Consider the following 57,671-nt stretch of genomic DNA (forward strand, 5'->3'; position numbering starts at 1 on the left):
AGATTAAACTGAAGAGTTTGATCATGGCTCAGATTGAACGCTGGCGGCAGGCTTAACACATGCAAGTCGAGCGGAAACGATGGTAGCTTGCTACCAGGCGTCGAGCGGCGGACGGGTGAGTAACACTTAGGAATCTACCTAGTAGTGGGGGATAGCTCGGGGAAACTCGAATTAATACCGCATACGTCCTACGGGAGAAAGGGGGCAGTTTACTGCTCTCGCTATTAGATGAGCCTAAGTCGGATTAGCTAGATGGTGGGGTAAAGGCCTACCATGGCGACGATCTGTAGCTGGTCTGAGAGGATGATCAGCCACACCGGGACTGAGACACGGCCCGGACTCCTACGGGAGGCAGCAGTGGGGAATATTGGACAATGGGGGCAACCCTGATCCAGCCATGCCGCGTGTGTGAAGAAGGCCTTTTGGTTGTAAAGCACTTTAAGCAGTGAAGAAGACCATATGGTTAATACCCATATGCGATGACATTAGCTGCAGAATAAGCACCGGCTAACTCTGTGCCAGCAGCCGCGGTAATACAGAGGGTGCAAGCGTTAATCGGAATTACTGGGCGTAAAGCGAGCGTAGGTGGCTTGATAAGTCAGATGTGAAATCCCCGGGCTTAACCTGGGAACTGCATCTGATACTGTTAAGCTAGAGTAGGTGAGAGGGAAGTAGAATTCCAGGTGTAGCGGTGAAATGCGTAGAGATCTGGAGGAATACCGATGGCGAAGGCAGCTTCCTGGCATCATACTGACACTGAGGCTCGAAAGCGTGGGTAGCAAACAGGATTAGATACCCTGGTAGTCCACGCCGTAAACGATGTCTACTAGTCGTTGGGGAACTTGATTCCTTAGTGACGCAGCTAACGCAATAAGTAGACCGCCTGGGGAGTACGGCCGCAAGGTTAAAACTCAAATGAATTGACGGGGGCCCGCACAAGCGGTGGAGCATGTGGTTTAATTCGATGCAACGCGAAGAACCTTACCTGGTCTTGACATATCTAGAATCCTGCAGAGATGCGGGAGTGCCTTCGGGAATTAGAATACAGGTGCTGCATGGCTGTCGTCAGCTCGTGTCGTGAGATGTTGGGTTAAGTCCCGCAACGAGCGCAACCCTTGTCCTTAGTTACCAGCGGGTTAAGCCGGGAACTCTAAGGATACTGCCAGTGACAAACTGGAGGAAGGCGGGGACGACGTCAAGTCATCATGGCCCTTACGACCAGGGCTACACACGTGCTACAATGGTAGGTACAGAGGGCAGCTACACAGCGATGTGATGCGAATCTCAAAAAGCCTATCGTAGTCCAGATTGGAGTCTGCAACTCGACTCCATGAAGTAGGAATCGCTAGTAATCGCGGATCAGAATGCCGCGGTGAATACGTTCCCGGGCCTTGTACACACCGCCCGTCACACCATGGGAGTTGATTGCACCAGAAGTGGTTAGCCGAACCTTTTAGGACGGCGATCACCACGGTGTGGTTGATGACTGGGGTGAAGTCGTAACAAGGTAGCCGTAGGGGAACCTGCGGCTGGATCACCTCCTTATAGACGCATTCGGTCAGCAAGAATTCACAACAAGTTGTTCTTTAGTTTAAGCTTACGTTTTAGGACGTACTAGGGTCTGTAGCTCAGCTGGTTAGAGCACCGTGTTGATAACGCGGGGGTCGGTGGTTCAAGTCCACCTAGACCCACCATTATACATGGGGCCATAGCTCAGTTGGTAGAGCGCCTGCCTTGCACGCAGGAGGTCAACGGTTCGACTCCGTTTGGCTCCACCACTACAAACTTCGGTAGCTTAGAGTGCAAATAAAGATAGGTATTAAATAGAAACAAGTGATTTATCTTTAAATAAGACACGATTACTTCTTTCTGTTTTATACGGAAATCTATGACTTGACGAGAGCATAGAGACTATTTAAAAACATAGATATGAGTCTGGGTTAGCAATAACATTTCACGTGTTATTGCTAACCTGAAGGCTAGCCTTTTAACGACATTGTTTGTTATCCCAAGGGCTAGTCTTCAAAGTAAAGAGAACTGAATCAAGCGTAAACATAGGTGATATCGTTATAATTGCTGACAAAGACCCTTTGGGGTTGTATGGTCAAGTAATTAAGCGCACATGGTGGATGCCTTGGCAGTCAGAGGCGATGAAAGACGTGACAGCCTGCGATAAGCTTCGGGGAGGCGGCAATATCCTGTGATCCGGAGATTTCTGAATGGGGAAACCCACTTACCATAAGGTAAGTATCTTGTACTTGTACAAGAAGCGAACGAGGGGAAGTGAAACATCTCAGTACCCTTAGGAATAGACATCAATTGAGATTCCCCTAGTAGCGGCGAGCGAACGGGGAGAAGCCGATTAATGCTAATGTAGAAGAACAGCGTGGGAAAGCTGACCATAGTAGGTGATAGTCCTGTATTCGAAACATTAGCGTTAACATATTAAGTAGAGCGGGGCACGAGAAATCCTGTTTGAAGATGGGGGGACCATCCTCCAAGGCTAAATACTCCTGACTGACCGATAGTGAACCAGTACCGTGAGGGAAAGGCGAAAAGAACCCCTGTGAGGGGAGTGAAATAGAACCTGAAACCGTGTGCGTACAAGCAGTGGGAGCCACCTTGCGTGGTGACCGCGTACCTTTTGTATAATGGGTCAGCGACTTATATTCTGTAGCAAGGTTAACCGTTTAGGGGAGCCGTAGGGAAACCGAGTCTTAATAGGGCGTCTAGTTGCAGGGTATAGACCCGAAACCGAGTGATCTATCCATGAGCAGGTTGAAAGTGCCGTAACAGGCACCGGAGGACCGAACCCACTGTCGTTGAAAAGCCAGGGGATGACTTGTGGATAGGGGTGAAAGGCTAATCAAACTCGGTGATAGCTGGTTCTCCCCGAAAGCTATTTAGGTAGCGCCTCGGACGAACACCATTGGGGGTAGAGCACTGTTTCGGCTAGGGGGTCATACCGACTTACCAAACCGATGCAAACTCCGAATACCGATGAGTGATATCCGGGAGACACACGGTGGGTGCTAACGTCCATCGTGGAGAGGGAAACAACCCAGACCGCCAGCTAAGGCCCCAAATTCCTAGTTAAGTGGGAAACGAGGTGGGAAGGCATAGACAGCTAGGAGGTTGGCTTAGAAGCAGCCATCCTTTAAAGAAAGCGTAATAGCTCACTAGTCGAGTCGGCCCGCGCGGAAGATGTAACGGGGCTCAAACTAGGAGCCGAAGCTGCGGATTTGAATTTGTTTTCAAGTGGTAGGGGAGCGTTGTGTAAGCCTGTGAAGGTGTGTTGTAAAGCATGCTGGAGGTATCACAAGAGCGAATGCTGACGTGAGTAACGATAATGCGAGTGAAAAGCTCGCACGCCGGAAGATCAAGGGTTCCAGTCCAACGTTAATCGGGGCTGGGTGAGTCGACCCCTAAGGCGAGGCCGAAAGGCGTAGTCGATGGGAAATCGGTTAATATTCCGATACTTGTTTATGATGCGATGGAGGGACGGAGAAGGTTATGCCAGCTCAGCGATGGTTGTCTGAGTGGAAGGATGTAGGTTTATAGCTTAGGTAAATCCGGGCTATTTTATACCGAGATCTGATAGCAAGTCCTACTTGTAGGACGAAGTGGCAAATACCATGCTTCCAGGAAAAGCTTCTAAGCGATAGTCATAAACGAATCGTACCCTAAACCGACACAGGTGATCAGGTAGAGAATACCAAGGCGCTTGAGAGAACTCTGCTGAAGGAACTAGGCAAAATGGTACCGTAACTTCGGGAGAAGGTACGCTGCTGATGGTGAAGGACTTGCTCCGTAAGCTATTGGCAGTCGCAGATACCAGGCTGCTGCAACTGTTTATTAAAAACACAGCACTCTGCAAACACGAAAGTGGACGTATAGGGTGTGATGTCTGCCCGGTGCTGGAAGGTTAATTGATGGGCTTAGCGTATGCGAAGGTCTTGATCGAAGCCCCAGTAAACGGCGGCCGTAACTATAACGGTCCTAAGGTAGCGAAATTCCTTGTCGGGTAAGTTCCGACCTGCACGAATGACATAATGATGGCAGCGCTGTCTCCAGCAGAGACTCAGTGAAATCGAAATCGCAGTGAAGATGCTGTGTACCCGCGGCTAGACGGAAAGACCCCGTGAACCTTTACTACAGCTTTACATTGAACTTTGACCTGACTTGTGCAGGATAGGTGGGAGGCTTTGAAACCGAGACGCTAGTCTTGGTGGAGCCAATCTTGAAATACCACCCTGGTCATGTTGGGGTTCTAACTCAGGTATAACAATACCGAGGACAATGTATGGTGGGTAGTTTGACTGGGGCGGTCTCCTCCTAAAGAGTAACGGAGGAGTACGAAGGTGCGCTCAGAACGGTCGGAAATCGTTCATAGAGTATAAAGGCAAAAGCGCGCTTAACTGCGAGACCCACAAGTCGAGCAGGTACGAAAGTAGGTCTTAGTGATCCGGTGGTTCTGTATGGAAGGGCCATCGCTCAACGGATAAAAGGTACTCTGGGGATAACAGGCTGATACCGCCCAAGAGTTCATATCGACGGCGGTGTTTGGCACCTCGATGTCGGCTCATCTCATCCTAGGGCTGAAGCAGGTCCTAAGGGTATGGCTGTTCGCCATTTAAAGAGGTACGCGAGCTGGGTTTAGAACGTCGTGAGACAGTTCGGTCCCTATCTACCGTGGGCGTTGGAAATTTGAGAGGATCTGCTCCTAGTACGAGAGGACCAGAGTGGACGAACCGCTGGTGTTCGGGTTGTCATGCCAATGGCATTGCCCGGTAGCTACGTTCGGATGGGATAACCGCTGAAAGCATCTAAGCGGGAAGCCCACCTCAAGATTAGATTTCCCTAAAGAGCCGTTCAAGACTAGGACGTTGATAGGCAGGGTGTGGAAGCGCAGCGATGTGTGGAGCTAACCTGTACTAATTGCTCGTTTGGCTTGACCATACAACACCCAAGTGGTTTGTATCAAGCAATTATATCGATATCACCTTTATCCTTGATTCAGTTAGGATAAGTGATACTTAAGTCATTAAGTAAAACAAACACAGACTCATATCTAACCCCCTTTGCTGACGACAATAGCACGATGGCACCACCTGATCCCTTCCCGAACTCAGAAGTGAAACATCGTTGCGCCAATGGTAGTGTGGCTCCGGCCATGTGAGAGTAGGTCATCGTCAGCTCCCTATTCCTAAAAAGCCCCCTTCTACGTGAGTAGAAGGGGGCTTTTTTTTTGCGTGGGGATTTATTATTTTAATGGTATTATTACAGATCAAGGGTTATATACTTTTCTAGGGATAATTTTAATGTCTTCTATTTTATTGGATAACGCAACAATCTCAAGCGTGCAACGGGCACTGGGGAAAGCTCCAACTAAAGAACCAGCTTTACTTGATATCGAACATGTTGCTCTTGAACGCTTTAGTGAGGCTTTTTTATTAAGTGATAACATAGTTGTTCCAGATACCTATAAAGCATCTTTAACATCTGCTAGAAAAAAAATGTTATCTGATCCTGTGTTTTCTTTTAAAACTGTTCTTAAAGAAGAAGATAATGACTTATTGACTATTTCTAAGTCCCTTTCTGAAGCATGGACTACAGCATTTAAGAGTGGATCTGACAGAAGTTTATTTTCTCAATATTTCGAACAAGCTAATGCTTTTAGTAAATTCATCTGGGAGCATTCGAGTTCGGAATTTTATTTAGTTTTTCGGACTATGGGTATTGAAAAAGAGAACCCTTTAATTGAGGCTTTTTTAGCGAGTCCAGCTGATTATAAGCTAGGTGAAGGTTTTGAAATTCATGGTATTGACGGAAGACCTGTCAGCTGGAGAAAGTTATCACCACACGTTAAGAGAATGCTTTCAGTTATGGCGTGGTTAGGAACTCAGTATATATGGCACCAAGTATATGCTGCAAAACTAAACTTGACCTACATGTCCCATCCACTAAGAGATTTTTTTTCGTATGACTTCCTTGATCGTCTGAATTCTGGCTCAAACAACTCTACTGATTTTGCTAAATCTTTCAATGTCGGTATGAAGGGGTTTAAAAAGAGTATGCTTCAAACATATAGCGACTTAGATTTAGTTCCTAGCTCAGACGAACTTCAGCTTCCTAATTTCATACCTATGCTAGTGAAAGAATGTACTGATGGACAAGAATATCTCGAAGCACTTTCTTATTATCGGAGCAATTCAGAAGTGCAGGAAATACGAGAGAGAATTACTGAAATAGAAAGAGATATGGAACAAGGACGATATCAGAAGCATTCTAAAATGGTTAGTGAAATCATGTCTGTTGGAGATAACCTTTTAAAGTCTAAAGGTGTAGATCTTAGATTTATAAAGTTAGCTCCTCCAACGAAAATTCTTGGTATTTCAGTTTCTGGAGATGATGCTGTAAAGCTTCCAATTCCTTCTTACTTATATAAACAATATTTTGTTGGAAGGAGGTATCGTTCATTCGTGAGAAAGATTATGAATGAGTTGTCAATGCCTTCACAATATGGTGTTTTAAAAGATCGCCTAAATGGATATGCTTGGATTGAAGAAGATCAAATGCCTAAATTCTATTTAAAACAAGATCAAATGCCTTCTTTATTCCATAAGCCATTTACTAAATCTGCTTTATAAAAGTGGTAAGAAATACTATCAACTACCATAGCTTTATTATACAAATAAAGTATATTATTTAGATGAAGGAAGATATTTTTTAAATATATATTTAATATTGATAACTATATAAGGGAACCCTATGACAACTTCAAAAATAACCTATCAAGGTGACTTGCGTACTAGCGCTATTCATTTGCAATCAAACAATGAAATTATTACTGATGCGCCGACTGATAATCAAGGCAAGGGTGAAGCTTTTTCACCAACTGATTTGTTAGCGACGAGCTTGGCAAGCTGTATGCTAACGATCATTGGGATTAAAGCTCGTGATATGGAGATTGATATCACCGGTACTACCGCTGAGGTGACCAAAGTGATGACAGCTGATCCAAGACGCGTCAGTGAAATACATGTCGCGATCACTTTTAATCGGCAGCTAGATGAGAAAACGCAAAAGATATTTTATAACACAGCGCTGACTTGTCCAGTTGCGAAAAGCATCCATCCTGATATCATGCAAAAGGTGACTATTTATTCTAAGAACTGATATATTTTATAATGGTGATTAATATGGCTACTAAAACCTTACTTATCGTCGCGCATGCGCCATCACCGAATACTAAGAAGTTGGCGCAAGCGGCCTACGATGGCGCTAATCATCCCGATATAGATATCAACGTCATACTTAAATCTCCTCAAGATACGCAGCCTGAAGATATACTCGCAGCGGATGCATTATTATTAGGCACGACTGAGAACTTGGCGTATATGGCAGGATTGACCAAGGATTTCTTTGATCGTTGTTATTATCCAGTACTAGAAAAAAAACAGGGTATGCCGTTTGCGTTATATATTCGCGCAGGACACGATGGCACAGGGACTAAAAATGCGATGAAAACGATTACGACGGGGCTGCGCTGGGAGTGGATACAAGAAGCGCTGATTTTACAAGGTGATTGGCAAGAGGCGTTCACTGAGCAAGTCGAAGAGCTGGCAATGACATTGGCAGCAGGCATTGAAGCAGGTATCTATTAGGTCGTTGTGGTGGGTTATTATTGCTTATCTTCGTTATTGATATCTGTACTTGATGAAAACAGCATTATAAGGATGGCCATAGTGTTTAATAGTGATTCTGATAATACGCAATCGATTGCTCCAGCTGGAGCGCCATTTTCGCAAGCGTGTGAAAATAATAAAGCGCCTATCTTAAACGTACTACAAAAAGAGCTACAAGAGCATACTCATGTCTTAGAAGTCGGCTCAGGTACCGGTCAGCACAGCGTTTACTTTGCACCAAGCTTGCCACACCTACAATGGCAAACCAGCGATGTAACTGATAATCATCAGGTGATACAAGCTTGGCATAATGCCTATCCCGCATCAAACCTGTATGCACCGTTGGCTTTTAATTTGTTAACAGATTCTATTCCAAAAACTAATACTGGCGAACCTTATGACGCTGTATTTACCGCTAACACCTTACATATTATCGCTTGGCCTTTGGTTGAGAGGTTATTTGAGTTGGTCGGGGCAGCATTACCGTTAGACGGCAAGCTGATTGTTTACGGGCCATTTAATGAAAACGGACGCTATACCAGTGCAAGTAACTAGCAGTTTGATAGCAGTTTGCGCCAGCGTGATGCTGGTAGCGGTATCCGGCATAAAGAAGATATCATTGCTTTAGCCAACGCCCACCATTTAACATTAATGACTCAATATCAGATGCCAGCGAACAACCAAATTTTGGTTTTTCAAAAAATAACCGCTAACTAAGTCAGCGGTTATTTGCGTTTTAATATCAGTATCAAGTTCTAACCAGTATTACGTAGTCCTGCTGCAAGGGCATTGATACTGCGAATCAGGGGATCTTCTACCGCCAGTTTGTCGGTACTTTTAGCATCATTATCATCAGGTTGGCGCATGCGTTTGAGCAGCTCGATTTGGATATAGTTGATCGGGTCTAAGTAAGCATTGCGCCATTGTAAAGATGCTGCCAGCTCTTGCTGCGTGGACAATAATGAGGTTTGCTCGAGCAGGGAGTTTAGGCCAGAGTGAGTAAGCGCGTGCTCGTGCTCGACAGCCTGCATGACTTGTGTGCGTAAGTGCTCGTCTTTGCACAGCAGGCTGTAGGCGTGGGCGATATTCATCTCCGATTTGGTAAAGGCCATTTCGATATTGCTGATAAATGCACTAAAAAACGGCCAGTTTTTATTCATCTCTTTCATCAATCCTTCGTTTTGTTTGACACTCTCTAATGCCGTGCCCACGCCATACCATGCAGGAAGAGTAAAGCGGGCCAATGACCAGCCAAACACCCAAGGTATCGCCCGAATCGTTGATTTGCTTGGCAAGCCTTTTTTGCGGTGGGCAGGGCGCGAGCCGATATTTAGCAAAGAGATCTCTTGTACAGGCGTGGCCTCGGAGTAAAACTGATAAAAGCCTTCTGTATTATCCGTCAGTGCTCGATATTGCTGCTCGCCTGCATCGGCCAAATCTGCAAACAGTGCTTCATAGCTATCGAGCTGGGCCGGCTGCGCTACAAAGCGTGATGAGCTGGCTTTTAGCGCGCCTGTGATGCCCATGGTTAGCTCAAACACTGCTGTATCTGGGTTGGCGTATTTGGCATAGAGCACTTCGCCTTGTTCGGTAAACTTGATTTGTCCGTTTAATGTACCAGCAGGCTGAGCGGCGATGGCCTGATGAGTTGAGCCGCCGCCGCGACTGACAGAGCCGCCGCGGCCATGAAACAGACGGGTGCTAATGCCGTATTGGTTGGCAATACGTGTGATGGTCTGCTGGGCGCTATACAGCTGCCAAGCCGAGGTAATAATGCCGCCGTCTTTAGAAGAGTCGGAGTAGCCCAGCATAATCTCTTGAATATTGCCTGAGTGCTCAAGTAGCTCGCGATACAGTGGGTTATCCAGCACCGTTGGCATGATTTTATCGATGTTTTTAAGGTCTTCGATGGTTTCAAACAATGGTGCTACCGGCAAGGCGGCAAATAAGTGTCCGTCGTCATCGATACCAGACAAACCCGCAAAACGCATCAGCAGCAGTACTTCTAGCAGCTGACTGGCGTTATTGGTCATTGAGATCACGTAGCTGCCAAAGGTATCGTCGCCGACCAGTTTGCGCAGTTTGGCCACCGACTGCATCAATGCCAGCTGCTCACGGGTTTGCTCGCTTAAATTATCGGTATAAATCAGTGGCGTGCCTGGTTTTTGTAGTAGGCGGGTCAGCCACTCTTGGCGCTCTGCTTCGCTTAGCACCTTGTAATCGGGCAAGTTGGAGGCATTGGCAAAAATATCGGCAATGACCTCGCCATGATAGCCTGAGTCTTGGCGAATATCGAGCGCGGCCAGATGAAAGCCGCAGGTTTTGACCAAGCGGATGGTATCTAGCAGTAGCCCTTCGGCATGGGCGCTATCATGCGTATTGACGCTCTTGCGGATAAGGCGTAAGTCATCTAACAGTGCGGCCGGCGATAAGTACGCGTCTTTTGCTGCATTGTCGTCTGTGCCTTGGCTTTGGATATACTGGTTGGTGGCTTTTATTTTGGCAAGGATGAGTGATAACAATCTACGGTATGGTTCATGATTGTAGTCATCAGGGTTATAACAAAACACTTGCTGATCCAGCTCGCTGTAGTCTTGGATGCGCTCATAAATCTCGGGCACGATGGTGACGATGCTATCGCTATGAATCAGCTCGCGGCGCAGCTTTCGGATCAATACTTGGTAATGGCGCAGCACGGTATTGGCATGCATCAACACGGCCATTTCTGTGGTCTCATGAGTGACGAAGGGATTGCCGTCTCTATCGCCGCCGATCCAAGAGCCAAAATTGACAAAAGCGGGCAGCGCATAGTCACTAAGCTCTGGATAAATCTCTACGATTGCGTCTTTGATATTGCGATAGACTTTCGGTATGGCGGTAAAAAGACTGGCATCAAAATAATGCAGACCATTATTAATCTCATCATAGACCAAGGGTTTACGAGTCCGCACCTCATCTGATGACCATAGTAGATCAATGGTTTCCGCGGTTTTTTGTTTGGCCTGCCCAAAGGCGAGACTGCCCTCAGGATAGACACCCATGGCATCGGTGTGCTCATATAGCGTTTGCAAGATATTCATCGTCGTACGGCGACGCGCCTCGGTAGGGTGCGCGGTAAAGACAGGGATAAATTTTAGCTGATCAATGAGCTCTTTGATTTGTTCAGGTTCGATCTGCCGCTCGCGGCATTCTGATAAAGTGCGACGAAAAGAGCCTTCCCAGCTTTGGTTAGACTCCGCGCGCATCACTCGCCGCTGCTCACGTAAGTAGTTTTCTTCGGTCAAATTTGCCAAAAAAAAGTAAATAGAAAACGCGCGAATGACATTTTTTAGTGTTTGATTGTCTAGCGAGGCGATGAGCTCGATAAGTTGCTTTTTTTGTCCGTCGTTATGCTCGCGGCGCTCTTGGATAAAACCTTGGCGCAAGGTCTCGATGGTATCTAAGGTTTGTTGCCCAGATTGGCGAGAGATGGCTTCGCCTAAAAACGATCCTAATAAACGAATGCGCGCACGCAATACGTCGTTATCTAATAACATAACTGTCTTCCTTGTCTATAACTAGGGAATATATCCAATAAAGCTTGGATATGGCTATTTTCCTTACTCAACGAACAATACGCCCTAGACGGATGAATAAAGACGGCCCGTAAATACAGTTACGAACCGCCTTATACAAAGTGATACACCAAGCCTTTTATGATGGCTATAAGCGATGGTTATAAAAATTTTGCTTGATCAGAACTCGCCGCTAGTGTTTGCCACAGCTTTGATGCTGGCTGACTTTATTTTATGGCTGTCCTTATAATTTAACTGATAATAGGCACGAACGCTATCGATATTCTTGAGGCAAAAAATCTAAAGAGCGCTGCCATGAGCGTTAAGGACTTAGCAATATATTTGATGATAGTAATGTGCTAATAGTTTGGGTCATTGGTTTAACCAAAAATCAACAAGCTTCACGATATATGTGACATAAATCGCGAAGTTTTTATGTAAGATGAGTGATGAGCACTATGATTGGCATTGCTAGTGATTGGCAATGCCCGCCGTAATAGCAGTGAAAGAGCAACAATAAAAAGTTAGATAATCAACCGCCGCGTAACTCATAAAACATGAAGCGACAGCCGAAGTCACTATATAGATACAAGGATATAAATACTGGGTTTACGCGCTTTGGATAGTCTCATCAGAGGCCATTTCATTCATCAGCTAGGATATATTATGAAAAAGCATCTTGATCATACTGACCCCGCAAAAGACATGAACCCAACTCGCGGCAATGGCGGCGAGACTCACCAACGTGCAGACGATGACACAAAAGCGCTCACCACGCAGCAAGGCGTTGCGATTTCTGATAACCAAAACTCATTAAAAGCTGGCGCACGTGGGCCAACTTTGCTAGAAGATTTTGTCCTGCGTGAAAAGATTCATCATTTTGACCATGAGCGTATCCCTGAGCGTATCGTCCATGCACGTGGTAGCGCCGCACATGGTTATTTTGAGTTGACAGAATCGTTAGAAGAATACACGACCGCCAAAATTCTTACAGAAACAGGGAAGCAGACACCTTTATTTACTCGTTTTTCGACCGTGGCTGGCAATAAAGGCTCAAAAGATACGCCTCGCGATGTCCGCGGCTTTGCGGTCAAGATTTATACCGAAGAAGGTAACTGGGATATCGTTGGTAATAATATGCCGATTTTCTTTATTCAAGATGCCATGAAATTCCCAGATCTGGTGCATGCAGTCAAGCCGGAGCCTGATCGCGGCTTTCCGCAGGCAGCATCTGCTCATGATACCTTTTGGGACTTTGTGTCGTTAAGTCCTGAGACCATGCACAATGTCATTTGGCTGATGAGTGATCGAGCGCTCCCGCGTAGCTTTAGCATGATGGAAGGCTTTGGCATTCATAGTTATCGTTTGATTAACAAAGACGGAAAAAGTACCTTTGTACGTTTTCATTGGAAGCCAGTAGCAGGTGTACAGTCGCTTACTTGGGATGAAGCGGTAAAAATATCTGGTGCTGATCCTGATTATAACCGCCGTGACATGTATGAAGCGATTGAAAACGGTATGTATTTTGAGTGGGAGTTTGGTGTTCAGTTATTTACTGAAGAAGAAGCCAATGAGTTTCCATTTGACCATCTAGATGCGACCAAGCTGATTCCAGAAGAGACGGTGCCTGTGAAAATCATCGGTAAAATGGTCTTGAACCGTAACCCTGATAACTTTTTTGCAGAAACGGAGCAAGTAGCATTTTGTCCGTCACATCTGCCGGCTGGTATCGATTTTAGTAATGATCCTTTACTGCAAGGTCGTCTATTTAGTTATCTTGACACCCAGCTGTCGCGTTTGGGGTCGCCAAACTTTGCGCAAATCCCTATTAACGCGCCAAAATGTCCGTTTGCCAATAATCAGCAAGACGGCCACATGCAAATGCAAGTACCCAAGACGCGTACCCTCTATGAACCACAAAGTCTGGATTTAGATCGTCCACGTGAAAGCGTCAAAAAAGGCTTTGAGTCGTATGCAGAGCGCTTAGATGATAATGTAAAAGGCCGTATTCGCGCAGAGAGCTTTGCAGACCACTATAGCCAGCCGCGCATGTTCTACCGTAGTCAAACCCCAGCTGAGCAGGCACATATTGCGACGGCCTACGCATTTGAGCTGGGTAAAGTAGATACTCCTCATGTACGTACCCGTATGCTCAGCCACCTGCTGCATATCGATGAAGATTTGGCCAAGCGCGTGGCAACTGCCTTGGGTATGGAGTTGCCAGAGCCTGCTGATGCGGCAGCGCCTGTACAAGACATGGCGACATCAGAGGCTGTGCAGACCATTGGCCGTACGCCTAAGAGCTTAAAAGGGCGATTGGTGGGTATCTTGGTCGCCGAAGGCTCTAAGCATAGCGAGATTAAAAAGTTCGAAGATGCGGTCAATGCTCAGGGCGGGATGGTAAAAATCGTTGCGCCGAGTAAAGAAGTGAAACTAGATGATGGTACTCGCATACAAGCTGAAGAGCGTGTAGCAGGGGCGCCTTCGGTATTTTTTGATGCGGTGGTCAGTATCATCATGCCAGAGCAAGCCAAGAAACTAGCAAAAGACAGCTCGACCTTAGATTGGTTTACTGATGCTTATGTACATTGCAAAGCTATTGCCTACTGCGGAGCGACTGAAGAATTCATCTTAAGTAAGCTACCAGTAGAAAAAGACAGCTTTGTCACGCCTCTTGCTGACTTAGATGCCTTTATCGAAAACGCCAAGTCGCGTCTGTGGGAGCGTGAGCCAAAGGTTCGTGACCTTGCATAGTTGACTGATACGGTATCAGTTTTTATCTTCAAACGCTTTATCTTAAACTCAGCCTAGGTGCTGAGTTTTTGCCTTTTTAGGGCTGGGTGCGGCAGTGTATGATTTAAAGCTGACATAAGGTGAACTATTTATAGTCACAAGCGTTCACTCAAAGTCATTTTTTTAGCCATAATGAACGTTATACTAAATAGCAAATGGATTTAATAAATGCTCATGGCATTGAATCATGGGTCAGGGAAAAGATAATAATGAGCTTATGTGAGATTGTACGTTTAGAAGGCTATATCCAAAGTACCTATCTTGCGGTATATCCAGACAAGATCATGCTGTTGGATGGTGGCTGTCGTCCTGATGTGGCATTGGTGCTTGATTATATAAAAACGACGCTACAACGCCCGCTAACGGATCTAAAGGTGGTGATGGTCACACATATGCACCCTGATCATGCTGGCGGTGCTCTGCAGTTTAAAAAACAGACAGGCTGCCTGATCGTATCAGCAGACAAAAAAACTCAGTGGTATGGCGGTATCGGCGGGCGAGCCATGCATGTCATCGATATGAATTTGGCGCATTATGTGGCGAGACGGCAAGGACGCTCGGCCAAAAATCTTTATTACCCGGCACATCTGAATCCTGATGTGATGGTAAAAGATGGCGACTGCGTGCCTGAGTTTGATGAGTGGCAAGTGCTTGAAACGCCAGGGCATACAGATCGTGACTTATCGTTATTTCATCTGCCAAGTCGGCAAATATATACAGCAGACTTGATTATCAAGCTGCGTCACAAGTTCGTCGCGCCATTTCCTATTTATGATCCAAAACTCTATATCCAGTCGCTGCAAAAAATCAAAGCGTTAAAGCCCTCGGTGGTGATGATGGCGCATGGCCGCGAGCTGGCGATAGACGACGCCACTTTTGATATGCTCATCACGCAGGCACCCAAGCATCCGCGTACCATCAAAGACACCATCAAACATAAGCTGCTATGGCGCAAAGACGCTGACTTTACTGTCTTTTCGCGTCGCCGTAAATCCAAACGATAGCGCTAACAGGCACGCAAAAAAAAGCCCCGTCACTATTAAGTTAGTGATGGGGCTTTTCAAATATGGTGGGCCGACCGCGACTCGAACGCGGGACCAATTGATTAAAAGTCAACTGCTCTACCAACTGAGCTATCGGCCCTGAGAGACGTTAAAAAATTGCACTGCAATTTTAGTCTCGCAAGAGAAAATTCTTTAAATAGAATTTTCTAAAAAATCGACACCTTACTGATGTCTAATTAAGTGTTTTATCAGAGCGCAAGAGAATTTACATTTTCGTAAATTCTAAGAAACTCGATATCAACACTAGGTTTGCATGTTACTGCAAGAGAAAATTCTTTAAATAGAATTTTATAACATTTATGCATATAATCAATGTATCTGACGCTATGCAAGAATAATTTTCTTAAAAGAAAACTATATAAATCTAAACATCCTAATGATGTTTTTTACTCATTTATCACTACCGGATAGGGGAGAATGATAAACAAGCATCAAACTAAATATGGTGGGCCGACCGCGACTCGAACGCGGGACCAATTGATTAAAAGTCAACTGCTCTACCAACTGAGCTATCGGCCCTGAGCGAGGATAAAATGAAGTACTACTTCATCCGAGCGCAAGAGAATTTACATTTTCGTAAATTCTAAGAAACTCGATATCAACACTAGGTTTGCATATTACTGCAAGAGAAAATCCTTTAAATAGAATTTTCTATCAAGCTTATTATCTGAGTATATCGTATTATCAATATTAGCAGAGACAGTAAGCTTGGTTTCTCGTTTAGAAAGTTTGTATCCCTAAACGTGAGAGCACATTATATATATTATTATGACAATTACAACCCCACATGATAAAAAAAGTGCAAATCTAGCAGGATTTTTTAGTTTTTTTGCCATTTTTATCATTTTTGCTCTTTTTGACCGTGTGTGTTTGGTCAATGCGTCATTCTGTGTCGCGATTAGTCTCGAGACAGTGCGTCAACGGGATCGAGTTTGGCCGCATTACGGGCTGGCAAAAAGCCAAATACAATCCCAATGAGCGTCGAGCAAACAAAAGCTGCGATAATAGAGGTCGGTGAGTAGATGACTTTAAAGCTATCGCCGCCGATGCGGTTGATCAGCTCACCGATGGCAAATGCCAAGCCAATACCCAGTAGTCCTCCTAAAATACAAACCAAAACAGCCTCTATCAAAAACTGCTGCATGATATCGCTTTGCCGTGCCCCAACCGCCATACGCACCCCAATCTCGTTGGTACGTTCGGTCACAGACACCAGCATGATATTCATCACCCCAATACCGCCGACGATCAGTGAGATAACCGCCACTGAGGAGATGAGCAGCGTCATCGTCCCTGTCGTGGCCTCGATGGTCTGGCGAATAGAGTCAGAGTTACGAATCTGAAAGTCCGCCTGACCGTGACGGCCTTCTATCAGCTCGTAGATAGCAGACTCGGCGACACTAGATGAGACACTGTCATCGAGTAATGCCACAAAACGATCGATATAAGCGCCGCCCGTAACACGGGATATGACGGTGGTATAGGGCATATATATGGTGGGTGTGGTGATATCAGGGCCAAATCCGCCATCGTTCTCTGCCAGTACACCGATCACCCGCCCTGGTACGCTGCCGATTAGTATGACCTCACCGATAGGGTTGTCGATATCGGCAAAAAAAGCCTGCTTGGCATTGTCGTCGATGATGATGTCCTGACTGCGCAGACTGATACTTTGTGCATCAAAGCCTTGACCTTGTACCAGTGTTTCGCCTGTGACTTTTAGATAGTCTTCGCCAATCCCATTAACCGTTGCGTCTTCTTGTACACTGCGGTAACGAACGCTAGAGGTGCTATTTACTTGCGGACTGACGCTAATGACGTAAGGTTGATTGCCCACAGCTTGCGCATCTTCAGGGGTCAGGTTGTCGTCATTATACCGGCGGCGCGGATCGCCTCTGGGGTAGCCGTCATTGACAGTAATGGTGTTGGTGCCCAGTGAGCTGATGTTGGCAAGTATCTGCTGCTGCGAGCCTTGGCCGAGGCCGACGATAGAGACCACTGCCGCGATGCCGATGATGATGCCCAACATGGTAAGCAGGGTACGCATTTTGTGCGCACGCATGGCGAGCAAGGACATTTTAAAAGCTTCAAGCAAGCGATCAAGAAAGCTTGCCAAGGCGCTTTTGCGGTGGCTACCCAGAATAGGAGCTGGCTGCTGGGTGGTTGGCTGATAATGCTCGGTTTTATAATCTGCAATGATATGGCCGTCTTTTAGCTCAATGACACGCTCGGCTTGCTCGGCAAGATGCGGATCGTGGGTGACCATGATGATGGTATGACCCTGAGCATTGAGGTCATGCAAAATCTCCATCACATCATCGCCGGACTTGCTATCGAGTGCGCCTGTCGGCTCATCGGCCAAAATCACATCACCACCGTTCATCAAGGCTCGAGCGACAGAGACGCGCTGCTGCTGACCGCCTGAGAGCTGATTAGGACGGTTGTCGACTTTATTGCCTAGTCCAAGATCAGTGAGCAGCGCCTCTGCCCGTGTCATGCGTGCACTCGTATCCATGCCTGCATAGACGGCAGGGACAGCGACATTATCACGGGCGCTGATATCGCCTAGCAGATGATAGCGCTGAAAGATAAAGCCGAAGTGTTCACGGCGCAGCTCGGCCAGCTCGTCAGCATCAAGCTGGTTGGCTGATTGTCCATAAATCTTATAGTCTCCCGCTGTCGCTTGGTCCAAGCAGCCCAAGATATTCATCAACGTCGACTTGCCAGAGCCAGACTGACCGATAATCGCGACCATCTCGCCTTGATAAATCGTCAAATCAATATCGTGCAACACGCGAATGGTCTGCTCACCTGCTGCAAACTCCCGAATGATCCCCGATAGCTGCATGATGGGCTTGATAGGAGGAGTGGCTACTTGGCTTTTTTTATCAGCTATCAGCGAGCGCTCGCTCGGCTGTGGAGAAGGTTGAGGTGTCATCATAGCAGTGTCTCAATAAGGTCATGAGCTTTGTCATAAAAGCGCTTGTGTGCGTCAGTGCTTGTATGGCCGAGTGAGTTTAAGACAGGTTCAGTTAACATCTACATTCTTGGCGGGCCACCTGCGCGGCGACCACTGCGCGAGCCTTCTGCGTTTTCTGTACTGATGATGACTTCTTCGCCTGCTGTTAGACCACTGAGTATTTGCGCGTTGACGCGGTTGTCGATACCGACTGTGACGGCGCGCTTCTCTACGCTGCCGTCGTCTTTTAACACACGGACAAACTTACTGGTATGCTCAGATGTATTATTACTTACTTGGCGGCTGGTTGCATCTGTGGTTTTGCCATCAGCAGGCCCGTCATGGATGACAGCAGAGGGCACCAGCAGTGTGTTTTTTGCTTGATCGATGACAATATAAATCTGCGCGGTCATATCGATGCGAAATAAACGCTCAGGATTGGGGACTTCGACGTAGCCGACGTAGTAGATGGCGGCATCGGTGGAGCTGGTTTCGCTGATTTTTTCTGGTGCAGGCTCTATTGCGGTCAAGGTAGCATCGTACTTTTGGTCTGGATTGCCAATGATGTTGAAATAAGCGGGCATGCCAGCTTTAACATTGATGACATCAGCTTCAGATATTTGCGCGTTGATACGTACGGTCGAGAGGTCGGCGAGGGTGACTAGCGTCGGGGCGGTTTGATTGGCATTGACCGTGGTGCCTTGCTCGGTGGTGATCGAGACGACAGTACCAGAGATGGGTGCGCGGATAGTGGTATAGCTCAAATCCTCGCGAGCAGTATTGACGTTGGTCTCTGAGATGCGTAGCGCCGCTTGCTGGCTATTGATATTGGCTTCTGTGGTGGCGATAGCGGCTTTGGCTGTATCAATAGCGGCGCGCGCATTGGCCACCGCGGCCTTTGCTGTCTCGACGTTGGTCGCTTGTGTGTCATACTCCTGCTGCGATATCGCATCGATAGCGACTAAGTCTTGCAGGCGAGCAAAATCAGACTGAGCTTGTTTGAGCTCAGATTGGCGGCTGGCAAGATCGGCGTAGGCGCTCTTGAGGCTGGCTTGTCGGCTTAGCGCTTCTGCACGTGCGCTTTGTAGTGCGGCGCGGCTTTGCTCTAGACTGGCTTGCTGATTGCTTAAGTTGTTGTTTTGTGTCACTTGATCGATTTGGGCAATCAAATCGCCTTGCTGCACTTCGTCTCCCACCTCTACATAGAGCCGTTTGACCTCACCTGATACCTGCGCGCCGACATCGACGGTATTGAGGGCTTTGACCTTGCCTGAAGCCATGACGTTATTTTCGATATCACCGACCTCTACCTTCGCCGTTAGGTATTTAGGCGCTGTTTCTTTTGGCATAAAAAAACGATAGGCCAGCGCGCCGAATACGACGACGACCAAAGTGACCACTGCCCATTTGATCGCAGGTTTTTTGCTTATTTTGCCCATGACAACTATCCAATCACAATAAAATCAAGTGTAGCTATAGTAGAGGCTTGCTGCGCAAAAAGGAATGGCAATTAGTTTAAGAAAGGTTAAGGAGGATCGAGAGAACCAAAATCTGCCACTCGGTTGTGGCGGATTTGGTCGTCGTTTATACAAGTAAGTCGTTTATAGAAGTAAATTAGGGATGGCGGCTAAACGAGAGGTGTATCAAGTGATAAACAAGCGTTTGCCAGATAGCTCAAGCGCTGCTTGTAATAGTAGCTCCCATGCAGGCTGACGGATAAGTCCTTTGATGGCTTGGTCGCAGCGATAAAGCAGCGCCGGCCACTGCGCGGTCTGCGCCTTTGACTGGCGACGACACGCCTGCTGATATAAGCCTTGTTTGCTGCGCCAAATGCCGAGCGCCTGCGGGTCTTGTCCATCTAGCAGCTGCATAATCTGGCGCATGTCTTTACTGATTGCCCACAGTACCAACGTCGTCGGCTCATCGGTGGCCTTGAGCTGCGTGATGATTTTGACTACCTGCGCGCTGTTGCCAGCCAGCATGGCATCGGATAAATCAAAGACACTAAACTGAGCATCACTGACCAGCGCGGCTTGTAGATCATCAATATCTAATGCGACGTTTTCGGTAGGAGCTTTGCCATCAGTTGAGCTGGTAGAGTGATGGGTTGACTGTTGATGAGGAGTTGCCGCAGGTGCGAGCTGCGGCGCAAACAGATAAGAGAGCCGCCATAAGGTTTGATAGGCGCTTAGCAGATGATGCTCGGTATGCGACATCAGCAGCTGCCACACTTCTTGTGACAGCGTGAGGCCAAACTGCTGGGCCTGTATCTGTAATAGCTGCTGACGCTGCTGCTCATTGTACAAGTTGCAATCAATCACATGACCGTACTGAGCAAACGGCGCAAACCATTTGCTGCTCTGGCTGCGCTTGTCTTGCTTAGGCGTAAGCCATAGCAGGCTGTGACTGTGCGTGCCTGCTTGTGCCTCGATAGCAAAACGTTCGAGCGCGGCAATGACGGCTTTATCAGGTTTGTGATTGCCTGTCACAATCAGCGCACTGGCATCGTCAAACAACGACTGACTGCCAAGCTCGGATAGCACATCTTGCCAGCTTTTGACTGATACCAGCTCGATACGTTTGATGGCATAGTTTTGCGCGCGCCAGTGCGGACGCATGGCATCGATAAGCCATTGACTGAGTAACGGCTCATCACCGTGTGCCAGCCACAAGCCAGCTACTGCCGCTGCGGGTTGTAGTAGTTTTGGATAGGCTTGGATAAAAGTATCTTGCATAGGCTGATGATACACAGGTTAAAAAAAGAAGAAAAGAGCGGCGTTACTTGATCATGAAGAATGACGAAGCATTCCTACAGACTTATAAAATTACTGGGCGTTTGGCACCATCACGGTGGGTGCAGTGGCGCTGTTTATCATGGGTACTGCCTGCTTACCAGCAGGTGGCACTTTGGGTAAGGAGATAGCGACGTATTGATCCGTGATACGGCGTGCCAAGCGCTCATAGAGCCAGTCACGAATCTGATCGCCTTGCTGATCGTCAGTGCTGACCGAGGCTTCGTTGTACTGATAGCTGCGATCGACTTGGATGGCGTTTTTGAGTATCACAGGTTTGCCATTTTCAAAGGTCTGATAACTGACATCGGCTGAGAGCACCAAACGGATTTCTGTCAAAACCCCAACCAGCTCATAACGCTTAAATCGCACATTGCTGATATCGATGACGGCGATGGGCTCTGCATGTGCTTGTCGATTGTTACGTGCCACATCATCTAAGGTCATATTGCTCATGACTTCCGCGCCTAGGGTTTTTAGGCGCTGAGTCAATGGCAGCTTGAGCGGAAACGACGTGCGATCATCTTCGATAATGACCGCTGTTTTGGCCACATCGAGCAGCATCGGCGTTTCATAACCGCGCAGCTGAAAGCCGCAGCCACTCAGTGCGGTGGTGGCACCGAGCACGGTCATCATCGGCAAAGCAGCCAGTAACGCTGTCGCAAGTTTTTGTCCGCTGGTCGATGATTGTGACGGTACTGCTCGGTGCTTATACGACATAATCGCTATCCTTTAATGATAAAAAGCTTGGGAGGTGCCCTCAAATCCTCGTCTTTGGCCTAGTGAAGCAGTAAAGGCCGCTATCGATGGAGGTGAGGGCACGCCCTAAGGTAATAAAGACGCATCGCCTAATAGCGCTAGCGGGTAGCGCCTAGCTAAAGACGATGTACTAGCCTGCGACCACGATATTGACCAGCTTATTGGGCACGACGATCTCTTTTTTGATGTCTCCTGTCAAAAACTTGGCCACACCCTCAAGTGCGCGTGCTTGCGCTTTTAGCTGCTCAGGGTCGCTGTTGGGGGCGACATCCATTTTGCCGCGCATCTTACCATTGACCTGCACCACCATGGTGATGGTGTCTTGTACCAGTGCGCGCTCGTCGACAGCAGGGTAGCTTAAGTTGACCGTATCGACACCCAGCTGCTCAAGCAAGTGCTCGCCGACGTGCGGTGCGTAGGCAGATAGCATGATTAATAAATCAATCAATGCTTCGTGCTGTACTTGCAGGTCTTGCTCACTGCTGGCTTTAAAACCAGTCAGCTCATTGGCAAGCTCCATAAGACTTGAGACTGGCGTGTTTAGCGCCAAGCGCTCGCCTAGGTCACTGTCGATCTTGGCGATGGTTTCATGAGTCTTACGGCGTAAGTTTTTCGCCGCTTTGCTAAGGTGCTCTGTGTTTAATGCTTCGTTATTGAGCGTGGCTTTATTTAATGCATCAGGGCTTAGGCTTGCAGCCGCTAGGGCTTGCATATGGTCGGTTGCGATGCGCCATACTTTTTTGACGAAGTTATAAGGGCCTTTTAGCGCGTCATCTGACCACTCAAGCGTCTGGTCGGCAGGGGCGGTAAACAGCGTGTACAAACGTACGGTATCCGCGCCATATTTATCGATGGTGATTTGTGGATCGACGCCGTTGTTTTTTGATTTGGACATTTTTTCTATTTTGCCGATGGTGACAGGCTGTCCATCAGATTTTAAAATCGCTTTAACTGGCTGACCGCGCTCGTTGTAGTCGATATCGACATCTTCGGTGAAGTAGTAAGTGGTGCTGCCATCAGCGTTGCGGCGGTAAAAAGTGCCCGCAAGCACCATGCCTTGCGTCATCAAGTTGGCAAATGGCTCATTGCCTGATACCAAGTTTTCGTCGCGCATGAGCTTATGGAAGAAACGCGCATAAAGTAGATGCATGACCGCGTGCTCGACACCGCCGATGTATTGATCGACAGGCAGCCATTTATTGGCGGCAGATTTATTGACCATGTTTTGCGTGTCGTTTGGACTGGCAAAGCGTGCGTAGTACCAGCTCGACTCAACAAAGGTGTCAAAGGTATCCGTCTCGCGCTCAGCTGGGTTGCCGCACTTTGGACAAGTGGTATTGACAAACTCTGGCATGCTTTTGAGCGGGTTGCCGCGGCCATCAGGGACGACATCCGTTGGCAGTACGACAGGTAGGTCTTGCTCTTCGACAGGCACCGTGCCGCAGTGCTCACAGTTGATCATTGGGATAGGGCAGCCCCAATAGCGCTGACGCGAGACGCCCCAATCACGCAGACGATACTGGATTTTTTTCTTCGCAAGCTGTTGTGGCTCAAGTTTGGCAAGCATTGCCTCAAACGCTTGATCAAAATCCAAGCCGTCAAATTCGCCTGAGTTCACCAAGATGTTGCGCTCAGTATAAGCAAGATTTGGCTCAGAGCCGTCCGCTTGAGCAGCAGCAAGGACGGATGCTTCAAAGTCTGCAGGCGACTGGATGACTTGCTTGATAGGTAGGCTGTATTTGGTGGCAAACTCATAATCGCGCTCATCGTGCGCTGGTACCGCCATCACTGCGCCTGAGCCATAGCTCATCAAGACATAGTTGGCGACCCACACAGGGACTTCTTCACCAGTGAGAGGATGGGTCACGGTCAGGCCTGTATCCATGCCGATTTTTTCGGCTTTGGCCAGATCCGCTTCGGCGACCGAGCCTTTTTTGCACAGTGCACAAAACTGAGCGATGGCGTCATCCTGCTCAGAGGCGTACTGCGCTAACGGATGCTCAGCGGCAACGGCGACATAAGTGACGCCCATCAAGGTATCAGGGCGAGTGGTAAACACTTCTAAGGTGTTGCGCTCGCCGCTCAGCTCATAAGGGAAGTGTACTTCCATACCCGCGCTACGGCCGATCCAGTTGCGCTGCATGGTCAGAACTTCAGATGGCCAATGACCCTCTAGCTGGTCTAAATCATCGAGCAGCTCATCGGCATAATCAGTGATGTTAAAGTAATACATCGGGATGTCGCGCTTTTCAACGGGCGCGCCACTACGCCAGCCTTTGCCATCGATGACTTGCTCGTTGGCAAGGACGGTGTTGTCGACCGGATCCCAGTTGACGGTAGAGAGTTTCTTGTAGACCAAGCCTTTTTTGTAGAGCTGCAAAAACAACCACTGCTCCCACTGATAATACTCAGGGCTACAAGTGGCAAACTCACGTGACCAGTCGATAGAGAGACCGAGCAATTTTAGCTGGGCGCGCATGTTGTCGATGTTGGCAAATGTCCAAGCAGCAGGCGGTGTTTGGTTGGCGATGGCGGCGTTTTCTGCTGGCAGGCCAAAGCCATCCCAGCCCATTGGCTGCATGACATCAAAGCCTTTGAGGCGATAATAACGGCTGAGTACATCAGAGATGGTATAGTTACGCACGTGTCCCATGTGCAGCTTGCCACTTGGGTACGGAAACATCGACAGCATATAGCGACTTGGCTTGTCGCTTGGCTCATTACTCACTTCATAGCGTTTGTCCGTTGCCCACTTGGCTTGTTGTGCCGCTTCGATCAGCTGCGGTTGGTATTGGGTAGGGTCTATGGAAGTATTGTTGGTCTGATTGGTATTAGCAGTTTCTGCTGTCACGGCGTTGCTCATAGTCGGCTCGAAATTGATGATTACAGATAAATTGGGTAAAACAAAATAATGCCATAGCATAGCGTAATTTGGCGAAAATTGCGATGGTATGATGACGCGTTTGCGCGCTGTCACGACGACAGGTTGGCAAGTTGGGGGAAAGGCATCATAGTAGCGACAGGAGGTTTTTGTTTAACAAACCAAAAATTAACCGGCTTCGGTATAATACAGCGACTAATGATTATGGATTGGGAGTTTTTATGAGCATCACTGTTTATGGCATCAAATCTTGTAGCACCATGAAAAAAGCGTTTACTAAGCTTGATCAGTTGGGTGTCAGCTATGATTTTCATGATTATAAAAAACAAGGCATCGACAAACCAAGCGTTCAGCGTTGGGTAGATGCGCTAGGTATTGATAAAGTGCTCAATAAGCGTGGTACCACATGGCGCAAGCTGACCGATGAGCAAAAACAAGCCGCTGCTGACAGTGTAGATAAAGCGATAGATTTGCTGGTAGAAAATACCAGCATGATTAAGCGTCCGATTGTGGAAGGTCAGATTGACGATAAAAATCAAGGTCAGCCAATATTGTTGTGCGGCTTTAATGAATCTGAGTTTGAGGCGGTTATTTATAAATAATTTTTATAAAAAAGCTGTCACTTTGACAAATTATAAACTATGCTCTCATAGGTAGAATTAAGTTTACTAATTTATAAGGTCTATTGAATATTCAGATGTGCTACCAGCACGATATCTGAATGTTCAATAGACCCTAATGTTCGAGGATAGAATGATGAAAAAATTATTACTGATGGCTACGCTTGCAGCAGCACCTATAATGGCCACAAGCGTACAGGCGGCAGACTCATCAACTAAAGTAACCTTTGCAAAAGACAGCTATTGCGGTAACTTTACAGGCAATATCAAAGATGGCAAAGTGTTTCGTTTATGGCTTGCAGCAGACCAGAATTTAGTGATTCGTAATGTCGGCGATGATCGCATCAATATGGCTTACGTCTCAGGGCCAAGTGGTCGATTGGACGGTGACCGCTATGATAATGAAACGTCTTATATTACTGAGAGCAAAGGCAATCACTATATGAAGGTTTATGGTAATAGTTACCATAGTTCTGTTGAGTTCTGTGCTTATTAAATTCATCATTGTTTGAATGAATGTTGATGGGCCATAAAATTGATAGACAGTTAAAAAGCCCAAGCTTAGAGTCTAAGCTCGGGTTTTATAATACCTACGACAAACCAAATCACACTGAAGCACCAAATAATGAGCACGTAAAGACGAATTTGCTCTGCTGTCCAATCAAGCGCAAACCACTCAATCATAAAGAACGACTTCCAGCCTTCTATCCAGCGCGCACCGCCGTAGCCAATAATCCACCAGCAATATAGGCTCTCTAAAACAAACAGTAGGCACCACAGCCACAGCGGCATGATCGACTCCTCAAGAAGTTAAAGCATGGCCGCATCAAGGTCACGGCTAATCAAAGTACCGACACCTTCGTTGGTAAAGATCTCAAGCAAGGTTGCATGCGGCACACGGCCATCGACGATGACGGCGCTTTTGACGCCGCCACGTACCGCATCGAGCGCGCATCCTATTTTAGGAATCATACCGCCTGAAATGGTGCCATCTGCGATCAGACTATCGACAGTTTTTGGTGTCAGGCCCGTCACCACTTTACCATCACGGCCCAAGACGCCTTTGATGTTGGTCAAGAGCATGAGTTTTTCTGCTTGCAAAAACTCCGCCACTTTACCGGCCACCAAGTCGGCATTGATATTATAAGTATGCCCTTCGCTATCGACGCCAAGTGGGGCGATGACAGGGATGAAGTCGGAGGCAATAAGCATATTTATCACGTCTTTGTTGACGCTCACCACATCACCGACAAACCCCAAATCCACAGGTACAGCGACTCCATCGGTACCTATTTTGTCCATCATCAGTTTTTTTGCTTGGATTAAGTTGGCATCTTTACCAGTTAGGCCGATAGCGCGGCCGCCGTGTTTGTTGATGAGACTGACGATAGATTTGTTGACGCTGCCGCCTAGTACCATCTCGACGACATCCATGGTGCTTTTGTCAGTGACACGCATGCCATCGATGCGATCAGACTGCCGCCCCAACTCTTTTAGCAGGTTGTCCACCTGCGGGCCGCCGCCATGAACGACGACAGGATGCATGCCAACGGTTTTGAGTAAGACGATATCACGGGCAAAGGAGCTCTCAAGCGCAGGGTCAGTCATGGCGTTACCGCCGTATTTGACCACGATGATCTTATCGACAAAGCGCTGAATATAAGGCAAGGCCGTGGTCAATACTTCAGCGGTGATTTTGGCATCGTCTAGATTAAGCGTCATTACAAACTCCTACGGTAAAGGTACAGGGTAAAAAATATAAGCCAAAAAAGTGGGGGTGATAAGTTATTCAGCAGCAATCGCGATGATTTGCTCTGCCAGTCTTTGATCAAAGGGTCGGCACAAAGCGGCAAATCTGTTTTGTACTTCTTTTAAATCGTCAAGACTATCACCTGCAAAGCGCGCGGTCAGGTGATGACTGGTATTGGACTGCCGCAATACGCCAAAACCATGCGCAAAATCCAAGCGCACACCGTCGATACAGCTCAGTCTCGTGCCGATAGGCAATAACTGCCGCGCCTGCGCTAAGGTGATAGCGGGCTGTTGCGCTATACAATCACAAGACGAGCGTTCATTAACAACTGCGTGGCTGCAGGCGGGATTGACCAAGCAATCTTCTTGAGAATCTGCTATATCTGACTGCTCGCGGGCCGCATCCATGAGCTGCTGTATATACTGACAAAAAACCTGTAGCTGCGTCACGATAGAGCGCTCGCGCGTGAGGGCATACGGTATTGGCAGATAATGATCGGCGGTACTGACCAGCGTAGGCAGGCTTTGGGTGATAGCTGCTAAGGAGGTTTGGGTAACATCGTCCGGCTGAGCGGCCAATCCATGCAATAGCCGTAAAGCCGCGTACATGGCATCATCATAAGCGATAAAACGCTTGTCATTAAAAATAAAATGCCCTGATAGCTCGCCTGCAAAGACAATGCGGCTATCGGTATGCTGCATCTGCTGGCGCATCAGACTGCTCCCCGTCCGGCTCACGATAGGCTCAGCGCCCAGCTCGGCCAGCAATGCAGGCAGATGGTGAGAGCACTTAATATCAAACAGTACTTGAGGCACCGCGGTTGAAGCTGGGTTAGGCGCGCTATCGCAGAGCGCGGATTTTGCCAGTAGATACAACAGATGATCCGGCATCACTGTTTTGCCATTTTCATCGACGACCATCAGCCTATCACCATCGCCATCGAACGCCAGTCCGATATCGGCTTTGTGCGTGGTGACCGCTTGCTGCAACTGTTTGAGCCGACTTGGCTCAGTAGGATCGGGGTTGCCTAAGGGAAAATGACCGTCTGCTGTATTGTTAAGCATGATAACGCTCTGACAAAAACGCTGAAATAAAGGCTGAGCGATGTGACTGGTCGCCCCATGCATACAGTCGATCACTACCGTCAGCTCAAGCTTGGGCGCAGCATGGCGCCAGTCGCTGCATGGCTGCTGGGCTGCGCTGTATTGTCCGTGATGGTGCGATGCTTTATCACAGGCCTGCTCACCACTTATAGGGTATAGACTTATAGGGTGTAGAGGGTATAGCTGGATAAAAACATGATAAATGGCATCGATATAGCCATGACTCACTTGCTCCGTTGGCAGATGACCCATCGAACCTATCGCTGCAGTCAGAGCAAGCGGCGTATCAGGAGGCGCTAGCTGCTGATAGAGCGCCTGAATTTCAGCACAGCTAGGGGACTGATGGTTTACCAGCCATTTTATGCCTAGTATATTTTTGGCCGAGTGACTGGCGGTCACCATGATGCCATGTCCCTGATATTGCGCTGCCCAATATGCCATCATCGGTGTGGTCACCAAACCGAGCTGAATGACATGTAGGCCATGCTGTGCCAAGATAGTCGCTAAGGTATGTGCGATGTCATCACTGCTGCAGCGCACATCGTAGCCGATGACGACGATGCTTTGTTTATTGGTGTTGTTTATGGTATTGGGAAGGATATGCTGCTGATTGATGCTGTGCTGATCCGTGTTTGACTGACTGATATTTGACCGCTCGACATTTGCCAAAGCATCTATATCAGCGCTGGTGTCTCGGTATTCGGCGGTTTGATACAGATGGGCAAAAGCGTGCCCCAACGCCTGAATAAAATCGGTGGTAAAATGCTGACGCGGCCCGCGAATATCATAAGCACGAAATAAGGATTGCTGCGCAGCAAAAGATGGCATCGCTTACTCTCCTTATGGCGTGATGGTTAAAATAGTAGAGGTTTTCTAGGGCTTGTCTTCAATTCAAGCGACAGTCATTAAATAGTCAAAAAAGCAAGTCGGTCTACTGGCGACCTGAATGACCAAAACCGCCTGCGCCGCGCGCACTGGTATCACTAAACTCTGACACCACGGTAAACTCAGGACGAGCGACAGGGACGACAATATACTGCGCCATACGCTCTGCTGGGTTTAATACAAAATCCTCAGCGCTACGATTCCAGATACTGACCATCAGCTCGCCTTGGTAGTCGGCATCGATCAAACCCACCAAATTCCCCAAAACAATACCGTGCTTATGACCCAGCCCTGAGCGCGGCAGAATCATCCCAGCATAATTAGGGTCCTCGATATACACAGCCAGACCTGTACCGACAAGATGTGTTTCCCCGGCTTTGATGGTCAAAGGCGCATCGATACAAGCGCGCAAATCAATACCAGCACTACCATCGGTCGCACGTGTCGGCAAAGAAAAAGCCTTGTCTTCAACGATTTTTGGGTTTAACACTTTTACTTGTACAGCTTGCATAACGCACTCACTCAACGATTGGATAGGTTGTAAATTAAATTCAAAAAAAATGCCTGATTTAGGCGAAGCCGATTGGCTTTGTAAAAACAAAAAAGTCAATGATTACTACATGACAGCTTTGGTGCTCACTCATAGTATCAGCACACTTGCTAGGCCCAAAAACGACATAAAACCGACAATATCAGTGACGGTGGTCAAAATCACCGACGCTGATAGAGCAGGATCGATATTCATGCGTTTTAGGAGTAAAGGAATGCTAATGCCTGAGACATTGGCCGCAGTCATATTGATGGCGATTGCCAAGCCAATGACCGCACTGATCTTGATATCATGAAACCACAATTGGGCGATAAACGCCATGATTATTGCCCATATCATACCGTTTATCGCGCCGACCCACAGCTCTTTGTTCAGTAGCCATAAACGGTTGGAGCCACCAATTTGACCCATCGCCATACCACGAATGACGACTGTTAAGGTTTGCGAGCCAGCGATACCGCCCATACTGGCAACCACGGGCATTAAAATCGCCAGCGCCACCACTTTTGCCAACACCGCCTCAAACTGACCGATGACCGCCGCCGCTAATAGCGCGGTACACAGATTGATACCAAGCCAGATACTACGGCTTTTGGCGCTGGTCAAGATAGGGGCAAACAGCTCCTCATCTTGGCTAACACCGGCGAGGTTTTTCATGGTGCTATCGACATCATCTTGGATAATCTCCATGATGTCCTCGCCATTTAACTGACCGACCAGCTCGCCATGGCTGTTGATGACGGGAGCAAAACGAATGTCTTCTGAGCGAAAAATCGCCGCCGCATCGGTGATGTCGAAGCGATCATTGATGGTGACGGCAGGGTCGATAAGCACTGAGACCAAAGTGGTTTGATCATGTTTGATCAAATCCACCAGGCTTAGCAGCCCAAGCAATTGCTGGCTTTGATCGACGACCAACAGCTCTTGGCTTTCGTCATCGAGTAGATCGTCATTGTCGCGCAGCCATTCTTGTACCTCAGCCAGCGTAATGTCGTCTCTGACCTGAATGAGATCAGGGTCCATATAGCTACCGACTTCCCAATCGGCATAGGTGTCGAGCTTATTGACCTGCACACGGATATCTTCGTCCAGCGTCGCCATCACCGAGGTGCGGACGCTGTCGGTCACCGTGTCCAAAATCTCTGAGATGTCTTGGGCATCTAGGTCTTGTGTAAACAGTGATATCTCTTTGGATGAGATGTTTTCCATCAGCGGCTGGCGCGTATCGACTTCTAGCTCGGCCAGCACCTCACCTTTGATGTTATCGGGTACTTGCTCCCAAATCAGCAGGCGGTTTTGTGTTGGAAAAGACTCAAGTAAGCTGGCAATTTCATATTCTGATTGCTTGTCTAAAAACGCGGTAATGTCCTCAAATGCCCTGTCAGCCACCAGACCTTGTAGATACAGCAGCTTGTACTCAGCGCTATACTCTGCAGGATTGTAATCTCCTTGCAGGGTCGATGGTCGTTCTTGTTCAGGCGGTGGCGTAGGCATAAAGGTTCCAATGTTTTTTACAAATGCTAGGACAGGTACTAGGGCGTGTCTTCAATTCACTCGGTAGTTGTCTCATCACTCAGCCATGTCGATGTTTTCTATGCTGTGCCCTTATGATAACAAAGACGGGGACGGGCGATGAAGGCTGAACGTTTAGTGACCGTTAACGATTGCCCAATAATGCCCGAATATTGGCCAAGTATTCATCAGCGACTTTTTCAGGGTCTTTGCTGGCTTTTTTCTTTTTGGCTTTGGCAGGCCAGTCGATATGATCCTCTGGCAGCTCATCTAAAAACCGCGACTCGGAGGTGACGCGCATTTGTCCACCAGCACGGCGCTGGGTTGCCAGCGTCAGCGTCAGCTCACGGCGCGCGCGGGTGATGCCCACGTACATCAAACGCCGCTCTTCTTCGATGGTCTCACTGATGATAGAGTTGCGATGCGGCAGCATCTCTTCTTCTAACCCCATGATATAGACAAAATCAAACTCCAAGCCTTTGGCCGCGTGCAGGGTCATCAGATTGACTTTATTGGTGTTTTCTTCTTCTTGCTGTTGCTCGAGCATATCGAGTAATACCAGTTTGCGAATGATGGTATCAATGGTGCGATCTTCATCGTCTTCTGCGCGGTTGATCAGCGACTGAATACTGGTGTAGAGCATGTCGATATTGTCAAGGCGGTTTTTTTCTTGCTGCGGCGTCTTGGCATCGCTACGGACAAAGTCGATATAGCCTGTCTCATCAATCATCTGGCGCACGATGGGCACAGGGTCAGGGTGCTGATCCAGCTCGCGGGTATAGTGCTCGATAAACTCGCCAAACTCCTTTATCGTACCATAGGCTTTGGATGGCAATACGTGCGAAAGGCCCGCATGGGTACAAGAGGCAAGTAAGGAGATACTATGCTCTTGGGCAAATAAGCCTAACTTCTCAAGCGTCGCAGGCCCCATACCGCGTTTGGGTGTATTGATGATACGCAAAAACGCACTGTCGTCTTCTGGGTTTAATATCAGGCGCAGATAACCCATGATGTCTTTGATTTCACTGCGCGCAAAAAACGACTGACCGCCAGAGAGCTTATAGGGTACTTGCAATTGGCGCAATTGTGCCTCGAGCATACGTGCTTGGAAGTTACTGCGATAAAGCACTGCGTATTGCTCCCACTCGTTGCCAAAGCGCAGCTTGTGCGTGACGATTTCTTTGGCGACGCGCTCGGCCTCATCATCGTCATTACGGCAGTTGATGATGCGGATTTTTTCGCCTTGGCCTTTATCCGACCAGAGCTTTTTTTCAAATAAATGCTCGTTGTTAAGAATCACCGCGTTGGCTGAGGTCAAAATACGGGTGGTCGAGCGGTAGTTTTGCTCAAGCATGACGATTTTTAGTTTGGGAAAATCTTCTTTGAGCAGTGCCATGTTTTCAGGTTTGGCACCGCGCCACGCATAGATCGACTGATCGTCATCGCCGACCACGGTAAAGCGACCTTGCGGCCCGACCAAGTATTTGATCATCTCATACTGGGCGGTATTGGTATCTTGATACTCATCGACCAATAAGTAGCGAATGCGGTTTTGCCATTTGTCGCGCAGCTCCCTGTTTTCACGCAGTATCTTGGTCGGCAAGACGATCAAATCGTCAAAATCCACAGCGTTATACGCACGCAGATTGCGCTCATATAAACCATATAGCGTGGCAAAAATCATGTCCTCTGGATCGTCCAACGTCTCCATCGCCTTATCCGGCTCAATCAAGTCGTTTTTCCAGTCTGAGATCATCTTGATGGCTTTGCCGACCAGCTCACGACTCTCAGCGCCGCTTAGGTTGTCGCGCATCATCAGCTCCATCAGCAGGCGCTTACTGTCGTCGCTGTCCATGATAGAAAAATTGCCCTTGAGCGGCGTGTGCATCAGCTCATAACGCAAAAACTGCAGACCAAATTGGTGAAAGGTTGAGACCGTCAGACCGCGCATCTTTTCGCTAGGGAGTAGCTTGCTGACACGCGCTTTCATCTCGCGCGCCGCCTTGTTGGTAAAGGTCACCGCGGTGATACGCTCCGCTGGCATGTTGCACTCTTCAATTAGATACGCAATCTTGCGGGTGATCACTGATGTCTTACCAGAGCCGGCACCCGCCAGCACCAGTAGTGGGCCTGAGACGTAGAGCATGGCCTCGGATTGTTTGGGATTGAGTTGACTCATAACGTGACCTGTAAGACAAAAGCAAAAGATAAAATATAGTCGATTCTAAATAAAAGCGTCATGCGTTTATTGACCAAAAAGGCCGATAAAAATTTTCTGGCGTGCTATGCCGCTGCAGACAGAGGCTGCAAAAATTTCTATCAGCCTTGCTATAACATTTTATAGTGAACTGACTATAGCGGTATAAACACTGTACCGACAGCCACTGGATAAAAATAAACCATCACTGTCATCTAAGAGGGACAAATAAATATTGCCAATATAGGCTAAGATTTTTCATCAGATATCGTGCTGTAGGTTTATCATTACCAAAGATGATTGAGACGCTGCCAAAGGTGTCTTTGTGCCAATGGCGAGACATCATTAAAATTCGGTGAGGTATTATAAAGCAAAAACAACGACTTTGGGGAGGAGATGGCCGCGCAGAGATGCCGAGTAAAGCCAAGCGGTTTTGCTCAATAATGATATGGTATCAATTCTAAGTAAAATTTATGGATTTGGGGTTAATATAAGGTAATGTCTATATCATAATTTATAGTAAAAAAAACATATTTTTTTTATAGAGAAAGTGACCGTTCAATACAGTTAAAAACTAGCTTTTGGGCACTGAAATGCGTATAGTACGTAAATAATTTATGCCAGTTGTCTCGTCCATTGTTGACTACGTGTAATGAGTTATTAAATCAATTAAGTAAGCAGTGCGATATGATATTGATTTAATAAGTTGATCTTACGTTGTTACAAGCGGGGTTAGACGACCAGCTTGCTCCGTATGTCTAGCGGAACCTCTACAGTTGGTCATGTCTGACATCGTCGTCAATACACTTGATAATTGGCTATTACCAGCACAGTACCTAATATGGTTATTTAGTCGTTACTTAAATACAGTGGCTCAATGACAGTCGCTTTGTGTTTTCGTCTGCGTCAAGCCTGCCGCTCACCGACCCTTGTTGGTCAGTCTCTGCGCGGCGCTTGATACTCGATTGGGTGAGGAGCACGTATTATCATGTCTGCTTTTAATTGGTCAGCAATTGCTTTTATCTTAGCCGCCATTGGGCTAGTTGTTTTTATGCTGGTCGTGCCGCGTTTGCTTGGCGGTCGCTCTCAAGGCTCACAAAAAGAAGAAATATTTGAAGCGGGTGTTGTCGGAGCAGGCAACGCCCGTATTCGTCTGTCTGCCAAATTTTATTTGGTGGCGATTTTCTTTGTGATTTTCGATTTAGAGGCGCTTTATCTTTATGCGTATGCCGTTTCAGTGCGCGAAGCCGGCTGGTTAGGGTTTGCTGCCGCCGCCATCTTTATCACAATCTTAATCATCGGTCTGATATATGAGCTGAGTCTGGGCGCGATGAACTGGGCACCAGCGGACAAGCGCCGCAAAAAACCTCGGCTACATGCCGCGCCTGCTGGTTTTAATTTGGCAGACATCACCCGTTTTGATGGCGCGCACGAGCTGATGGTCGATCCAACAGGTAAAGTCCCAGCGCAGTCATCAGGGCAGATCAACGTCTCAAACAATATCGAGACCAATCGTCGCCATCTACAAAATATCGATCATATCAATACCACGGGCAATGTGACTTCCGTGGATTTTGCCACGTCTGCGCAAAAAGACAGTGTTGAGCGTTAAGACGGTCAAGCTGTACAAAACCTTAGGGTTTTATGATGGTATATCAATGATCACTTATGAATAATGGGCGCGCGCGGTGGCAAGATGATTGTCCTGCAGTGCCCCATATAAAGGTTGTATGTTATGAAATACACATTAACAAAAGCCAACCCTGATGCAGATACCTATCCTGCTCAGACCAGTCAAACGGTCAAAGACCCTATCGAAGATGAAGTCAATAAAAACGTCTTTATGGGTCGTCTCGAAGACCTTGTCCATTCAACAGCAAACTGGGGTCGCAAGCACTCGCTTTGGCCATTTAACTTTGGTACCTCTTGCTGTTATGTCGAATATGCCACCACGTTAACTGCGGTTCATGACTTGTCGCGCTTTGGTGCCGAAGTCATTCGCGCCTCGCCGCGTCAGGCCGATGTGATGATCGTTGCTGGGACTTGTTTTGTCAAAATGGCCCCTGTTATCCAGCGTCTTTATGAGCAAATGCTAGAGCCAAAGTGGGTCATATCAATGGGTGCCTGCGCCAACTCAGGCGGTATGTATGATATCTACTCTGTCGTACAAGGTGTGGATAAGATTATCCCTGTCGACGTTTATGTGCCAGGTTGTCCGCCGCGTCCAGAAGCGCTGATTCAGGGGCTGATGCTGCTACAAGAGTCTATTACCAAAGAGCGCCGTCCGCTGGGTGTCCATGTCAATGAGCAGGGTATCTACCAGCCGCAAATGACGCCTGAGCGCGATCGCAAACAGGCAGACCGTATCGCGGTAAAAAACCTGCGCAGCCCAGACAGTATCTAAGCGCGCTGTTAGCGCCAGCGGTTATGTAGTCTGGCTAGGGTTTTATCGTTAATAATTCGTAGACGTGCTCAGTACGCGTACGCCCATCACAGTTCGGTTATGATTAACATCGTTTAGTTATGATTAATGAAGGAATACATCATTCATGGTCACGGTAGTCGAAAACACAGATCCTAATAATAGGGGTCCTAAGAGCAAGCCTGCTCCAGCAGTCATCCAAGAGCTTACCCATAAATATGCTGGCAAGTTTGTGGTGCAGCATACGGTTGATGAGATTCCAACGGTGTGGGTGGCGCGCGCAGATTTGCTTGAGATATTGTTATTCTTGCGCAAATTGCCCAAGCCCTATGTCATGCTATTTGACTTATCGGCGATAGATGAGCGGTTGCGCCAGCACCGTGCAGGTCTGCCAGATAGCGACTTTACGGTGTTTTATCATTTGATGTCGCTTGAGCGCAATAGTGATGTGCGTATCAAAGTGGCGCTAGATGAAGACGATTTGACGCTGCCGAGCGCCACGCAGATTTGGCCAAATGCCAACTGGTATGAGCGCGAAGTCTGGGATATGTTTGGGATTGTCTTTAGTGGCCATCCACACCTGACGCGCATCTTATTGCCGAAATACTGGGAAGGCCATCCACTGCGCAAAGAGTATCACGCGCGCGCCACTGAATTTACGCCGTATTTCCTAAACGCGGCAAAACAACAATACGAGCAAGAAAACCTGCGCTTTGTCCCAGAAGAGTGGGGTATGAAGCGCTCGGGCCGCGATGAAGACTTTATGTTTTTGAACATCGGCCCTAACCACCCCTCAGCGCACGGTGCCTTTCGTTTGGTACTACAGCTCGATGGCGAGGAAGTCGTTGATTGTATCCCTGATATTGGCTATCACCACCGCGGTGCAGAAAAGATGGCTGAGCGTCAGACGTGGCACTCATTTATCCCTTATACCGACCGTATCGATTATCTGGGCGGGGTGATGAATGAGCTGCCCTACATCATGTCGGTGGAAAAGCTCGCTGGTATTAAGATACCGCCGCGCGCTGAGACCATCCGCGTGATGATGAGCGAGTTTTTCCGTATTACCAACAACCTATTGTATGTCGGTACCTTTATTCAGGATGCCGGTGGCATGACGCCGGTATTTTATATGTTTACCGACCGCCAAAAAGCCTATGATGTCATCGAAGCCGTCACCGGCTACCGTATGCATCCAGCGTGGTTCCGTATTGGCGGTACGGCTGCTGACTTGCCGCGTGGCTGGCAGCGCTTGGTACGTGAGTTTTTGGAGTGGATGCCTAAGCGTTTGGATGAGTATGTCAAAGCGGCACTACAAAACAGCGTGCTCAAGGGCCGTACTCAAGGCGTGGCACAGTACAATGCTAAGCAGGCTTTAGCTTGGGGTGTCACCGGTGCCGGTCTACGCGCGACAGGGGTGGACTTTGATCTGCGTAAGGCACGTCCATACATGGGCTATGAGAATTTTGACTTTGAAGTGCCCATCGGCTACAACGGTGATGCTTATGATCGCTGTATGGTAAAAGTCGAAGAGATGCGCCAGTCGCTGCGTATTATCCGCCAGTGTATGGACAACATGCCGCAAGGCCCGTACAAAGCCGACCATCCGCTAGCGGTACCACCGCCAAAGGACCGTACGCTAAATGACATTGAGACGCTGATCAACCACTTTATCTCTGTCTCTTGGGGTCCTGTGATGCCAGCGGGTGAGTGTGCCACCATCGTGGAAGCAACCAAAGGCCTCAACAGCTATTACATCACGTCTGACAAAGCCACGATGAGTTATCGCACTCGTATTCGCACCCCGACATTTGCTCATTTGCAGCAGATGCCGTCAGTGATTAATGGCTCTTTGGTCTCTGATGCCATTATGTATCTGGCATCGATTGATATTGTGATGGCAGACTGTGACCGCTAGCGCTGTGATTTGAGATGAGTGTTTTTTTAAGATAAGTCAATCAATATATTATTGCCTGATGGCACGCCAAAATGCGATCACCTGTCAATATCATACAGTGTTTTTATGTCAGCGATGATAAGGCTGTAGTGGCTAGGTGCTTAGCATGATGAGTGAGGAAAGATAGAAGATTATGAAAATTGTTTCCGACAAAATGCCAAAAGTAGATGTGGCCAGCATCCTCACCCCTGAGGAAATTGCTGCCATTCATGAATATATGCATCACTATCCCCATGCGCGCGCCGCCTCGTTAGATGCGCTAAAAATCGTGCAAAAGCGCAACGGCTGGGTCGATGATGCGCAGGTCAATGCTATCGCCAATATATTAGACATTCCGATGTCGGATATGGACGGCGTTGCGACTTTCTTTAACCGTATTTATCGTCAGCCTGTCGGCCGTCACGTTATCCTGATTTGTGACTCAGTGGCCTGCTATCTAACAGGCTATGAGGCATTATCGGCTGAAATTCGATCACAGCTGGGTATTGAGTATGGGCAGACCACAGCTGATGGCCGTTTTACGCTATTACCGATTTGCTGCTTGGGTAACTGTGATAAAGGCCCTGCGGTGCTGATAGACGAAGACACTTATGGTCCTGTCCAACCATCTGAGGTCGCGCAATTATTGGAGCTATACGCATGAGTTTAACGATTTCAGAGCAGATTGCTCGTCGCGGTCAAGGTAAAGCGCCAAGCCAGCTAAACGAACAGCGTATACCAATTTATGGTGATAAGGCGACCGCCACCAGCGAAACCAAACCATTGACTTGGCGTTTGGCGCATCATGATGCCGTTTTGGATTTAGCGACTTATGAGTCTCTACAAGGCTTTACGGGTTTAAAAAAAGCATTGTCCAAATCACCAAAAGAAGTCGGCAATATGATCAAGGCGGCCAATGTCAGAGGACGCGGCGGCGCTGGCTTTAACGCTGGTCTAAAGTGGTCGTTTATGTCGCCGCCAGATGGCTTGCCGCGCTATCTCATCTGTAATGCCGATGAGATGGAACCGGGCACCTTTAAAGACCGTTTATTGATGGAGCGCCTACCGTTTCAGCTTATCGAAGGTATGCTCATTACTGCGCATGCGATCGGTGCCACCGATGGTTATATCTTTATCCGCGGCGAGTACATCTTAGCTGCTGAGCGCTTGGTCACAGCTATTGAAGAATGTCTAGCCAACAACCTGATGGGCGACAACATTCTTGGCTCAGATTTTAGCTTTAATCTGCACGTACATACGGGTGCTGGCCGCTATATCTGCGGTGAAGAAACCGCTTTAATCAACTGCCTAGAAGGTCGCCGCGCCAACCCTCGTACCAAGCCGCCGTTTCCGCAAATCTCTGGGGCGTGGGGCAGACCGACGGTGGTCAATAACGTCGAGACGTTAAATAATATGCCAGCGATTCTCAATCATGGTGTCGAGTGGTATCAGTCACTATCAAAGATCAAAGGCAAAAGTGAAACCCCGGGTACTAAGCTCTTTGGCTGCTCAGGATTGGTCAATGACCCAGGTCTATGGGAGCTGCCATTTGGCTATACCGCTCGCGAGATCATCGAAGAGTTGGCTGGCGGCATGAAAGATGGCAAGACACTCAAAGCATGGTTGCCTGGTGGTGCCTCGACCGACTTTTTGACCACAGAGCATTTGGACGTGGTGATGGATTTTGACACCATTCAAAAAGCCGGTAGCCGTATGGGTACTGGGCTGATTATGGTCGTCGATGAAGCGCAGGACATGGTGCCGCTGCTGCGCAATCTTGAGATTTTCTTTCAGCGTGAGTCATGCGGTTGGTGCACGCCATGCCGTGATGGTCTGCCGTGGGGTGTCAAGCTGCTTACCGCCATCAATGATGGTGAGGGACAAGTCGGCGATGTGGAAAAACTAGAAGGCCTCACCCGTGACTTGTGGATCGGCAAAACATTCTGTGCCCATGCGCCTGGTGCGATGGAGCCACTGATGAGTGCGATTAAATATTTCCGTCCTGAGTTTGATCAAAAAATCGCGCAGGCGGTTGGTGTCGATGTCATTGATGCGGCAGCCAACCAACAGCCAGAAGTGAAATAAGGAGAGCGGCATGGCAGTCATACATATTGATGGTACCACTGTCGAAGTAGATAGCAGCGATAACTTGCTGCAAGCCTGCTTATCACTCGGCATTGATGTGCCGTATTTTTGTTATCATCCAGCCCTTGGCTCGGTCGGCTCGTGTCGTCAGTGCGCAGTCAAGCAGTTCCAAAACAAAGATGATATGGAAGCAGGGCGCGGTCGTCTAGTAATGTCTTGCATGGTCGCTCCTGGCGATGACATGTATATCTCAGTGACGGATGACGAAGCCAAGGCATTCCGCAAGTCGATGGTTGAGCTACTCATGACCAACCATCCGCATGACTGTCCAACCTGTGAAGAAGGCGGGCATTGTCACTTGCAAGACATGACTTATATGTCAGGTCATAGTCGTCGTCGCTATCGCTTTACCAAGCGCACGCATCATAACCAAGACCTTGGGCCATTTATCGCTCACGAGATGAACCGCTGTATCGCATGCTATCGCTGTGTGCGTTTTTATAAAGACTACGCAGGCGGCGAAGATTTGGGCGTTTATGGCTCAAACAACCGTGTGTATTTTGGCCGTGATAAAGACGGTCAGTTCGAAAGCGAGTTTTCAGGCAACTTAACCGAAGTGTGCCCAACTGGGGTATTCACTGACAAAACGCATTCTGATCGCTACAATCGTAAATGGGACATGCAGTATGCGCCCAGCATCTGTCATGGCTGCTCGGCGGGCTGTAATATCTCGCCAGGTGAGCGTTATGGCGAGCTGCGCCGTATCGAAAACCGCTATAACGGTGACGTAAACCGCTACTTCTTATGTGACCGTGGCCGCTTTGGTTATGGCTATGTCAACCGCGCTGATCGTCCAACCCAAGCGCTTGAGCGTATCAATGACAAACACGTCAAAATCAATATTGACTACGCGCTTGATGAAACCATCAAACGCATCAAAGACAAAAAAGTCATCGGTATTGGCTCACCGCGCGCCAGTCTCGAGACCAACTTTGCGCTAAAAAATCTGGTCGGATTTGATAACTTTTCAACCGGCCTCAATCATCAGCAGCAAGCATTGGTCAATAAATGTATCGAAGTGCTCAGCACTGAAGGTATCTATAATCCTAGCATGGCTGATATCGAAGCACATGACGCTGTGCTGGTGTTGGGCGAAGACATCACCCAAACTTCATCACGTGTCGCACTGTCAGTACGTCAAGCCGCGAAAAACGAAGGCTTAAAAATGGCGGCGGCGCTGCAAACGCAGCCTTGGCTTGCCGAGCCTGTCAAGCGTATCGCCCAAGACGCGTTAAGCCCAGTATACGTCGTCGATGTGACCCAAACCAAGCTAGAAGACATCAGCAAAGCCAGCGTGGTAGCGACTCCTGAAGACATTGTTAAACTTGGTTTTAAAGTTGCTGATGAGATTGCAGGTCTGGCAGATGATTTGACGCAGATTGTAGCGCCGCAAGCGGATACTGCCGAGCGCGAGACCGATGCGATGCAGGCACTCGCGCAGCAAATCGCATATGATTTGATTCAAGCCGATCAGCCGCTGGTGGTTTCGGGTAGCAGCTTATCTTCTACTGCACTGATAGAAGCAGCGGCGCAGATTACTCAGGTACTCACGCAAAAACGCGCGGCAATCAAAGCGACTGAGCAACAGCAGGTTGAGGCACATAATGCCAAAGTACAGGCAGCACAAGCGAAAGCGGCTAAAGACCAGCCTGAAGAAGACCAAGATTTATCTGCTAAGCCGAACAAACCTGAAACAGGCGTGAATACAGAAGCGCAGGATGATGTCGAGCGCGAGCCTGCTGAAAACCTTGAGTTAAAAGAAGTAAATAACAGGTATCAGGCACAAGCAGGTATCTATCTAACGGTTCCTGATGCCAATAGCATGGGCGTTTGTATGCTTGGCGGTCAGTCAGTTGAAGAGCTACTAGCCACTGACTTTGATGTGGTGGTGGTTGCAGAAAACCAGCTGACCGATGCCATTGATACCAATAAGTTGACGCAGTTACTCGCTGATAAGACCGTCATCGCCCTTGATCATCAGCTGCTTGATTGGCACAAAGACGTCGACATCGTCTTGCCAGCCGCCAGTTTTGCCGAAGCGGATGGTACGCTTATCTCTGCTGAGGGCCGTGCGCAGCGCTTCTTCCAAGTTTATGATAATGAATATTATCATCCAATGAGCAGTATCAAAGAAGGCTGGCGCTGGTTACATGCGGTGCATAGCAGTATCGAAGGCCGTGATGTCGATTGGACACAGCTCGATGATGTCATCAATGCATTGATCGCCACCCATCCAAAGCTTGCTGGTATCAAGGGCGCCGCGCCCGATGCGGACTACCGTATCACGGGTCTTAAAATTGCGCGTCAGCCGCGGCGTTACTCTGGTCGTACTGCCATGCGTGCGCCGATCTCAGTACATGAGCCGATGCAGCCAAAAGACTTGGATACAGGATTGACTTTCTCTATGGAAGGCTACACGGGCAAACAAACACCAAGCTCGATGGTTCCTTTTGCTCATGCTGCTGGCTGGAACTCGCCGCAAGCATGGAACAAATACCAAGACAAAGTCGGTGGTCATCTAAAAAACGGCGACCCAGGCGTGCGTTTGTTCGATATGCTCGAGCGCCTACCGACACGTCAGTATGTCGCACCAGAAGCCCTGTCTGCGACCACGACTGACATGCAGCAGGGACAAGCCAAACTGGTGCCTATCTATAATATCTATGCCAGCTCAATGATGGCATCGCGCAGTCCTATCGTCGCCGAGCAGCTGCCGGTGGCGGCATGGCGTATCGGTATGGATGATGCCAAAGACTGGAATATTGCCGCTGGTGATTACTTAGCAATCGAGATTGACAAACAGCAAATCACCCTGCCAGTACAGATTGTCGGTTATCTAGCAGAAGGCTGTATTGGTTATCCTGTCGGGCAGGTGAGCATCATTCACCCTTCGATGCCAGCCTCAGTCCGTAAAGTCGATGCACCCGTGACAATGAGGGGCGATATGGCGGATAGCGCTGACGATACCACCAACCGCGCTGCGCCAACTGGCACCGCGCCGACCACCACACAGGAGGTGTAATATGCAAGTTACCCGTATTATCCCTGATGTGCCAAGCTTTTTGGCCAGTAGTATGAGCTTTGATACTTGGTCCGTTTTATTTATGGTGGTGCAAGCACTGGTCATATTTTTGGTGGTCGTTATCGTGGCGGCGTTGATGATTGTCTATGAGCGCCGCATGCTGGCCTTATGGCAAGATCGTTATGGCCCCAACCGTGTCGGGCCGTTTGGCTCCTTGCAGCTGGTCGCTGATATGCTCAAAATCTTCTTTAAAGAAGACTGGACACCAAATTTCACCGATAAGTTTATGTTTACCTTGGCACCTGCGGTCGCGATGTTTACCGCATTGGCCTCATTTGCCATTATCCCTGTCTCGCCGACCTTTGGGGTGGCTGATTGGGATATCGGTATTTTGTTCTTTTTTGCCATGGCAGGTATTGCCGTCTATGCGGTAATGTTTGGTGGCTGGGCGTCTGCCAACAAATTCTCGCTATTGGGCGGCCTACGCTCGGCGGCACAAACCATCAGTTATGAGGTGTTTTTAGGCTTATCATTGATGGGCGTGGTGGCCTTGACCGGCTCGTTTAATTTGCGCGAAATCGTTGAGTCACAAATCGATGGCTGGTATATCATTCCGCAGTTTTTTGGATTTTTGACCTTTGTGGTCGCTGGTGTGGCGGTGACCCACAGGCATCCATTTGACCAGCCAGAGGCCGAGCAAGAACTTGCCGAAGGGTATCATGTCGAATATTCGGGTATGAAGTTTGGTATGTTCTTTATTGGCGAGTACGTCAATGTGGTGCTGATCTCAGCCTTGATGACTTGCTTATTCTTTGGTGGTTGGTTGGCTCCTTTTAATTTAGATATTCCATTTATTCCACCAGCTTTTTGGTTCATGATTAAGACGCTGTTTTTTATGACCCTATTTGTTTTGGCTCGAGGCTCACTCATGCGTCCGCGCTATGATCAGGTGATGAACTTTGGCTGGAAAGTCTGCCTGCCAGTGACGCTGATTAACTTAATCGTTACTGCTGCAGTCATTTTGATCTTTTCCCCAACGTTGTAATCATTACTAGCCATCATTGATGAACTAGGGTAAAGCTGATAAGGATAATAATCCCATGTTTACTACCATAAAAAAGACCGTCATTGGTATCCTTACCATTGTCCGCAGCATGTGGATGGTCAACAGTCATGCGCTTAGGCCACGTGACACCATTCTTTATCCTGAAGAGCCAGTGCCAGTGCCGCCACGCTTTCGCGGGCGTATTGTGCTGACGCGTGACCCTGATGGTGATGAGCGCTGTGTGGCGTGTAACCTATGTGCCGTCGCCTGCCCAGTAGGCTGTATCTCACTACAAAAAGCCGAGCGTGACGATGGACGCTGGTATCCAGAGTTTTTTCGTATTAACTTTTCGCGCTGTATCTTTTGCGGAATGTGCGAAGAAGCCTGTCCGACGACAGCGATTCAGCTGACGCCAGATTTTGAGCTGGGTGAGTATAAGCGCCAAAACTTGGTCTATGAAAAAGAGCATTTGCTCATCTCAGGTCCAGGCAAATATCCTGATTATAACTATTATCGTGTGACCGGTATGGCGGTAGCGGAAAAACCAAAAGGCGCTGCTCAAAACGAAGCGGCACCGATTGATCTAAGGAGCTTGCTACCATGATGACTATTTTAAACAGCCCTGAGCTGGCAGGGTTTTATGCGCTGGCTGCTGTGGCGATATTTGCCAGCCTGCGCGTGGTGACGCAGGCCAATCCAGTACATGCCATCTTGTCGATGATTGTGTCTTTGCTCGCCATCTCAGGTATTTTCTTTGTCTTAGGTGCGCCGTTTGCAGGGGCGCTAGAGATCGTCGTCTATGCTGGCGCTATCATGGTGCTGTTCGTCTTTGTCATTATGATGCTCAACTTGGGCATGAGTAATGATGAGCGCGAAGAGCGCTGGCTCGATGCTGGCACGTGGGCGCTGCCGACCGGCCTGACGGTTATCATCGGCGTTGTGCTGTATGCGATGATAGGTATGGGGCATGATGACGCGGCGATGATTGGTGGTACCACCATCTCTGCCAAAGCAGTCGGTACGGTGCTCTTTACCAAATACGTCATGCTCATCGAGGTGGCGGCCCTACTGCTGCTAGCCGCTTTGGTTGCCGCCTATCACTTGGGCAAAGAGACGAAAGATGATGAGATCATCGGCAATGGTAGCCGAGACGTGCAGCCAGCTGTCGGCAGTATCAAATCATATGATAACGACGATAGCCATGCAGCACAGATGGCGGAGCCTTATGAATACAAAGATGTTGACCCGCATGACTATGTCGGTAAGCAAGTAGGTGTACAACGAGTCACGCGCAAGGAGTCAGACTGATGGTACTAGCAGCAAGCGTGGCACAAGATGTGTCAAACGTGCCGTTTGCCCACGAGGTAGCAGGCTTAGTACAGCCAGCTGCTGAGGCGCAAAATGTACTGGGTATGATACCCATGAGTCATGGACTGATTTTGGCAGGTATTTTATTTGCCATCGGTCTGTGCGGCGTCATGGTACGACGTAACTTTTTATTTATGCTAATGAGTCTTGAGATTATGATGAACGCGACGGCATTGGCATTTGTAGTAGCAGGCAGTCGCTGGGTCGATCCAGATGGGCAGATTATGTTTATCTTTATTTTGACTTTGGCCGCGGCTGAAGCTTCAATCGGTCTGGCAATATTATTGCGGTTTTATCATAAGCGTGGGCATCTCGATGTCGATAGCGCCAATGAGATGAAAGGATGATGTCATGAGTTTATTACCATTAACCTTTATATTCCCGCTCATTGGCTTTTTAATCTTAGCCTTTATGCGCGATAAACTCACCGAGCAGGTGGCGAGGATAGTCGGTGTCGGTAGTATGCTGCTATCTGCGCTTTGTACGCTCGTCGTCAGCTATACTTTTTTGACCAGTTACCCTGCAGGTACGGTCGTCGAGATGCCGCTGTGGACGTGGTTTCAGGTCGGGGATTTTGCTCCGAGCTTTGGGCTGAGTTTTGATGGCTTGGCATTGACCATGACAGGCATCATCACGGGCATCGGTTTTTTGATTCATATGTTTGCCGCTTGGTACATGAAAGGCGATACCGGCTTTGCCCGTTTCTTTAGCTATATGAACTTATTTGTCGCCAGTATGTTGTTACTGGTGTTAGCAGATAACTTGTTTTTGCTGTATCTGGGCTGGGAAGGCGTGGGTATTTGCTCGTACTTGCTGATTGGTTATTATTACCACGACAGAGCCAATGGCCGCGCGGCGATGAAAGCCTTTACGGTCACGCGTGTCGGTGATGTGTTTTTAGCCTTTGGTTTGTTTTTATTGTTTCGCGAGTTCGGTACGCTGCATATTCAAGAGATTATCACCCGCGCGCCCGAAGTCTTTGACCTAAACAACCCCATAATGATGCTCACCACTATGATGCTGGTGGGCGGCGCGATGGGTAAATCAGCCCAGTTGCCACTACACACATGGCTTGCTGATGCGATGGCAGGTCCAACACCAGTATCGGCATTGATTCACGCCGCGACGATGGTCACCGCAGGGGTGTATTTAATCGCCCGCCTGCATCCATTGTTTGAGCTAACGCCAGGTATTTTATTGTACTGGGTCGGCGGTGTCGGGGCGTTAACGCTTGTGGTCGCTGGATTTTGTGCGCTGGCGCAAACCGATATCAAACGTATCCTTGCTTACTCGACCATGAGTCAGATTGGCTATATGTTTTTGGCCTTAGGCGTGGGCGCGTGGCAAGGGGCTATCTTTCATTTGATGACCCATGCTTTTTTTAAGGCGCTGTTGTTCTTGGCATCAGGTGCGGTCATTCTAGCGGTACATCATGAGCAAGACATCTTTAAGATGGGCGGCTTACGCAAAAAGATACCTTTGGTATTTTGGTGTTATATCGTCGGTGGCGGTGCACTCGCTGCGATACCTTGGATCACCGTTGGTTTTTATTCTAAAGAAGCGATTCTTTGGGAAACCTATGCCACCGGTCACTTAGTACTATTTTACATGGGTGTTTTTGGTGCATTCTTAACGGCAATTTATACCTTCCGTATGATCTGGATTGTCTTTTTTGGTGAAGAAAAGACCCATGCGCATAAGCTGTCAGGAGTGTCATATTGGTTACCACTTACCGTGCTTTTGGTACTATCGACCGCTGTCGGTGCGTGGATTACGCCGCCATTGCAAGGTGTATTGCCCCAGAGTGTTGGGCATCTATTAGAAGTGGCTGGTCAAGCAGAGGCCAAGCATACTGCAGAGTATATCGCCATGGGTGCGATGCTGGCAGGTTTGGTATTGGCCGCGCTGTTATATGTGGTCAATAAAGGTCGTCTGCTAACGAGCTTTAAGCGCTCGCGTGTCGGCGGCGCGCTGTATCACTGGTGCTATCACGGCCTAGGTTTCGATGCGCTATACGATTTACTTTTTGTAAAACCCTTTTTGTTCATCGGCCGCTTATTAAAAGCCGACCCTATCGATAAAACGTGGTATGTCTTACCTAAGCTGGCATCAGCAGGTAATAAGGTATTGTCTGCGACGCAAACAGGGTCACTTCGAGGTTACGCTGCAAGCTTTGGCTTAGGCGTTGCTGTATTGCTCGTGCTGGTAATGATAACGGTGGTATAAGATGATTGAGTTACAACAAACGTGGATGCTACCAGCATTGATTGCAATTCCTTTTATTGCAGGGTTGCTATGCTGGCTGGTAGAGCGGATTAATAAACGTCTGCCGCGCTGGATCGCCTTAATCGGGATGATCATAACCTTTGCTTTGTCACTCGTGCTATGGCAGTACGGCGACTATAGCGGTATGAGTAAGCAGGTGATCGCGCCAGATGCAAACGTGCCATGGGTCGCTGAGTTTAGTGTGCCGTGGATACCAAGCTTTGGTATCAGCTTTCATTTGGCGCTAGATGGTTTGTCGCTGCTGATGGTGGGTCTAACAGGGCTGCTCGGTATTGCCGCTGTCGCTTGTTCGTGGAACGAGATTCAGCGCCGTGTGGGTTTTTTCCATCTCAACTTACTATGGAGCTTGGGCGGCGTCATCGGTGTGTTCTTAGCCATTGATCTGTTTTTGTTCTTCTTCTTTTGGGAGATGATGCTGGTTCCTATCTACTTCTTGATCGCGCTATGGGGTCATGATGTGGTGGGCAAAACCAAAGAGTACGCAGCAACCAAGTTCTTTATTTATACCCAAGCGTCTGGGCTAATCATGCTCATCGGTATCTTGGTGTTGGTCATTATCAGCTATGCGCAAACTGGGGTGGTCAGCTTTAATTATAATGACTTGCTCGGTACCTCGCTTGGCGGCTGGGAATATCCCATTATGCTGTGCTTCTTTATCGGTTTTGCGGTGAAGTTGCCGATTGTACCTTTTCATGGCTGGTTGCCAGATGCGCACGCTCAAGCACCAACAGCAGGTTCGGTGGATTTGGCTGGGGTTCTAATTAAGACTGCCGCCTATGGTTTGATTCGTTTTGTCTTGCCATTATTTCCAGCCGCGTCGCAAGAGTTTGCACCGATTGCCATTACCTTGGGGACGATTGGTATCTTTTATGGGGCGTGGCTCGCCTTTATGCAGACCGACATGAAGCGTCTATTGGCATATACCAGTGTCTCGCACATGGGCTTTGTGGTATTGGCCATCTATGCTGGTACGCTCATCAGCTTACAAGGTCTGATGATTCAGATGCTGGCGCACGGGCTTAGCTCGGCGGCACTCTTTATCATGGCGGGACAGTTGTATGAGCGCTTACATACGCGCGATCTGACTTTGATGGGCGGTATGTGGGGTCAGTTCCGCTACTATGCACCGATACTGATGTTCTTTTGCGCCGCTTTATTGGGTATCCCGGGTACGGGTAACTTCATTGGCGAATTTATGATCTTATTTGGCTCATTTGCTCAGTATCCTGTGTTTGTGGTTTTTGCTACGTTCAGCTTGGTACTTGCAGGCCTATACTCGCTCATTTTGATTCACCGCGCCTTGTTTGGTAAAAACAATATCGAAGCGCTGGCGATACACGAAACCAAATCGCATGGTCTGCCGACGCGTAGACTAAAAGATTTGGGCAAACGTGAGCTTTCGTTGCTGCTTATGTTAGCAGCAGGTTTGGTCTGGCTAGGATTGTATCCGCAGCCATTCCTCGATACGTCAAGTCACGCCATGCAGTGGATCAATAATGCATATATATACAGTCAAGTCACACAGGTAGATGCCATGCAACTGCTTGATGCAATGGAGGCACGTTAAGTCATGAATGATATTACGATGAATGATTTGATGGGATTGCTACCTTACGCACCGATCATCGCCGTAGTGATTACGGTGTTGGTGGTGATGATTGCCATCGCGGTAAAACGCTCACATATGGTGACAGGTACTGTTACGGTGGTGGGCTTAAACATTGGGCTATTTACCTTGCTGGCGCAGATGGCTGGTATCGTCAGTAGCGGTGCGGCTGCGCCTAGCGCTGAGCAGTTATTTATCATCGATAATTTTGCTCAGTTTAATATGGTGGTGATTTTTATTTGTGCATTGGCGTGCTGTACGCTGTCTTATGCTTATCTTGCCAACCTAAAAGACAATAAAGACGAGCTGTATCTGCTGATGTTGCTATCGACAATCGGCGCGCTGCTGATGGTCAGTGCTCAGCATTTGGCGGCGTTCTTTATGAGTCTTGAGATGCTATCGATACCGCTATATGGCTTATTGGCCTATACTTATATGCGTAATCGTTCGCTTGAGTCGGGGCTGAAGTATCTGGTGTTATCAGCGACCGCATCGGCCACACTACTGATGGGCATGGCCTTTATCTACGCTGAGGTGGGCGCGCTGGCGTTCAAACCGATCAGCTTGGTATTGGGTAATGTATTTGAGTCGCCACTCTTGATACTTGGGGCGGCGATGATGCTGTTCGGTATCGCCTTTAAACTCTCAGCAGCTCCTTTTCATATGTGGACCCCCGATGTCTATGAGGGTGCACCAGCTCCTATCGCTACGTTTTTGGCGTCTGTCTCAAAAGTGGCGATGATGGCTTTGGCCGTGCGTTTCTTAATCGATACTGCGTTATTGGCGCTGCCGTCTGTACAGATACTGCTGATGGTGATGGCGACCTTATCGATATTGGTAGGTAACTTACTAGCCGTACGTCAGACCAGTCTCAAGCGCTTATTGGGTTATTCATCCATTGCGCATATGGGTTATGTGCTGATCGTTATTGTTAGTATCGGTACCGCAGCCGATAGCATCTCTAGTATGTATATGGCGGTCTATGCCTTTACCTCTATCGGTGCCTTTGGGGTAGTGACCTTGATGTCGAGTCCTTATCGCTTGGCAGGTGAGGCTGATGAGCTGACTCACTATCAAGGGCTGTTTTGGCGTCGTCCCGTGCTGACGGCGGTCATGACCATTATGATGCTGTCACTGGCTGGTATTCCGCTTACTGCAGGCTTTATCACCAAGCTGTTTGCGATATTGGCAGCGGTGCAAGGGACCAACTGGTTCTTGGCTGCGATGATTATCCTAGGCAGTGCCATCGGTCTGTTTTATTACTTGCGCGTGTTGCTTACTTTATTTAAACGTCCTAAGCAATTCATCGAGTTTGATGTGGCAGGACAGTGGGGTATTCGCACGGGTGGTATCATGGTCATCGCCGTCACAGCGATTATTTTATTCTTTGGTATCTTGCCAAACAGTATGATTGAGTGGGCGAGCATGGCACGTATCTGGTAATGTACTGATAGTAATATGCTGATAGATAGGTAGCAAACAAACCGCTACAGTGCGGCAATCTATCGTGCCGCACGTCCGCTGTGATGGTAAACCACCCAAGATGCGCCAGCTTTATGATAAGCTTGGCGCATCTTTTGGTTTGACCCCTTTAAAAACAAATAAACACAACCATCAATAGAAGTATTAAAAGAAAACGACTAATAAAAACGAGAGTGATTAACGATTATGAGTGACAATATTCAGACAGTAACGGTGCTCAGTAAGACCACTTGGACACCCAATTTATTTAGCTTTACGGTCAGCCGGCCCGACAGTTTTAAATTTACTGCAGGGCAGTTTGTGCGTTTGGGGGTCAACCCCAGTCGGCTGAAGTATTATCAGCAGCAGGAGGAGGCATTAGCAGCATTGGACGAAGACATATTTCGTGCCTACTCAATTGTCTCCTCACCATTTGATGAGGTGTTAGAGTTTTTCTCTATTGTCATTCCTGATGGCGCTTTTACCTCGCAGTTGCAGTACTTAGAAGTGGGTGATGAGCTGCTGCTCAATACCATGCCATTTGGCTTTTTGACGTTGGCTCGCTACCAAAAACCCTTGCCCAAAGACTTATGGTTATTGGCGACAGGTACAGGCTTGGCACCGTTTTTATCGATGCTCCAAGACCTAAAGACATGGGAAGACTACGAGCATATCGTACTGGCCTACAGTGCGCGCTCGGTGGAAGAGCTGGCTTATATTGAGCTGATTGAACGCTTGCAAGCAGACTTTGGCTCGTTGGTGGACAACCCTGCCAAGCTGATTTTTATTCCTATTGTCACCCGCGAGCCCGTCGATGGCGCATTGACGGAGCGCCTGCCAAAGCTGCTATTGGACGGTACGCTACAAGAGCGTGCAGGTATTGCGCTGGATGTCGATAGCACCCATGTGATGCTCTGCGGCAACCCTGAGATGGTAGAGGACACCAAAGAAGCCCTAAAGACATTAGGGCTGGTGATGAACCGCCGCGGCGAGGGCAATATCGCGGTAGAAAATTATTGGTAAAAGCTATTGATGTATTGATAAAAGCTGCCGCTACAGATATTTGCTTAAATCTGATAAATAAAAGTTGTATTGCCGTTGTACAAAAACGCCGCTACTTGATAGACGAAAAGTAGCGGCGTTTTAATGGTTTATTACGTACGATTGATAGTCCATGTAGTTGGAGATCAAACCTGACTGGGCTCGGTGGCATCTGCGACAGGATTGATCGGGCCTTGCATCAGCTCAGGCTCATCGGCGTCGCTAATGATATCTTCATTGCTACTGGCGGCCAGTAGGTCACGATAGTTGATCTGAGTCTTTAAGATCATCTGCTCTTCTTCAAGCTCGCCATAATTAACTTGTACCTTGTGCAGTGTGCTGATGATTTTTTTGTTCTTTTTTAGCCAGCGGTTGATATCGAGGTAGATAACCTCGTTTTTGGCACGAGCAATGTTGATATACGATAAGATAAAGCCGAGCGGGTCTTTTTTGAGGATACGATGATAAAACCAGATAAACAGCTTGATGCCTTGGCGCTTGATAAAAGACTCGCAGCGCAGGTTTAGCACATCGGTATAGGTCTGCTGGCCAAAGACAAAACGCTGCACATTGCGATCGAGCTGTACATGAATCAAGCTAAAGTTACTGGCGACCTCGATATAGATGCCCGAGATATCAATAGTACAGTATAGGCGAAACCAGTCGTCGTGCATCTCAACGCGCAGCTCTAAGATGGCCTTTACATTGTCAGTGACAAACTTTTGCAAGGCATCGTTGACGTATTGCTGCGCTACCGGCAGCGATAGCTCGTTTTCAAACTTATCGGTGGTTTTGTTATAAAGGTTTTTAACAGATTGGGTGAGGCGCTCCCAGCCGTCGCTAAATGACTCATCAAAACGATAGCCAATGTTTTCAAAGTACTCATCAAAACTGTCTGAATTGTTTACGTTATCACTCATGTTATCAAAGTCACTCAAACGTATTATCCTTATAGTGCGCTATTAAAGTATGCACTTCTTGTTGTGTTCCTGCATATTATTGAAAGCAAGCATCCCAATGATAGGGTATTTGTTTTATAGTATCTCGACTATAGCATTTATAAAGCAGTATATAACAAATATCGTGGCTTCAAAATGAACACAGGCGTTTTATCGTAAATGATTTGTTTGCAGTGTGGATGGCGCGCCTGTTTGGCGGTTGTGCTGGCGACGCAATTCTATGTCATGTTATGATAGCCTCGGCACGGCATGAGTCAACCGCTTAGCGGTGCCTATTCATTGATACATAGATGAGCGGCAGACTTGTGTTGCGACGCTCATACCCTTAAGCTGAGAGCAACTGTGGCCTATATTAAAGACTCACAAAGTTATCATTTTTCAGCGCAAGCCCCTAAGCGCGATAGAAGTCTGCTTATGGCGATCGTCATCGCTGTGAGTGTGCATGTGCTGATTATTTTTGGTATCAGTTTTTCTATGGGGCAAGATCCGGCAGCGATGATGCAGGATGTGGCCAAGGCCTTGACGGACAACATGCAGCCAAATGAGGACGCGCACTTTATCGCCAACGCCTCGCAGGTCGGTGGCGGCACGATAGAAGAGCAGCTCAGGCAAGAAACTGATCAGGTCAGCCCGCTGTCAGCTGAGCAAATGAGCGAGACACAAGATGTGATCAATTTGCAGCGGCAGACCCGTCAGCAGCGCTATCAAGAAAGCTACCTGCGTACCACCTTGAGCTGGCGACAGGCAACCGTCGAGTCTGATAATGACAGTACGCAAGAGCAAGATGATATCATGGCGCAGGAAGAGCGTCTGCGCAAACAAATCGCGACATTAGAGGCGCAGTTGTCCCAGCGTCAGCAGGTCTATGCGACCAAATCAAAAGTGGTGACGGTCGATAGTAACTCGACGACGCGCGGCGCTGCAGCGGATTATATCAATACGTTTCGTGAGCATGTCGAGCGGGTCGGTAACCTGCATTATCCAGCGCAAGCTCGGGCGCAGGGTATCACCGGCGACGTACGCTTGATGGTGGTTATCAGTAGTGATGGCAATGTCAAAGCCATTCGTTTGCTAGAGAGCTCAGGCTCGACGATATTGGATGAAGCGGCAAAGCAGTCAGTGCGTCAAGCGGCACCCTTTGGCAAATTTACCGAAGACATGAGCGATATTGTAGAGCTGCGTTTGATACGTACTTATCAGTACAGCGATACAGTCAATGTGACGTATTAGCGGATGAGGTATCAATAAGCGACGTATCAATAAGCGATACAGCAAATCAAATAAAAGCCGTTTGCCAGCAAAGGCGAACCGGCGTTTTTATCAATACGCTTGGATATAAAACACACTTAAACAAAAAGAGTCAGTATGGAATTTTTAGGTTTTACAGTCGATGTTGCTGCTTTGACCAGTAACGCATTGAGCTTGGTAATCAAGGTGGCTTTTGCCATCGTTATATTTATGGTCGGGCGCTGGCTGGCCAAAAAAGCCGTCACCTTTGCTCATGGTATTATGCGTCGCAGTCATTTAGATGATACGGTGGCCAGCTTTTTAGGGCGCTTGCTTTATGGCGTGTTATTGGTGGTGGTGGTGTTGGCCGCGCTGAGCAAGGTCGGAGTCCAAACGACATCGGTCGTTGCCATACTGGGCGGTGCAGCAGTCGCGATTGGTCTGTCGTTAAAGGATCAGCTATCAAACTTTGCCGCTGGTATCATGATCGTTACTTTTCGCCCCTTTGTGCGCGGTGATTATGTACAGATTAGCAGCTATACAGGGACGGTGACCGAGATTACGTTGATCAACACCCACCTAACCACGATCAACAACCACGATATCATCATCCCAAATGGCGATATCACCACCTCAGCGGTGACCAATTATACGGCGCTGCCCAATCGCCGCGTCGATATCACAGTTGGGATCGGCTACGATGCCGATATCAAAACTGCCAAAGAGGTGATGCTGAGCTTGGCCAGAAACAACCCAATAGCCTTTACCGACCCTGAGCCTATCGTACGCGTGACCAATCTGGGTGACAACTCGGTAGATTTGACCCTCAATGTCTGGACGACCAATGCTGATTGGTGGACGATGCAGTGTGATTTGCTTGAGCAGTTTAAATACGCTTTAGATGATGAGAAGATTGAGATTCCATTCCCGCAGCGTAGCGTCCATGTCAAAGGCTTGGATCAGATGATTAATCAAATGGGTCAGTCGCAAAAACTGCCCATGACTAAAGACTGAGCAAGGATTGGTTATTCAGTGCTTGTTCTAAGGGATTGTTTCGGTCAAAAACCATCTCGTCAAATTCAAGCGTTTGGTAGATAGGGGTTTGGTAGGTTGAGACTTGCCAAAATCTCTATCTCAAACCCTTCCATCTCATCTTGCTCAGCTTGTCCAAGCTCGTGATCAAAGCCTAGTAGATGCAGCATACCATGTACTAGTAAATGACTGATATGCTGCGCGACGCTCTTGTCTTGTTCGCCGGCTTCTCGCACCACGACTTCATGACAGATGATCAGCTCGCCGAGTGGCAAGGTCGGCATCAAGTCAATAATGGCGACGGGTAAGTCGCTTGGATAGGATAAGATATTGGTCGCATAATCCTTGCCCCGCGCCTCTAGGTTTAATTCACGACCTTCAGTTTTGTCAGTAATATAGATATCTAGCGCTTTGATTTTTTGCTGCCACGTCTCAAGACTAATATCTGTAAAATAAGGGAGCATCAGACCACTCTCTATACGTCTATCTATATATTTCAAAGTTGCAGCCATGATTGGCAATAGACGATCTGCACTGTAGTAACGACTGATTAACCCCTCATCGATACTATCGAGAGCGCTGACATCAAGCTCAATTTTGTCTAGATTATTTATCTTTAGGGCGTTTATATTATCGTTGTTAGATTGGTTCATAGCGTCACCTTCAGGAGAGATATAGTCGATTATAAATAAAACAGATAGATTGTATGTCAACGTGGAACTGGTATAAACTTTTCTTGCGTGCTGTGCCTACGCCGACAGATGCTTCGAAAATTTCACTGCGTATTGTCTGAAAAATAGCCGCCGCCAGTGCGATGGTTGAATGTTCAACACGCCCTAATATTAACGAAAAGACCAGATCACTATGTTTAGTAATCCGGTCTTTTGGGTTAGACATAACAGTTTAACGACGTTTAGCTACAGTTTAGAGGCTGCATCTGCCACCGCCTGTCTGCGCTCTTGCTCTTTGATGCGCTCAAACTTACGTTTTTCTTGTAGCGCGATTTGCTCTTCATCAAACACATCATAGGCTTCGACGATTTTTTGTACCAACTGATGGCGCACCACGTCTTTTGAGTCAAACTTAGTAATATGAATCTCTTCGATACCGCTCAAGATATCCATCGCCTGTGCCAAGCCTGATTTGGTACCGCGTGGCAAGTCGACCTGTGAGATGTCACCGGTGATGACGGCGCGTGAGCCAAAGCCCAGACGCGTCAAAAACATCTTCATTTGCTCAGGTGTGGTGTTTTGCGCCTCATCCAAGATGACAAATGAGTTGTTTAAGGTGCGGCCACGCATATAAGCCAGCGGCGCAATCTCGATGATTTGCCGCTCGATCAATTTGCCGACCTTCTCAAAGCCAAGCATCTCATAGAGGGCATCGTAAAGTGGACGCAGATAGGGGTCAATCTTCTGTGTGAGATCACCGGGTAAAAACCCCAGCTTCTCCCCAGCTTCTACCGCTGGACGTACCAGCAGTATGCGCTCAATCTCATTGCGCTCTAGCATATCGACCGCGCAGGCCACCGCCAGATACGTCTTGCCGGTACCAGCAGGCCCAATACCAAAGGACACATCGGAGCTGAGCACGTTTTTGACATAGCGCTGCTGGTTGCCCCCGCGCGGGATGATACGGCCTTTGCGCGTACGCAGGCTAATGGGGGTAAACTCATCTGCTGAATCCAAATCAGCTGTATCGTTCTCATTATCGGCAGACTCTTGCTCATCATCTGCCATGTCTTCATCGCGGGAGACGCTCGATTGGATAATCAAATGCAGCTCTTCTGCACTGATATCCTTGGTGTTTTGCGCCTCATCGACCAGTTTATAAATGATGCGTTCGCCGCGCTCGACCGCAGTCACATCCCCGCTCAGGCAAAAGTCGCCTTGGCGTTGAATGATCTTGATATCGAGGCGATCTTGTAGGTATTTCATGTGGTTATTGTATTCACCAAGCACGGTTTTGAGCTGTGCTGGGGTCAGTGATTCAAACTTTATACGGCGGCTCATAGAATCAGTCAAGCGATTATCCTTGTGTTGTGTACCCGCTGCTATCGCCTAGTGCTGATGAGATCAACATGGAGAGTGCCACGGGCTTCAGAGATAAAAAATAAAATGCTAAAAAATAAAATGGGTAATAAAAGTCGTTCGTCAAGGTGTCTGGGCGGGCAGTGTGTCACGCGCCTTTTAACACGCAGGTGGCGTATCTGCTAGCGATATAGATAACGGTAAATTATTATTGGTTTTGGGATTAATGATAAATCAAAGTCTTGTCTTCATTATGGTAGATAGTTTTTAAAATTCAAGCCATCGCCTGCCCAGATGGCGGGGTTTTTGTATGTGGATTGCAACCACGGGCTGGTGGGCAAACGGCTGCAATGGTGAGGTATGCTTTGGCGTAGCTTACCCTCATGTCAGTCTTTTATGATATGACCGCAAACAGGCGAGTACACGCTTTGCATACGTGTCAGGGCACAGAAACTCAAGCAAACTGTGGTAATCTAGGGCATTAATAAATAACGCCTGAAAAATAAGAAAGCACACCATTAAAAGCAATATGATTAGGAATAGCATGATGCAAAACACTAATGCAACGTCATCAACTGTCAAAAAAAAAGCAGCAATCACTGAGCAGCAAGTGCTGATCGCAGGCGGCGGTCATGTGGGTCTGTCCTTTGCCTTGCTGCTTGCCCATCACGGTATCGCCAGCACCTTGCTCGAAAAAAACAGCTACCCAACCATCAGCCCGCAAGATGACCGCACGCGCAGTCATTATTTGGACAGTCGCAACACCGCTCTGTCGCGGCGCACCGTACAGATTTATCAAGAGATTGGGCTGTGGGATGAGCTACAAAGCCATGCCTGCCGTATTGATGCGGTACAGATCAGCGAGCAAGGCAGCTTTGGCCGCGCGCAATTAAATAAGGCGGACGAGCAGGTCGAGTCGTTTGGGCAAGTGATGGAAAACGCTTGGCTGGGGCGCAAGCTATTACTGGCCGCGCAGCAAGA

39 protein-coding genes, 4 tRNA genes, 3 rRNA genes and 1 pseudogene (1 of these 47 running past the window's edge) are annotated in these 57,671 nt (G+C 48.1%); 30 read left to right on the plus strand and 17 right to left on the minus strand.

What is annotated here, in order from left to right:
* The first annotated feature begins 5 nt into the window (after positions 1-5).
* From CAP50_RS03755 to CAP50_RS03795, 9 genes and pseudogenes are all read left to right on the plus strand, one after another.
* Positions 6-1,545: ribosomal RNA gene (locus CAP50_RS03755) — 16S ribosomal RNA — on the plus strand.
* A gap of 72 nt (positions 1,546-1,617) precedes the next feature.
* Positions 1,618-1,694: transfer RNA gene (locus CAP50_RS03760), tRNA-Ile, on the plus strand.
* Positions 1,695-1,702: 8 nt separating this feature from the next.
* Positions 1,703-1,778 (plus strand) — tRNA-Ala (locus CAP50_RS03765).
* Positions 1,779-2,102: 324 nt separating this feature from the next.
* Positions 2,103-4,959, plus strand: a 23S ribosomal RNA gene (locus tag CAP50_RS03770).
* 124 nt (positions 4,960-5,083) lie between these two features.
* Positions 5,084-5,198: ribosomal RNA gene (gene rrf / locus CAP50_RS03775) — 5S ribosomal RNA — on the plus strand.
* The 16S, 23S and 5S rRNA genes sit together here with 2 tRNA genes alongside, the layout of an rRNA operon.
* Positions 5,199-5,321: 123 nt before the next feature.
* Positions 5,322-6,650: a hypothetical protein gene (locus CAP50_RS03780; protein WP_075101436.1), complete on the plus strand. Its 1,329-nt coding sequence runs from the start codon at positions 5,322-5,324 to the stop codon at positions 6,648-6,650.
* Between the two features lie 121 nt (positions 6,651-6,771).
* Positions 6,772-7,179 (plus strand): OsmC family protein, encoded by a 408-nt coding sequence (locus tag CAP50_RS03785; protein WP_075101437.1) that lies wholly within the window; start codon positions 6,772-6,774, stop codon positions 7,177-7,179.
* A gap of 23 nt (positions 7,180-7,202) precedes the next feature.
* Positions 7,203-7,667, plus strand: a complete 465-nt coding sequence (locus CAP50_RS03790) for a flavodoxin family protein (RefSeq protein WP_075101561.1) — start codon at positions 7,203-7,205, stop codon at positions 7,665-7,667.
* A gap of 81 nt (positions 7,668-7,748) precedes the next feature.
* A pseudogene (locus CAP50_RS03795) lies at positions 7,749-8,405 on the plus strand (DUF938 domain-containing protein).
* Positions 8,406-8,443: 38 nt separating this feature from the next.
* Here CAP50_RS03795 and ppc read toward each other — a convergent pair.
* A complete protein-coding gene (gene ppc, locus CAP50_RS03800; RefSeq protein WP_075101438.1) occupies positions 8,444-11,224 on the minus strand; it encodes a phosphoenolpyruvate carboxylase in 2,781 nt (926 codons plus the stop codon).
* Positions 11,225-11,908: 684 nt separating this feature from the next.
* On the opposite strand from ppc, the gene CAP50_RS03805 reads away from it, so the two are divergent.
* Complete coding sequence (locus CAP50_RS03805; protein WP_075101439.1) at positions 11,909-13,996, plus strand: catalase; 2,088 nt, start codon at positions 11,909-11,911, stop codon at positions 13,994-13,996.
* A gap of 248 nt (positions 13,997-14,244) precedes the next feature.
* Positions 14,245-15,039 (plus strand): MBL fold metallo-hydrolase, encoded by a 795-nt coding sequence (locus CAP50_RS03810; protein ID WP_075101440.1) that lies wholly within the window; start codon positions 14,245-14,247, stop codon positions 15,037-15,039.
* A 63-nt stretch (positions 15,040-15,102) separates the two neighbouring features.
* Here CAP50_RS03810 and CAP50_RS03815 read toward each other — a convergent pair.
* The 7 genes from CAP50_RS03815 to leuS all read right to left on the minus strand — a co-directional run bounded on the left by CAP50_RS03815 (position 15,103) and on the right by leuS (position 24,472).
* Positions 15,103-15,178, minus strand: a tRNA-Lys gene (locus CAP50_RS03815).
* Between the two features lie 364 nt (positions 15,179-15,542).
* Positions 15,543-15,618: transfer RNA gene (locus CAP50_RS03820), tRNA-Lys, on the minus strand.
* A gap of 379 nt (positions 15,619-15,997) precedes the next feature.
* On the minus strand, positions 15,998-17,947 hold the full coding sequence (locus CAP50_RS03825; protein WP_075101562.1) for a MacB family efflux pump subunit: 1,950 nt from the start codon (positions 17,945-17,947) through the stop codon (positions 15,998-16,000).
* A gap of 191 nt (positions 17,948-18,138) precedes the next feature.
* Entirely contained in the window at positions 18,139-19,497 is a 1,359-nt protein-coding gene (locus tag CAP50_RS03830) for an efflux RND transporter periplasmic adaptor subunit (protein WP_075101441.1), read from the minus strand.
* Between the two features lie 204 nt (positions 19,498-19,701).
* Positions 19,702-20,793: a DNA polymerase III subunit delta gene (locus CAP50_RS03835; RefSeq protein ID WP_075101442.1), complete on the minus strand. Its 1,092-nt coding sequence runs from the start codon at positions 20,791-20,793 to the stop codon at positions 19,702-19,704.
* Positions 20,794-20,883: 90 nt separating this feature from the next.
* Complete coding sequence (locus tag CAP50_RS03840; protein WP_075101443.1) at positions 20,884-21,570, minus strand: LPS-assembly lipoprotein LptE; 687 nt, start codon at positions 21,568-21,570, stop codon at positions 20,884-20,886.
* 169 nt (positions 21,571-21,739) lie between these two features.
* Positions 21,740-24,472, minus strand: coding sequence for a leucine--tRNA ligase (gene leuS / locus CAP50_RS03845; protein WP_075101563.1), 2,733 nt, complete (start codon positions 24,470-24,472; stop codon positions 21,740-21,742).
* Between the two features lie 239 nt (positions 24,473-24,711).
* Between leuS and CAP50_RS03850 the strand changes: the two genes are divergently transcribed.
* Both CAP50_RS03850 and CAP50_RS03855 read left to right on the plus strand, forming a co-directional pair.
* Entirely contained in the window at positions 24,712-25,092 is a 381-nt protein-coding gene (locus CAP50_RS03850) for an arsenate reductase (protein ID WP_075101444.1), read from the plus strand.
* A 154-nt stretch (positions 25,093-25,246) separates the two neighbouring features.
* A complete protein-coding gene (locus tag CAP50_RS03855; RefSeq protein WP_075101445.1) occupies positions 25,247-25,606 on the plus strand; it encodes a hypothetical protein in 360 nt (119 codons plus the stop codon).
* A gap of 65 nt (positions 25,607-25,671) precedes the next feature.
* On the opposite strand, the gene CAP50_RS03860 is transcribed toward CAP50_RS03855, so the two are convergent.
* From CAP50_RS03860 to CAP50_RS03885, 6 genes are all read right to left on the minus strand, one after another.
* A complete protein-coding gene (locus CAP50_RS03860) occupies positions 25,672-25,902 on the minus strand; it encodes a hypothetical protein (protein WP_075101446.1) in 231 nt (76 codons plus the stop codon).
* An 18-nt stretch (positions 25,903-25,920) separates the two neighbouring features.
* The gene (gene argB, locus CAP50_RS03865; RefSeq protein WP_075101447.1) at positions 25,921-26,832 is read right to left on the minus strand and encodes an acetylglutamate kinase; all 912 of its coding nucleotides are present in this window, start codon (positions 26,830-26,832) and stop codon (positions 25,921-25,923) included.
* Positions 26,833-26,895: 63 nt separating this feature from the next.
* Positions 26,896-28,794: a hypothetical protein gene (locus CAP50_RS03870; RefSeq protein WP_075101448.1), complete on the minus strand. Its 1,899-nt coding sequence runs from the start codon at positions 28,792-28,794 to the stop codon at positions 26,896-26,898.
* A 103-nt stretch (positions 28,795-28,897) separates the two neighbouring features.
* Positions 28,898-29,362 carry a dUTP diphosphatase gene (gene dut, locus CAP50_RS03875; RefSeq protein ID WP_075101449.1) on the minus strand — a complete coding sequence of 155 codons (465 nt, stop codon included), beginning with the start codon at positions 29,360-29,362 and terminating at the stop codon, positions 28,898-28,900.
* A 129-nt stretch (positions 29,363-29,491) separates the two neighbouring features.
* Positions 29,492-30,895: a magnesium transporter gene (gene mgtE, locus CAP50_RS03880; protein ID WP_075101450.1), complete on the minus strand. Its 1,404-nt coding sequence runs from the start codon at positions 30,893-30,895 to the stop codon at positions 29,492-29,494.
* Between the two features lie 163 nt (positions 30,896-31,058).
* Positions 31,059-33,092, minus strand: coding sequence for a UvrD-helicase domain-containing protein (locus CAP50_RS03885; RefSeq protein ID WP_075101451.1), 2,034 nt, complete (start codon positions 33,090-33,092; stop codon positions 31,059-31,061).
* Between the two features lie 1,006 nt (positions 33,093-34,098).
* Here CAP50_RS03885 and ndhC point away from each other — a divergent pair.
* The 14 genes from ndhC (at position 34,099) to CAP50_RS03955 (ending at position 51,424) form a co-directional block, all read left to right on the plus strand.
* Positions 34,099-34,722: an NADH-quinone oxidoreductase subunit A gene (gene ndhC / locus CAP50_RS03890; RefSeq protein ID WP_075101452.1), complete on the plus strand. Its 624-nt coding sequence runs from the start codon at positions 34,099-34,101 to the stop codon at positions 34,720-34,722.
* 123 nt (positions 34,723-34,845) lie between these two features.
* Positions 34,846-35,514 (plus strand): NuoB/complex I 20 kDa subunit family protein, encoded by a 669-nt coding sequence (locus CAP50_RS03895; protein WP_075101453.1) that lies wholly within the window; start codon positions 34,846-34,848, stop codon positions 35,512-35,514.
* Positions 35,515-35,659: 145 nt separating this feature from the next.
* Entirely contained in the window at positions 35,660-37,450 is a 1,791-nt protein-coding gene (gene nuoC / locus CAP50_RS03900) for an NADH-quinone oxidoreductase subunit C/D (protein ID WP_075101454.1), read from the plus strand.
* 172 nt (positions 37,451-37,622) lie between these two features.
* Positions 37,623-38,132: an NADH-quinone oxidoreductase subunit NuoE gene (gene nuoE, locus CAP50_RS03905; RefSeq protein WP_075101455.1), complete on the plus strand. Its 510-nt coding sequence runs from the start codon at positions 37,623-37,625 to the stop codon at positions 38,130-38,132.
* On the plus strand, positions 38,129-39,553 hold the full coding sequence (gene nuoF / locus CAP50_RS03910; RefSeq protein ID WP_075101456.1) for an NADH-quinone oxidoreductase subunit NuoF: 1,425 nt from the start codon (positions 38,129-38,131) through the stop codon (positions 39,551-39,553). Before nuoE ends, nuoF begins: the two co-directional genes overlap by 4 nt.
* Before the next feature lie 10 nt (positions 39,554-39,563).
* The gene (gene nuoG, locus CAP50_RS03915; RefSeq protein ID WP_075101457.1) at positions 39,564-42,635 is read left to right on the plus strand and encodes an NADH-quinone oxidoreductase subunit NuoG; all 3,072 of its coding nucleotides are present in this window, start codon (positions 39,564-39,566) and stop codon (positions 42,633-42,635) included.
* Positions 42,636-42,687: 52 nt separating this feature from the next.
* Entirely contained in the window at positions 42,688-43,680 is a 993-nt protein-coding gene (gene nuoH, locus CAP50_RS03920) for an NADH-quinone oxidoreductase subunit NuoH (RefSeq protein WP_172953072.1), read from the plus strand.
* Between the two features lie 55 nt (positions 43,681-43,735).
* Positions 43,736-44,284, plus strand: coding sequence for an NADH-quinone oxidoreductase subunit NuoI (gene nuoI / locus CAP50_RS03925; RefSeq protein WP_075101459.1), 549 nt, complete (start codon positions 43,736-43,738; stop codon positions 44,282-44,284).
* The gene (gene nuoJ, locus CAP50_RS03930) at positions 44,281-44,988 is read left to right on the plus strand and encodes an NADH-quinone oxidoreductase subunit J (protein ID WP_075101460.1); all 708 of its coding nucleotides are present in this window, start codon (positions 44,281-44,283) and stop codon (positions 44,986-44,988) included. The genes nuoI and nuoJ overlap by 4 nt, the downstream gene beginning before the upstream one ends.
* A gap of 98 nt (positions 44,989-45,086) precedes the next feature.
* Positions 45,087-45,395 (plus strand): NADH-quinone oxidoreductase subunit NuoK, encoded by a 309-nt coding sequence (gene nuoK, locus CAP50_RS03935; RefSeq protein WP_075101564.1) that lies wholly within the window; start codon positions 45,087-45,089, stop codon positions 45,393-45,395.
* Positions 45,396-45,399: 4 nt separating this feature from the next.
* Positions 45,400-47,274, plus strand: a complete 1,875-nt coding sequence (gene nuoL, locus CAP50_RS03940; protein WP_075101461.1) for an NADH-quinone oxidoreductase subunit L — start codon at positions 45,400-45,402, stop codon at positions 47,272-47,274.
* Position 47,275: 1 nt separating this feature from the next.
* Entirely contained in the window at positions 47,276-48,901 is a 1,626-nt protein-coding gene (gene nuoM / locus CAP50_RS03945) for an NADH-quinone oxidoreductase subunit M (protein WP_075101462.1), read from the plus strand.
* Positions 48,902-48,904: 3 nt separating this feature from the next.
* Positions 48,905-50,383 (plus strand): NADH-quinone oxidoreductase subunit N, encoded by a 1,479-nt coding sequence (locus tag CAP50_RS03950; protein ID WP_075101463.1) that lies wholly within the window; start codon positions 48,905-48,907, stop codon positions 50,381-50,383.
* A gap of 225 nt (positions 50,384-50,608) precedes the next feature.
* Complete coding sequence (locus tag CAP50_RS03955; protein ID WP_075101464.1) at positions 50,609-51,424, plus strand: ferredoxin--NADP reductase; 816 nt, start codon at positions 50,609-50,611, stop codon at positions 51,422-51,424.
* Positions 51,425-51,588: 164 nt separating this feature from the next.
* On the opposite strand, the gene CAP50_RS03960 is transcribed toward CAP50_RS03955, so the two are convergent.
* On the minus strand, positions 51,589-52,362 hold the full coding sequence (locus CAP50_RS03960) for a hypothetical protein (RefSeq protein WP_075101565.1): 774 nt from the start codon (positions 52,360-52,362) through the stop codon (positions 51,589-51,591).
* A gap of 381 nt (positions 52,363-52,743) precedes the next feature.
* Here CAP50_RS03960 and CAP50_RS03965 point away from each other — a divergent pair, with 381 nt between their 5' ends.
* Positions 52,744-53,631 carry an energy transducer TonB gene (locus CAP50_RS03965; RefSeq protein WP_172953056.1) on the plus strand — a complete coding sequence of 296 codons (888 nt, stop codon included), beginning with the start codon at positions 52,744-52,746 and terminating at the stop codon, positions 53,629-53,631.
* 135 nt (positions 53,632-53,766) lie between these two features.
* Complete coding sequence (locus tag CAP50_RS03970; RefSeq protein WP_075101466.1) at positions 53,767-54,642, plus strand: mechanosensitive ion channel family protein; 876 nt, start codon at positions 53,767-53,769, stop codon at positions 54,640-54,642.
* Between the two features lie 65 nt (positions 54,643-54,707).
* Here CAP50_RS03970 and ybeY read toward each other — a convergent pair whose 3' ends face one another.
* Positions 54,708-55,313 (minus strand): rRNA maturation RNase YbeY, encoded by a 606-nt coding sequence (ybeY, locus tag CAP50_RS03975; protein WP_075101467.1) that lies wholly within the window; start codon positions 55,311-55,313, stop codon positions 54,708-54,710.
* A gap of 264 nt (positions 55,314-55,577) precedes the next feature.
* Complete coding sequence (locus CAP50_RS03980) at positions 55,578-56,672, minus strand: PhoH family protein (protein WP_075101468.1); 1,095 nt, start codon at positions 56,670-56,672, stop codon at positions 55,578-55,580.
* Positions 56,673-57,237: 565 nt separating this feature from the next.
* Between CAP50_RS03980 and CAP50_RS03985 the strand changes: the two genes are divergently transcribed.
* Positions 57,238-57,671, plus strand: the start of a protein-coding gene (locus CAP50_RS03985; RefSeq protein ID WP_100749123.1) for an FAD-dependent monooxygenase. The gene runs 862 nt beyond the window's last position; the window shows 434 of its 1,296 coding nt (coding positions 1-434); its start codon is at positions 57,238-57,240; the stop codon falls past the right edge of the window.

The sequence above is a fragment of the Psychrobacter sp. L7 genome (genome assembly GCF_002810365.1).
GTDB lineage: Bacteria > Pseudomonadota > Gammaproteobacteria > Pseudomonadales > Moraxellaceae > Psychrobacter > Psychrobacter celer.

Bases quoted from the DNA above. Each gene is read 5' to 3' on its own strand.
- CAP50_RS03780 (WP_075101436.1), top strand. From the start codon at position 5,322: ATGTCTTCTATTTTATTGGATAACGCAACAATCTCAAGCGTGCAACGG.
- CAP50_RS03785 (WP_075101437.1), top strand. From the start codon at position 6,772: ATGACAACTTCAAAAATAACCTATCAAGGTGACTTGCGTACTAGCGCT.
- CAP50_RS03790 (WP_075101561.1), top strand. From the start codon at position 7,203: ATGGCTACTAAAACCTTACTTATCGTCGCGCATGCGCCATCACCGAAT.
- ppc (WP_075101438.1), bottom strand. From the start codon at position 11,224: ATGTTATTAGATAACGACGTATTGCGTGCGCGCATTCGTTTATTAGGA.
- CAP50_RS03805 (WP_075101439.1), top strand. From the start codon at position 11,909: ATGAAAAAGCATCTTGATCATACTGACCCCGCAAAAGACATGAACCCA.
- CAP50_RS03810 (WP_075101440.1), top strand. From the start codon at position 14,245: ATGAGCTTATGTGAGATTGTACGTTTAGAAGGCTATATCCAAAGTACC.
- CAP50_RS03825 (WP_075101562.1), bottom strand. From the start codon at position 17,947: ATGCAGCTATCGGGGATCATTCGGGAGTTTGCAGCAGGTGAGCAGACC.
- CAP50_RS03830 (WP_075101441.1), bottom strand. From the start codon at position 19,497: ATGGGCAAAATAAGCAAAAAACCTGCGATCAAATGGGCAGTGGTCACT.
- CAP50_RS03835 (WP_075101442.1), bottom strand. From the start codon at position 20,793: ATGCAAGATACTTTTATCCAAGCCTATCCAAAACTACTACAACCCGCA.
- CAP50_RS03840 (WP_075101443.1), bottom strand. From the start codon at position 21,570: ATGTCGTATAAGCACCGAGCAGTACCGTCACAATCATCGACCAGCGGA.
- leuS (WP_075101563.1), bottom strand. From the start codon at position 24,472: ATGAGCAACGCCGTGACAGCAGAAACTGCTAATACCAATCAGACCAAC.
- CAP50_RS03850 (WP_075101444.1), top strand. From the start codon at position 24,712: ATGAGCATCACTGTTTATGGCATCAAATCTTGTAGCACCATGAAAAAA.
- CAP50_RS03855 (WP_075101445.1), top strand. From the start codon at position 25,247: ATGAAAAAATTATTACTGATGGCTACGCTTGCAGCAGCACCTATAATG.
- CAP50_RS03860 (WP_075101446.1), bottom strand. From the start codon at position 25,902: ATGCCGCTGTGGCTGTGGTGCCTACTGTTTGTTTTAGAGAGCCTATAT.
- argB (WP_075101447.1), bottom strand. From the start codon at position 26,832: ATGACGCTTAATCTAGACGATGCCAAAATCACCGCTGAAGTATTGACC.
- CAP50_RS03870 (WP_075101448.1), bottom strand. From the start codon at position 28,794: ATGCCATCTTTTGCTGCGCAGCAATCCTTATTTCGTGCTTATGATATT.
- dut (WP_075101449.1), bottom strand. From the start codon at position 29,362: ATGCAAGCTGTACAAGTAAAAGTGTTAAACCCAAAAATCGTTGAAGAC.
- mgtE (WP_075101450.1), bottom strand. From the start codon at position 30,895: ATGCCTACGCCACCGCCTGAACAAGAACGACCATCGACCCTGCAAGGA.
- CAP50_RS03885 (WP_075101451.1), bottom strand. From the start codon at position 33,092: ATGAGTCAACTCAATCCCAAACAATCCGAGGCCATGCTCTACGTCTCA.
- ndhC (WP_075101452.1), top strand. From the start codon at position 34,099: ATGTCTGCTTTTAATTGGTCAGCAATTGCTTTTATCTTAGCCGCCATT.
- CAP50_RS03895 (WP_075101453.1), top strand. From the start codon at position 34,846: ATGAAATACACATTAACAAAAGCCAACCCTGATGCAGATACCTATCCT.
- nuoC (WP_075101454.1), top strand. From the start codon at position 35,660: ATGGTCACGGTAGTCGAAAACACAGATCCTAATAATAGGGGTCCTAAG.
- nuoE (WP_075101455.1), top strand. From the start codon at position 37,623: ATGAAAATTGTTTCCGACAAAATGCCAAAAGTAGATGTGGCCAGCATC.
- nuoF (WP_075101456.1), top strand. From the start codon at position 38,129: ATGAGTTTAACGATTTCAGAGCAGATTGCTCGTCGCGGTCAAGGTAAA.
- nuoG (WP_075101457.1), top strand. From the start codon at position 39,564: ATGGCAGTCATACATATTGATGGTACCACTGTCGAAGTAGATAGCAGC.
- nuoH (WP_172953072.1), top strand. From the start codon at position 42,688: ATGAGCTTTGATACTTGGTCCGTTTTATTTATGGTGGTGCAAGCACTG.
- nuoI (WP_075101459.1), top strand. From the start codon at position 43,736: ATGTTTACTACCATAAAAAAGACCGTCATTGGTATCCTTACCATTGTC.
- nuoJ (WP_075101460.1), top strand. From the start codon at position 44,281: ATGATGACTATTTTAAACAGCCCTGAGCTGGCAGGGTTTTATGCGCTG.
- nuoL (WP_075101461.1), top strand. From the start codon at position 45,400: ATGAGTTTATTACCATTAACCTTTATATTCCCGCTCATTGGCTTTTTA.
- nuoM (WP_075101462.1), top strand. From the start codon at position 47,276: ATGATTGAGTTACAACAAACGTGGATGCTACCAGCATTGATTGCAATT.
- CAP50_RS03950 (WP_075101463.1), top strand. From the start codon at position 48,905: ATGAATGATATTACGATGAATGATTTGATGGGATTGCTACCTTACGCA.
- CAP50_RS03955 (WP_075101464.1), top strand. From the start codon at position 50,609: ATGAGTGACAATATTCAGACAGTAACGGTGCTCAGTAAGACCACTTGG.
- CAP50_RS03960 (WP_075101565.1), bottom strand. From the start codon at position 52,362: ATGAGTGATAACGTAAACAATTCAGACAGTTTTGATGAGTACTTTGAA.
- CAP50_RS03970 (WP_075101466.1), top strand. From the start codon at position 53,767: ATGGAATTTTTAGGTTTTACAGTCGATGTTGCTGCTTTGACCAGTAAC.
- ybeY (WP_075101467.1), bottom strand. From the start codon at position 55,313: ATGAACCAATCTAACAACGATAATATAAACGCCCTAAAGATAAATAAT.
- CAP50_RS03980 (WP_075101468.1), bottom strand. From the start codon at position 56,672: ATGAGCCGCCGTATAAAGTTTGAATCACTGACCCCAGCACAGCTCAAA.